Source organism: Uniformispora flossi (assembly GCF_049534875.1).
Lineage (GTDB): Bacteria > Actinomycetota > Actinomycetes > Streptomycetales > Streptomycetaceae > Yinghuangia > Yinghuangia aomiensis.
Map to the genome: position 1 here is coordinate 24,668 of NZ_JBMULZ010000014.1, position 56,660 is coordinate 81,327.

The window sequence follows — 56,660 nt, forward strand, 5'->3', positions numbered from 1 at the left end:
CGGCGCCGGGGGGGGGGTTTGTGGGGGCCCGGGGGCGCGTGGGGGGCGGGGCTGGGGTTTTAACCCCGCCCGCCCGGGGGGGGCGCGGTTTCCACCCCGCCCCCCCCGCCGATGTGCGGCTCGGTGGTGCCCGGCTCGATCGTGCCCGGTTTACTGGTGTGCTGCTCAGCGGGCGTTGAAGTACTTCGCCTCGGGGTGGTGGAGCACGATGGCGTCGGTGGACTGCTCGGGGTGGAGCTGGAATTCCTCGGACAGGTCGACGCCGATGCGGTGCGGCTGGAGGAGTTCGACGATCTTGGCGCGGTCTTCCAGGTCGGGGCAGGCCCCGTAGCCGAGGGAGAAGCGCGCGCCGCGGTATTCGAGCTTGAGCATGCCGTCGATGTCGGCCGGGTCCTCGCCGGCGAAGCCGAGTTCGGCGCGCACCCGGGCGTGCCAGTACTCGGCCAGCGCTTCGGCCAACTGCACGGACAGACCGTGGAGTTCGAGGTAGTCGCGGTAGGCGTTGTCGGCGAACAGCCTGCCGGTGGCGCCGGACAGCTTCGAGCCCATGGTGACGACCTGGAAGCCGACGACGTCGACCTCGCCGGAGTCCTCCGGGCGGAAGAAGTCCGCGAGGCACAGGTGCCGGTCGCGGCGCTGGCGCGGGAAGGTGAAGCGGAGGCGTTCGGAGCCGTCCTCGTGCAGGACGATCAGGTCGTCGCCCTTGGAGACGCACGGGAAGTAGCCGTAGACGACGGCTGCTTCGAGGAGGTTCTCGGTGACGAGGCGGTCGAGCCAGTAGCGCAGGCGCGGGCGGCCTTCGGTCTCGACGAGTTCCTCGTAGGAGGGCCCGTTGCCGCCGCGGGTGGGCTTGAGGCCCCACTGCCCCATGAAGGTGGCGCGTTCGTCGAGCCAGGACACGTAGTCGGCGAGCTGGATGCCCTTGACCACGCGGTCGCCCCAGAACGGCGGCTTCGGCACCGGGTTGGTGACGGACACGTCGGAGCGCGCGGGCATGTCTTCGGGCGCGGTCTCCACGAGCGTCGCGGCGGCGACCTTACGGCGCTTGAGCGGCGGGAGTTCGACACCGGGGACGCCGCGCTTGACGCCCATGAGGGCGTCCATGAGGCGCAGGCCTTCGAAGGCGTCGCGGGCGTAGCGGACTTCGCCGGCGTAGATGTCGTACAGGTCTTCCTCGACGTAGGCGCGGGTGAGCGCGGCGCCGCCGAGGATGACCGGGAAGCGGGTGGCGAGGCCGCGCTGGTTCAGCTCCTCCAGGTTCTCCTTCATGATCACGGTGGACTTGACCAGGAGGCCGGACATGCCGACGACGTCGGCCTTGTGCTCCTCGGCGGCGTCGAGGATCGCCGACACCGGCTGCTTGATGCCGATGTTGACGACGTTGTAGCCGTTGTTGCTGAGGATGATGTCGACGAGGTTCTTGCCGATGTCGTGGACGTCGCCCTTGACGGTGGCGAGCACGATCGTGCCCTTGCCGTCCGCGTCGCTCTTCTCCATGTGCGGTTCGAGGTGCGCCACCGCGGTCTTCATGACCTCGGCGGACTGCAGCACGAACGGCAGCTGCATCTGGCCGGAGCCGAACAGCTCGCCGACGACCTTCATGCCTTCGAGCAGCGTGTCGTTGATGATCTCCAGCGCGGGCCGGGTGGCGAGCGCCTCGTCCAGGTCGGCCTCGAGTCCCTGGCGTTCCCCGTCGACGATCCGGCGCTCGAGCCGCTCGCCGAGCGGCAGCGCGGCAAGTTCCTCGGCCCGCGAGGCCCGCACCGACTTGGCGTCGACGCCTTCGAACAGTTCCATGAAGCGGGCCAGCGGGTCGTAGCCCTCGCGGCGCCGGTCGTAGACCATGTCGAGCGCGACCTCGCGCTGCTCCTCGGGGATCCGGGCCATCGGCAGGATCTTCGAGGCGTGCACGATCGCCGAGTCGAGGCCGGCTTCGACGCACTCGTTGAGGAACACCGAGTTGAGGACCATGCGCGCGGCCGGGTTGAGGCCGAACGACACGTTCGACAGCCCGAGCGTGGTCTGCACCTGCGGGTACAGGCGCTTGATCTCCCGAATGGCGTCGATCGTCTCGAGCCCGTCGCGGCGGGTCTCCTCCTGACCGGTCCCGATCGGGAACGTCAGGCAGTCGACGATGATGTCCTCGACGGCGAAGCCCCAGTTGTCGCGCAGGTCGCGGATGATCCGGTCGGCGACGCGGACCTTCCACTCGGCGGTGCGCGCCTGGCCTTCCTCGTCGATCGTGAGCGCGACGAGCGCCGCGCCGTGTTCCTTCGCGAGCGCGGCGATCTTGGCGAAGCGCGACTCGGGCCCGTCGCCGTCCTCGTAGTTGACCGAGTTGACGACGGCACGGCCGCCGAGCGCTTCGAGACCGGCCTGGATGACCGCGGGCTCGGTGGAGTCCAGGACCAGCGGCAGCGTGGTCGCGGTGGCCAGGCGGGTGGCCAGCTCGCGCATGTCCTCGGCGCCGTCGCGGCCGACGTAGTCGATGTTGAGGTCGAGCATGTGCGCGCCGTCGCGGGACTGGTCGCGCGCGATCTCCAGGCACTTCTCCCAGTCCTGGACCAGCATCGCCTCGCGGAACGCCTTGGAGCCGTTGGCGTTGGTGCGCTCGCCGATCGCCAGGTACGAGGTGTCCTGCCGGAACGGGACCGACTGGTACAGCGACGCCGCGGACGGCTCGCGGCGGGCCCGGCGCTGCGTGATCTCGCGGCCGCGCACACGCTCGACGACCTGGCGCAGGTGCTCGGGCGTGGTGCCGCAGCAGCCGCCGACCAGGGACAGGCCGTACTCGCGCGTGAAGACGTCGTGCGCGTCGGCGAGTTCCTCGGGGCTGAGCGGGTAGTGCGCGCCGTCCGAGGTGAGCACCGGCAGACCGGCGTTCGGCATCGCGGACAGCCCGATCTGCGCGTGGCGTGCGAGGTGCCGCAGGTGCTCGCTCATTTCCGCGGGACCGGTGGCGCAGTTGAGGCCGATGAGGTCCACACCGAGCGGTTCGAGAGCGGTCAGCGCCGCGCCGATCTCCGAGCCCAGCAGCATCGTGCCGGTCGTCTCGACGGTGACCTGCACGAACACCGGCACGTTGGTACCCGCGGCCTGGTTGGCGCGCTGGGCGCCGATGACGGACGCCTTGGTCTGCAGCAGGTCCTGGCTGGTCTCGACGAGCAGCGCGTGCGCGCCGCCGGCGATCAGACCGGCGGCGTTGGCCTGGTAGGCGTCGCGGAGGACGTCGTAGGTGGTGTGGCCGAGGCTCGGGAGCTTGGTGCCGGGGCCGATCGAGCCGAGCACCCAGCGCGGGTGGTCCGCGGTGGAGAAGCCGTCGGCGACTTCGCGCGCGAGGCGGGCGCCGGCCTCGGACAGCTCGAAGATGCGGTCGGCGATGTCGTACTCGCCGAGGTTCGCGAAGTTCGCACCGAAGGTGTTGGTCTCGACGCAGTCGACGCCGACCGAGAAGTAGGCCTCGTGCACCGAACGGACGATGTCCGGGCGCGACACGTTGAGGATCTCGTTGCAGCCCTCGTGGCCCTGGAAATCGTCGAGAGTGGGGTCCTGCGCCTGCAACATGGTGCCCATGGCCCCGTCGGCGACGACCACGCGGGTGGCGAGTGCTTCCCGCAGCTGTTCGGGGGTTGCGGATGTTGCAGTCATCAGGATTCTCCCTGGGGTGCGACGGCTGTCGGCTTCTGGCCCCTGGCGGGCCCTCCGGTCCGCACGCGGGCCGGGCGAACAGCGTAACCGTGCGGCGCACGGAATCCGCGGGGCGTCCCACCTGATGGGAATGCCGTCGGCCTTCCCCTGGTTGCCGGTACGCATCCGCGGCGTGCGCTGGCGGATGCCCGTTCCGGGTAGGAGTCACACCGGCGGGTACGGCACGCGACCCGCGGGATCGGCCGTCCGGCCCCCCGCAGGGCCGAAGCCGTAGGCTGGACGCGGTACACAAGGAATGGCAAAGAACCCGTGACACGCACGGGAAAGCGGATCCGGCGCAGTGGCGCCGGCGAGGAGGCACCGGCTTGATCGAGCTGGACGACATCCCCGAACTGGTGGACCCCGTCATGGTGGCCGCATTCGAGGGGTGGAACGACGCGGGCGACGCCGCGTCCGCCGCCGTCGCACACCTCGACCAGGTCTGGGGCGGCGAAGTCTTCGCGGCATTGGACGCGGAGGACTACTACGACTTCCAGGTGAACCGGCCGACCGTGTGGATGGACGGCGACACCCGGCGCATCACGTGGCCGACCACGCGCCTGTCCGTGGTCCGGGTCCCGGAGCCGCGCCGCGACATCGTGCTCGTGCACGGCATCGAGCCCAACATGCGCTGGCGCTCCTTCTGCAACGAGCTGCTCGGCTTCGCCCACGAGCTCGGTGTGGAAACCGTCGTCACCCTCGGCGCGCTCCTCGGCGACACCCCGCACACCCGGCCGGTCCCGGTCAGCGGCACCACCTCCGACCCGGTGGTGGCCCGCAGCCTCGGCCTGGAGCAGACGAAGTACGAGGGCCCGACGGGCATCGTCGGCGTCCTCCAGGAAGCCTGCACGCATGCGGGCATGCCCGCGCTCACGTTCTGGGCCGCGGTGCCGCACTACGTGTCGCAGGCACCGTCCCCGAAGGCGACGCTGGCGCTGCTCCGCAAGCTTGAGGACTTCCTGGACCTGGCGATCCCGATGGGCGAGCTGACCGAGGACGCGCGGGCGTGGCAGCTGGGCGTGGACCAGCTCGCCGCCGAGGACGCGGAGGTCGCCGAGTACGTGCAGGCCTTGGAGGCGGCGCGCGACGCGGAGGACCTGCCGGAGGCCTCGGGCGAGGCCATTGCGCTGGAGTTCGAGCGGTATCTGCGGAGGAAGGGCGGCGAGGGGGGACCCGCGGCCGGGGGGTGACGGGTGCCCGGGGGGTAAATGAGGGGTGCCCGGGGATGACGGTTGTGCGGGGGGTCACGGGCGTGCGGGGGGTCACGGGCGTGCGAGCGGTGACGGTTGTGCGGGGGGCACGGGCGTGCGGGGGGTGACGGTCGTGCGGGGGGCGACGGTCGTGCGGGGGGAACCGCTTGCAGCCCCGAAGCGATGACCCCTAGGCACAGGCCTGTGGACAACCGCCGACACGCGCTGATTCGGGCGTGTTAGACCTTGGTGGTTGGGGGAGCCGTGGGCGGTATGACAATCCGATCAGCCGCGCGCACGTTCGCTCATGCCGCTGCACCGGTGCCGTTCCCCGCTCCCCTCGTGCCGCACCCTCACACCGCCACCATCGCCCGCCCCCGTCCCACCCGCGCCGCTTGCTCCGCCAGCGCGTCCAGGACGGCCGCCAAGTGCGGATCGCTCTCCGCCCCGTTGCGCACCATCGCGCCGATGTGCCGCTGCGGCTGATCGCCCGTCAGCTCGCGGATCACGATCCCCGCGGCGGAATGCGGCGCGGACGCCAGCCGCGACGTCACGAGCCGCGGCACCAGCGCCACCCCCAACCCCGCCGCGACCAGGCCGAAGATCGTCGTCCACTCGTCGGCCCGGTGCACCACGCGCGGCGTGAACCCGGCAGCCGCGCACGCCGTCGCCGTCAGCCGACTGCATGCGCCGACCGAACCCGACACCCACGGGTCGTCGCTCAGGTCCGCGATCGCCACCGCGCGTTCCCCGGCAAGCGGGTGATCCGCCCGCATCATCACATCGAGTGGATCGGCGAGCAGCGCAACGCGGGCGAACCGCGCGTCGTCCCCGACCGGCCCGTCCGGCGACGCGATCACGATCGCGAGGTCCGTTTCGCCGTGCACGAGTTCACCGTGCACGTCGGGCAGCTCCGACTCGCGCAGGATCAGCGACAGCCCGGGCCGCCGCTCGCGCAGGTCGCCGAGTGCGGGCAGGACGAGGCCGGTGATCGCCGACCCGAACGCGGTGACCCGCACCTCGCCGGCATCGCCGTCCCGGTACGCCGCCAAATCCGCGTTCACTCGTTCGAGCTGTGCAAACAGCTGATCGGCATGCCGCAGCAGGACCCGTGCGGCGCCGGTCAGCCGGACCCGGCGGCCGGCGGGTTCGAGGAGCTTGACGCCCGTCTCCCGGGCCAACGCCGTCAACTGTTGCGACACCGCCGACGGGGTCAGGTGCAGGGCTTCGGCGACGGCCGCGACCGTGCCGCGCTCGTCGAGTTCCCGCAGTACGCGCAGCTTGCGCAGGTCGAGGTCCGATGCGGAGGACATAGCGCAACTGTACGAGCCGCGCGGGCTGTTTCCGAACACTTGTCCAGTGCGTCCCCGATAGGGTGAAGATCCATGATCTTGGACCTCCCGAAGTCCCCGTTGCGGGTCGCGACCGTACAGACCTCCTCCGTCCGAGGCGACGTCCCGGCGAACGTCGCAACCGTCACCCGCCTGGTCCACGAAGCCGCCCGACAAGGCGCCCGCGTCACGCTGTTTCCCGAGAAGATCCTGACCGGGTACGAACCCGCATTGATCGCATCCGATCCGGCACGCTACGCCGTCACCGAGACCGACCCCCGCCTCTCGCCCATCGCCGACGCCTGTCGCGCGACCGGGACGGCGGCCGTCGTCGGCGCCGCGGTCGCGGACGACGCACAGCTCCTCATCTCGGCCCTCGTGTTCGGCCCCGACGGACATGTCCTCGGCCGCGCGGACAAGCAGCACCTGTTCGCGAGCGAAGTCTCCACCTATGTCGCCGGCGAATCCGCATGCACGTTCGAACTCGACGGCTGGCACCTCGGTTTGGGCATCTGCTACGACTCCGGCTTCCCCGAGCACGCCCGCGCCGCCGCGGTCGACGGCTGCCACGCGTACCTGGTGGGCGCCCTGTTCGGCCGTGGCGGCGGCGAACGGCAGTACCGGACCTGGTTCCCGGCACGCGCCATCGACAACACGATCTACAGCGTGCTGGCCAACCACGTCGGCCCGGCGGGGGAATGGGACGCCGCGGGCGGGAGCGGGGTGTGGGGACCGTACGGGGAGGTAGTCGCGCAGGCGCCGTCCGCTGGTGAGGCGGTGGTCTGCGCCGATCTGGATCCGGGCGAGATCGCCCGGGTGCGGGCTGAGTTGACGATGCTGCGGGACTTGGCTGCGGGACCGGGACCGGGGCCGGGGGTGGGGGTGGGGGCGCGGCGGCGGTTGAGGTGACGCAGTCGCGTTCCCCTGTCCGCCGGGAACCGCCGCGAAGCCGGACAAGCATCCACGAGCTGCCGTCCGGTCACGCACTCACACCGCAGCGAGTCCCGCGGCGGTTTCGATGTAGGCCCGGACGAGGGCGGTGTCCCCGTTTGTCAGCCAAACCAGCGCGTATTCGATCGGCGGGGCGTCCTCGAAGGGGACCCACACGGTGTCGGGCCTGCCGAAGTACCGCTCCGCGCTCCGCGAGCAGACCGTGACGCCCCTGCCGGCGCCGACCAAGGGCAGGATCGCGTGCCAGTCGGCCGATACGGGGCCGTGCCGGACGGCACGTCCCGCGGGGGTCCGGGACGGATAGTGGAAGTCGAGGAAATGCCGGGGCGCCGTGCCGCCGACCGCCAGAAGCGTGCAGTCCGCAAGATCCTCGACCGACACCGACGACCGGTCGGCGAGGCGGTGTGTGCGGGGGACGACAAGGACACGCTGTTCGCGTATCAGGACCGGACCGACGGTGAGGTCGGGCTCGTCGACCGGAAGTTCGGAAAGCTGCAGGCTCACCTCCCCGCGGCGGAGCAGGGCGAACGGCTCCGCGAGCGCGATCTCCCTGATCCTTGCCTCGTTTTCGGGATGACGGTCGGCGAACGCGGTGGCGGCTTTCAGGACCAGATCGGCGGCCATCGGGCTGGCATAGCCGATGCACAGCACGCCGGAAAGACCGCGTCCGACCGATTCGGCGCGGGCAATGGCGCGCTGCACCGACTGGTGGGCGGGCAGGAGTTCGTCGCGGAGCTGCACCCCCAGCGCGGTCAGTGCCACTCGCCTGCTGGTCCTTTCGAACAGCGGGGCTCCGAAGCGCCGTTCCAGCTTGGCGATGGTCTGGCTCACCCGGCCGCTGCTGAGATGCAGCAGCTCCGCGGTGCGCCGAAAGTGCAGTTCCCGGGCCAGGGTCAGGAACGTCTCGATCTCTTGCCGCTCCACCGGGCACCCCGCATTCGCCACCGTCCGATTGTTTAGCTCGGGTAAGCGACCGTAGCAAAAACGTGCGTTGTTCCCGTTCGGACGGTGGATCCATCGTGGACAGGCGAGGAGCGGAACGGCTGTGCCGTCCGCTCCTCGTCCCTGTCGAACGACGCGAAGGATCCCCCATGACGGATATTGCACCCCCGCGCGCCCGAGAAGTCCCCGCGGAAGCAGCCCCGGCGGCGCTGGGCACGCGCGGTTGGCTGACCCTGCTGACGTTGTGCGGCGCGACGTTCATGACCGGCCTCGACTACTCGATCATCATGGTGGCGCTGCCCGCGATCGGCCGGGACCTCGGTTTCGGCTCGGCCAGTTCACTGCAGTGGGTGGCCACCGCGTGCGTCCTCCCCACCGCCGCACTGCTGCCGCTGTGCGGTCGCCTGTCGGACCTGGTCGGACGCCGCCGCCTGTTCCTGAGCGGTGTCGGCGCGTTCACGGTGCTGTCCCTGCTGGCCGGCCTGGCCGGCTCACCCGGTTGGCTCATCGCCGCCCGAGCCGGGCAAGGCATCGCCGCGTCCGCGGTCGGCGCCACCGCGATCGCCTTGCTCACCACGTCCTTTCCCGAAGGCCCGCAACGCACCAAGGCCTTGGGCGTCAACGGGGCGCTGCTGTCCCTGGGATTCGTGATCGGCACCATCGGCGGCGGCATCATCGTGAACGGCCTGAACTGGCGCTGGACCATGCTGCTGCTCGTGGCCATGGGCGGGCTCGTCCTCACCGGGGGCCTCACCCTGCTGCCCCGCGACGGCGAACGCACCGCCTCCCGCCTGGACATCCCCGGGGCCTTGCTGGCCAGCGGCGGGCTGTTCGCCCTGGTCTATGCCGTGTCCACCGGCGCGGACACCGGATGGTCGGGAGCACCGACCCTCGGCGCGTTTGCCGCCGCGGCCGTCCTCCTCGCCGCGTTCCTCGCGGTCGAGGCCCGCCACGAGTCCCCGCTGGTCCCGCTCGCGCTCCTCGGTCGGCCCTCCGTCAAGTGGAGCAGCCTCGTGGGTCTGATCACGTTCGGCATGTGCGGCGGCACCACACTCCTGCTGAGCCTCTACATGCAGGACGTCCTGGGCTGGACTCCACTCCAGACCGGCCTCGGGTTCCTCGCCGAAGGGGCAGCCGCCGGAATCGCCGGTGCCCTGGCCACCCGCCTGATCGGTGCCCGCGGGACCGTCCCCGCCCTGGTGGCCGGCTTGACCGTCCAGGGGCTCGGGACGGGCGCGATGGTGTGGCTTCCCGCCGACGGGAACCTGCCGCTGCTTCTGATCACGTCCGGCGCCATGGGACTGGGACACGTGCTCACCGTCGTCGCGTTCATCACCACCCTGACCTCCGGGCTGCCCGACGAGGACCAGGGCGTGGCCGGAAGCCTCGCCCAGATGCCGCAGTTCGTCGGCGCCATCGGTGTCGCCGCCCTGTCCGCGATCGCCACCGCCGGCACGCGCAGCGGCAGCGACGGAACTGCCGAGCCGGGCGACATCCTCGACGGTCTGCATACCGCCATGCTCACCGCGGGCGCCGTCACCCTCGCTGGGCTCCTCCTCACCGCGCTGCTCAGGCCCCGCGACACCCGGACAGCCGCCCGATAACCGCCCTCGCTGCCTTCTGCCTGCCCCCCGGGACGGGGTGAACGGGGATCACCGGCTGTGTCGGCGATGACGTGGCGGCCGAATGGGCGGCGAGGGGGTTGCTGCTACGCGACCGCCATCGAGCGCTCGCGCAGACGACGCCGGTTGTGCCTGCGGTGTCTCAGGCGTCCAGGTGGTCTCCATGGCGGCATCGGGCGCGGCATCCGCCCGCCTGATGCCGGGCGGGCCGGGGCTCGGCGCGGTGACGCGGCGGTGGCTGCGGGCTGCGGTGCGCGTGTCGATGGATGGCGTGGGTTCACTCAGGCCGTCGCCGAAGTTGCCGCCCCGCCGCGGGTTCGGCGGCTTCGTGCCGCGACAGCGCCGCGAGACCGCCCGTGATCCGTCGTCGGACTCCGTTGCCCACGCGCCACCCCGACGGCGATCCCACCCCGCCCGCAGCCGCCCGAAACCGCGCACCGGCAACACGGAGTTCGAAGCCGCAGACCACCGCACCGTCACGGCTCGCCTCACGCCCCACAAAAAATCCCGAACTCCACGGAACGAATCCGTTCCCCGCCTCCTCTCTCAGGCATCAGCCCCACCACGACTCCTGAAAGAGGTCCCGCCATGGCCGCCTTCGCGCCCCTCGCGTCCGTGTTGAGTTTCGCGCCGCCGACCCCGGCCGCCCGGCGCCGCGCGGGCGCCGCCGTGGCTTCGCTGCTGGTCGGCGACGCGGTCCTGCACGCGGTGTGGGCGAGCGGCGTGACGTGGCCGGCCGACAGCACCGCCACGCTCTCCCAAGGTCTGCTCAACGCCGATGTGCCGTTCACTCCGCAGGTGCTGCTGCCCCTGGTGGTAGTCCTCACCACCGCCGCCACGTGCGTCTATGCGCACGCGCACGCCTGGGGTGGAGCCCGTATCCGCGCCCTCGTCCACCTGGTGACCGGTGCCGTCGCCGTCGGCCTGACGGTGCGGGCGATAGCGGGCGTGGTCTGGGCGTTCGGTATCGGCGCCGACTCGGGCAGCACCTTCTACCGGCTCAACCTGCTGGTGTACACGCCGGTGTGCATCGGTTTCGGGTACGCGGCGGCACGCCTCGCCCGGGGAGGGAGGTCCCGGACGGCCGGGATCCTGCGTCGCGCGCGGGTCGCGGGAGAATGACCGCCACCGTGACCAAGCAGGTGCCCCCGGAGGTAGACCGTCGAGCCAGAGGCGTTGCCCTGGCGCGATCGGCCCTGCGGGGAGACACCCTCGCGATGAACGATCTGCTCGACCATCTCATCCCGTACGTCACCTCGATCTGCGGCCCCATCGCACTGACCAGCCGTCCGGATGCCGTGCAGGAGACCCTCGTCGCGGTCTTCCGCGGGCTGCGGCGCCTGCAGGAGCCGGAGGCGCTGTACGGCTGGGTCCGCTCGGTGGCGGTCCGCGAAGCCATACGGGTCGCCAAGCAAGACGCGCGCAGCAACCCCGCCGAACTCACCGAAGTACCCGCCGTCGGCGACCCGCAACTCGCCGCGGACATCGGCGACGTACTGGCACGCCTGTCGCCCGAGCACCGCGCAGTCCTCGTGTTGCGCGACATCGAAGGCCTCGACGAAAAGGAGGCGGCCGCCATGCTCGGCGTCCCGGAAGGCACCGTCAAATCGCGGCTGTCCCGGGCCCGGGCCGGATTCCGAAGGATGTGGACGTCGTGACCGTGGGAGACCCGCACGAGTGGAACGGATCGGAGCATCCGGACGTGGATCTGCCGTCTTGGCACGGCTCGGTGTTCGACCCGGTAGCCGAACTCGATCCGATCGAACGCCTGCGCATCATTACCGGCGGCATCCCGGGCGCCCGCGTCGTCGAAGGTGTCGTGGACGTCCCGTTCGACGAGGCGTGGGCCGTGATGGGCGACCTGGAAGACGGCTTCGGCGTGTTCCAGCCGGACATGCGGCACGTCACCGTCGTCGACCGCGACGGCGAGCACGTCGTCGCGGACGCCCGGAGCCGGTACGGCATGCGCGCCCGGCTGCGCGGCGTGCTGCGGCCGGGCTGGTGCTGGCTGCAAAGCCGGTTCGTCATCATCGGCATGGCCGCGACACCGTCGCCCGACGGCGCAACCACCCGCGTGGCACTGACCGGTGGCGTACGGGTCCCGGGCCGCGCCGCCATAGTCCCGCTCGGCACCCGCCGGGCCCTGCAACGCTCGCTGACGAAGCTCGACCGCGTGCTGACCCGCGGCTGACGGGGCCACGGGCCGCCTCGGGAGGCGGGCGGCGGAAACGGGGCGGGGGCGGCTTGGGTTGGGTTGGGTTGGGTTGGGCGGAGGCTGGACGGGACGGGGCGGGGCTGGAAGGGGCTGCCCGACCCGCAGGAAGGGGCTGCCCGACCCGAGAGCGGACTCCCCGCTCCCCTTGATGACCGTGGTCCGCTTGCCAGGTTTCCGGGTAGCGGAGTCAGCCGTAGCCGGACCGGAACAGGACAGGCCCCCGTCCCGGATCGGGCCGGGCACCCCTGCGGCCTCACTGTCACCCACCCAGTCGCCGGGTGACGGGGTGGCCGGGCAGCCGGTGGCCGGGTGGCCGGTGGCCGGGTGGCCGGGTGGCCGGGCAGCATGGCGGCAGGGCAGCGGGAGCCGGGTAGCCAGGCACCATGGCGGCGGGGCAGCGAGGCGGCGGGGTAGCGAGGCATCCGGGGCCAGGTAGCCAGGCAGCAGGGCACCGGAAGCCGGGTAGCCAGGCAGCATGCCAACAAGGCAACCGGGCACCAGGAGCCGGGTGGCCAGGCAGCCGTCAGCTGGTCAACCAGGTAAGCGAAGGCCCGGCCTCCCCGGCTAGTGGCAGCGCACCCAAGTGCCCTCCACAGCCCACCTGATCAGCCGCGCGGCGACGGTCAGCCCACCACCGCTCGCGGTCTGGATCAGCCTGCCGAAGGCACTCGATGCGGTCCCTCATCGCCGCACTGATCACCAAGCAGACAGACACGCCCGATCAACCGACCAGCCCACGGACGAGACACGCTCCAGGGCTCCTCACTCAACGCCGGCCCCACCCCACAAGGTCGGCACCAACCGCCGGGCGCACCTACAAATCCAGCACCAGCCGCTCTCCCACACACCGCGACACGCAGATCATCATCGTGTCGCCGACCGCCCGCTCAGCGGGAGTCAGGACGGTATCGCGATGGTCCGGAACACCCTCTAGGACATCGGTCTCGCACGTACCGCACGTGCCTTCGGCGCACGAGTACAGCACTTCGACACCGGCCGAGCGGACCGTCTCCAGGATCGACGCGTCGGCAAGCACCGACAACGTACGACCGGATCGGGCCAGCACCAGCTCGAAGGCGCTGCGAGGCTCGGCCCCATCCACCCCGTCGCCGTCGGCGGCGACCGGCTGGAACCGCTCGGTCCGCAGCGTCTCGCGCGGCCACGCCGCCGCGGCCGCATCGAGAAGCGGTCCCGGACCGCAGCAGTACACCAACGTGTCCGACGGCACGTCGCCCAGGTGCGCGGTGAGGTCGAGCAGTCCGGTCTCGTCGTGCGGCGCGATGGTCACGCGGCTGCCATAGCGGGCCAGTTCGTCGACGAACGCCATCGATGTGCGGGTGCGCCCGCCGTACAGCAACGTCCAGTCGGCTCCGGCCGCCTCTGCCGCCGCGAGCATGGGAAGGATCGGCGTGATGCCGATCCCGCCCGCGACAAACCGATACCGCGGCGCCGGTTCCAGCGCGAAGTGGTTGCGCGGACCACGCACCCGCACCGGCGTGCCCGCGGTGAGGGTGTCATGGACGAACGCCGAGCCGCCGCGCCCGGCCGGCTCGCGCAGGACGGCGATCCGCCATGTCGCGGCCTCGGCCGGATTGCCGCACAGCGAGTACTGACGAGTCAGGCCATCCGCGAGCAGGAGATCAATGTGAGCACCAGGAGCCCAGACCGGCAGGTCCGCCCCCTCGGGGTGACGAAGCGTCAGAACAGCGACCCCGTCGGCCGGTTCGACCCGCTCCGCAACGGAGAGCTGCAGGGTCGAGTCCACGACCGCAACCGGCAACGTCGACACACTCATCCCGTCACCGAAGCCGATGCCGACGCGGATGCCGCGGACGAGGACGGGGGCGAGGACGGGGGCGAGGACGACGGCGAGGGCGACGCGGAAGCGGATGCCGAACCCGGTGCCGCGACCGCAGCACTCCCCGACGCCCCGTCCGCCGCAGCGGCAGTCATCGCCGCCAGTACCCGTCGCGCCGCCAGAGCGCCGGCATCGATGTTGATGCTCAGCTCCTGGTACCCGTCCGGTTCGCTGTCGAGCGTGCGCTGCAGCAGGTTGAGTGCGTCGACGTCCTGGATGACCACGTCCCGGTTGAAGTCGTGCAGGAACGTGTCGAGTTCGGCGTCGTCCGTGGCGAAGTCGCGGGAGACCGCCCAGAAGTCGTACACCTTGCCCGGGGCCGACGGCGTGATCGCGTAGGTGATCTCCGTGTGGTAGGCGCGCGTCGGGTCGCCGACCGGGGAGATGCGGCTGTGCAGGAGGTACAGGCAGGGGGCGAAGTACTCGATGTCCTGCCGGCGGCTGATGCGGCCGTCGATGCCGGTCGACCGGGCGTAGAACGGCGGGCATGCGGCATCGTCCATGCGTCGGCTGACCCGGACGACGTGGGCCTCGTCGTCGACGGACGTGGCGATCGGCGTCTCCGCGACCTCGGGCGTGCCGATGTAGCCGTTGTGCAGGTAGGTCTCGTGCGACAGATCGAGGAGGTTGTCGACCAGCAAGCCGTAGTCGGCGTCGATCGGTTCCATGCCGCGGACAGTCGACCAGCCGGGGCTGTCGAGGTGGCGGGCCCGCGGGATGGCCGTCGGGTCGGCGCGGTCCGGATCGCCGATCCACACCCAGACGAGGGAGTCCTGTTCCACGACGGGGTACGAACGCACGCGGGCGGTACGGGGAATGCGCGTCTGTCCGGGGACGCGCACGCACGTTCCGGTGGGGTCGTACGTGAAGCCGTGGTAGCCGCACACGACCGTGTCGTTCTCCAGGCTGCTCGCCGAGAGCGGGTAGCGGCGGTGCACGCACCGGTCGGCCAGCGCGACGACGGAGGCGCCGTCCTCGGTCCGGTAGAACACGATCGGCTCGCCCAGGATGGTGCGGGCGAGCAGGTCGCGGGCCACTTCGCCGGAGTATGCCGCCACATACCACTGGTCGCGCACGAATGCCGTCATGTCGCCTCCCGGAAAGCCGAGTTCGAGGGTGTGGCGGCCAGCGTCCCGGTCGGTCCCGGGCGGCGACAACGGCTCTTTCGCCCAGCGAAAGTGTGCGGTCGGTCCGGCTGCTCTGGGGCAGAGAGATGCCGCAGACCGCAAGCACGTGTCAGCGGGACGGTGACGTGCGGTCAGCACGGCGAGCGGCCGAGCCCACGGGAGGTCCCGCAGGCCGCGAGCAGTAGCACCGGAACGAGGGCCTGCGTCAGCACGGCGGACGGCTGCGTGCCCGGGAAATCCCACAAGCCGTGCCGCACCACCGGAACGAGGATCTGCGGTCAACACGGCGGGCGACCGAGCACCCGGGAGTCCCGAGGACAGCGCGCCGCACCACCGGAACGACGGTGAGCGATCAGCGCGGCGGACGACCAAGCGCGCGCGAGATCCCACGGGCCGCAAGCCGCACCACCGGAACAAGGGTGTGCGCCGGCGTCGTCTCCGCCGGCACCACGACCGACACGGCGGCAAGCACGTCGCCGTGCGGTCCGTACACCGGTGCCGCCACGGACACGGCGTCGTCCGTGATCTGCCGGTCGCTGACGGCGCAGCCCGTCGCGCGGACGTCGGCCAGCACGCGGCGCAGCAGCGTCGGGTCGGTGATGGTGTGGGGGGTGAAGGCGGTCAGCGGCCCGTCGCAGACGCGGTCGATGACGGCGGTGTCGGCGTGGGCGAGCAGCACGAGCCCGACGCCGGTGGCGTGGAGCGGCCAGCGTGCGCCGACGCGGGTGCGGACGCCGACCGCCGAGCGGCCGAAGATCCGTTCGATGTAGAGCACGTCGCAGCCGTCGCGGACGGCCAGCTGCACGTTCTCGTGGGTGGTTTCGTACAGGTCCTCGAGGAACGGCAGAGCGGCATGCCGCAGCCCGAGGCCACGCGGTGCGAGGGTCGCGACCTCCCACAATCGGAGTCCGATGTGGTACGTGCCGACTTCGTCGCGTTCGAGCGCACCCCAGGCGGTCAGCGCGGCGACGACCCGGTAGGCGGTCGGTAGGGCAAGGTCGGCGCGGCGGCTGATCTCGGTGAGGGTGAGCGCGGGGTGTTCGAGATCGAAGGCACCGATGACGGAAAGGAGGCGATCGGCAGCCGAACGAGGCGCGAGCAGCGCCCCGGACACATCACGCTTCGGGGAAGGCGGATCGGCCGGCCCGCCGCGCCGGTTCGCGGTCGTGTGCGCGGCCACCTCCGCAGCCACGACCGCGGCCGCCGCACGACGCAGTTCCAGCAGCTCCGCGACGTGCAGCCCAAGGGCCTCGGCGATCGCCGCCACGGTCTTGGCCGACGGCACCGCATCCGCCCGGAACGCGGCTTGCACGGTGGTGCGGCTCAGACGTGCCCGGGCGGCCAGTCCCGGCTTGGTCAGCCGCGCGCGGGTAAGCCCGTCGCCGAGCCGTCGGTGCAGCTCGTCCAGCGCCGCGCTGCGCTCGCCTTCCGGCTCGGTCACCGATCGGCCGCTCTCGGACCGGCACCGCTGCGCGGCTGAGCTACCGCCGCAACGGCCGTCTCCCCCACGACCACGGCCTCGTCCCCACCCCACCGAACCGACCCGGCATCCCCTACCGCCACGCCCTCGTCCCCGCTCGCGTCCGCGTCCGTGTCCGACCGGACGCGGCCGACGCCCCCCACGACCACGCCGTCGTCCCCGTCCAACGGAACCGAGCCGGCATCCCCCACCGCCGCGCGCTCGTCCCCGCCCTCGTCCCCGTCCGCGCCCTCGTCCCCGTCCGCGTCCGACCGGACCGAGCCGACGCCCCCCACGACCACGCCGTCGTCCCCGTGCAACCGAACCGAGTCGGCGTCCCCTACCGCCACGCCCTCATTCGCGTCCAACCGGACCGCGGCCAGGTAGGCGCGGATCGCCACCAGGTTCCGTGACATGCAGTCGATGCGTGCCTGGATGCGGTCGACTTCCTCGCGGAGCAGTGCCGAGGTCTCCTCCGTCAGGCACTGCGGGTGCGGGTGCAGCTGACCGGGGCGGTCGAGGAACGGCACGATCCGCCGGATGATCTCGGTGGTGAGTCCGCTGTCCAGCAGTCCGCGGATCTGGGTCACCCGCGCCACGGCGCTCTCGTCGTAGTCGCGGTACCCGTTGTTCGCGCGCTCCGGATGCAGGAGGTCCTGCTCTTCGTAGTAACGCAGCATCCGCGTCGGCACCCCCGTGCGCCGCGCCAGCTCGCCGATCCGCACGTGGCGCCTCCTCGTGTTCGGGGTCGTGCTCGGAGTCGTGGCCGTGGCCGTGGTAGTGGTCAAGGCCGGAGCAGTCCCCCAGTCTCACCACTCAGCCATCGGCCCCACCCGCCCGGCAAGCCGATCCGCACTTGCCTTCACACCGATGTCAACGTTTCAGCATGATCCCATGCCCTCGCCATCTGCAAGCTCCCCGGCGACTCGGACCGATCCGCATCCGGGCGATCCGCATCCGGCCGATCCCCGTCCGACCGAACACCCGCGGGCCACTCCCCCGCAAGCCGCTCCGACAGCAACCACCACCCCGGCACCCCCACGACTCCCGCTCCCCGCCCTCCTGGCCCTGTTCACCGCGGCCTTCGGCGCCGTGCTCACCGAGCTGCTCCCCGCCGGACTGCTGCCGCAGCTGAGCGCGGGCCTGAACGTCTCGGAAGCAAGCGCCGGGTTCCTGGTGACCGGCTACGCGGCCGCGTCCTGCCTCGCCGCGATCCCGTTGACGGCGGCGCTCCGCGGTGTGCGCCGACGGCGCGTCCTGATCACCGCGCTGCTCGGGTTCGCCTTGGCCAATGCGGTGACCGCCGGGTCCGGAGCGTATGCCGTGACGTTCGCGGCCAGGCTGCTCGCCGGGGCGATGGGCGGCGTCCTGTGGGCGATGCTGGCCGGCTACGCCGCCCGCATCGCCCCGCCGGAGCGCCGCGGCGCCGCCATTGCGCTGGTGCTCGCCGGCATCACCGTCGCGCTCGCGCTCGGCATCCCGGCCGGCACCACGGTGGCGGCGTACGTCGGCTGGCGCGGCACGTTCGCCCTGCTCGCCGTCCTCGGCGTCGCCGTCGCCGCCTGGGCGCGGTGGAAGGTGCCGGACTTCCCCGGCGAGGCTGCCGCGGACCGCACCCCGCTGCGCCGGATCGCAAAGCTGCCCGGCCTACGGCCGATCCTCGCGGTCACGCTGTTTCTGCTCCTCGGCCACCAGGCCGTGTACACGTACCTCGCACCGCTGTCGGAGCGCGCGGTCGGGGACCGAACGGGGGTGGTGCTCCTGGTGTTCGGCGGTGCGACCGTCGCCGGAATCTGGGCGGCCGGGCTCGTTGCCGACCGGCGTCCGCGTGCGGCGCTCGTCGCGGCGTTGGGGGGCGTCGCCGCCGCGTTGACGCTGCTCGGGGCGGCGGGCGGGCTGCCGGCGGTGTTGTTCGCGGCCGTCGCTTTGTGGGGTGCCGCGTTCGGCGCCGCGCCGACGCTCATCCAGACCGCGCTGGTGACCTTGGCCGGTCCGGACCGGGCCGACGCGGCGACATCGCTGCAGGCCACCGTCTACAACATCGGCATCGCCGTAGGCTCGCTCGCGGGCGGGGTGGTCCTCGGCTCCACCGGTTCGGGGATGCTCCCGTGGGTGGCGTTGCCGATGGTCCTGGCGGCGCTGGGAGCGGTAGCCGTGGGCAGGTTCAGAACAACGTAGGCTGCGGCGCTTCGGGCGCGCCTTCGATGGTCAGCATCCGCCACTTGGTGGCGACCCCGCCGTGTGCGGAGAAGCCGCCCGACGCCCCGCCCGCGGCGAGGACGCGATGGCAGGGCACGACGATCGCGCACGGGTTCTGGCCGAGGGCGTGGCCGACCGCACGTGCCGCGCCGGGCATGCCCATGCGCTGGGCGATCTGGCCGTAGGTGACGGTCTGTCCGGGCGGGATCGTCCGGGCGATGTCGTAGACGCGGCGCTGGAACGCCGGTACGCCGTCGAGGTCGAGGGTGATGTCGGCCAGGTCGACCGGTTCGCCGTCCAGCAGGGCGCGGATGGCGGTGATGGCGGCGGCGACGTCGGGCGGGGGCGCGGCGTCGGGGTAGCCGTCCGGGAGGCGCGACCGCAGGGTGGCGTCGTCGCGTTCGGGAAGGTGGACGGCGGTGACGCCACGCGGGCCCCACGCGATGCCGCACCGGCCTATCGCGGTGTCAAAGAGCGCGGATCCGCGTGGCGTCATGGTTCCAGTCTGCCGTTTCCTGCCGGGGATTTCCGCCGGAAAAGCGCCGCGCGTCAGGCGGCGCAGACGCAGAACTGGTTGCCGTCGGTGTCCTCGTAGACGATCCAGCCGCTGTCGCCCTCGCCGTGGTGGGCCACGCGGACGGCGCCGAGGGACTCGACGCGGGCGGCTTCGGCGTTGAGGTCTTCCGTGTACAGGTCCAGGTGGAGGCGGTTCTTGCCGACCCGGGGCTCGGGCACGACGTGGATGCCGAGGTCGGCGCCCGACTTGGCGGGATCGACGAGGGATGCGTAGGTGTCTCCTTGCGAGCCGACCTCGTATCCGGTGACCGCGCGCCAGAACGCGAGGGCGCCCGCGAGATCGTTGGTGTCGATGCCGATGCCGCCAATACGGAGGGCCATGGAGTACTCGTTTCCGTGACAAGGCGTCCCGTCCGGGGACGACCAGAACGACGTAACCTTCTATTCGTGAACACTAGTTATCGTAACCAGCTAGCGTCAATAGCTGGTTAGAACGGGATGGCATGTCCGAGCACGACCGCGCAACCGACACCGGCCCCGGGACCGAGACTCCCCCTGCGACTCCCCCTGAGGCTCCCGCAGCGACTCCCCCGGGGGCGGCCTCCGAGGACGCCGCCCCCGGCGCGCTCCGGCTCGTCGAGGACTTCGTCAACACCTTGAGCGTGGAGACGGGCACCGAGACACTGACCGACCCCGCCGCGCTCGCCGCGTGGCTGACCACGTACGGCCTGCTCCCGGACGGCGCCCCCGCCGAGCAGGCCGGACTCGACCGCGCCCGGATCGTCCGCGAAGGCCTGCGCGCCCTCCTCGCCGACCACAACGCCACCGGCCCCACCCCCGACGAGCCCGACGGCGACCCGTACGCCCAAGCCCTGGCCGCGCTCGACTCCGCCGCCCGCGAACTCCCGCTCGTCTTCGACCCGTATGCCGACCCGCCGCGCCTCGCCCCGGCGACGTCCGGCACCGTCGACGCCGCCCTCGCCCGGCTCCTCGGCCACGTCGCCGAAGCCGCCGCCGCGGGCACCTGGGTGCGCATGAAGGCCTGCCGCATGTGTGCATGGGCGTACTACGACCATTCCCGGAACCGGTCGCGCGCCTGGTGCTCGATGGCGCTCTGCGGCAATCGCGCCAAGGCGAAGGCCTTCCGCGACCGCACCCGCTGACCGACCGGCGCCGCCGCCGCAAAGCACGCCGCAAAGCACGCCGCAAGCCCGCCCCAAGCCGGCGACGAACCATGCGACGAGCCACCGCCACGTCCGAAATCCGCCAGTCACCTGTCCGTGCGACGACGCATGATGGACAGGTGCTCGACACTTTCACCGCTCGTTACCAGGCCATCAGCAGCCGCGACTCCCGGTTCGACGGCCGCTTCTACACCGCGGTCTCCAGCACGGGCATCTACTGCCGCCCGAGCTGCCCCGCCCGGACCCCGAAGCCCGAGAACGTCTCGTTCTACGGCACCGCGGCGGCCGCCCAGGCCGCCGGATTCCGCGCCTGCAAGCGGTGCCGCCCGGAAGCCAGCCCCGGCTCGCCCGACTGGGACATCCGCGCCGACCTGGTCGGCCGCGCCCTGCGGCTCATCGCGGACGGCGTCGTCGACGAAGGCGGCATCGGCGCGCTCGCCCGGCGGCTCGCCGTCTCGGAACGGCACCTGCACCGCCAGATGGTGGGCGAGGTCGGCACCGGCCCGCTCGCCCTCGCCCGGATGCGCCGCGCGCAGACCGCGCGCATGCTCCTCGAAGCCACCGACCTGCCGGTCACCCAGATCGCGTTCGCCGCGGGCTATTCGAGCGTGCGCCAGTTCAACGACAGCATGATGGAGGCGTTCGGCTGCGCCCCGCGTGAACTGCGCCGCCGCCACCGGCCGGCCGGGCCGGGTGCGGACGGCGAGGGCGACATCGTGCTGCGCCTCCAACACCGCCGCCCGTACGCCGACGGCCCGCTGGTCGCGTTCCTCGCCGCGCGCGCCATCGGCGGCGTCGAAGAAGTCACCACCGACGAGGACGGCCGCGTCGCCTACCGGCGCAGCCTGCGCCTGCCGCGCCGCACCGGTATCGCCACCATCACGCCGCACCCGGACTCCGGGTTCGCCACGCTGCGGCTGCGACTGGAGGACCTCCGCGACCTCACCGCGGCCGTGCAGCGCTGCCGCCGGCTGTTCGACCTGGACGCCGACCCACAGGGGGTCGACGATGCGCTCGGCGGCGATCCGCTGCTGGGCCCGCTCGTCGCGGCCCGGCCGGGGCTGCGGGTGCCGGGGCATGTCGACGGGTTCGAGTTGGCGGTGCGCGCGGTCCTCGGGCAGCAGGTCACCGTCAAGGGCGCGCGGACGCTCGCCGAGCGGCTCGTCCGCAAACTCGGCTGCCCCCTGGCCGCGCCGGACGGGACTCTGACGCACATGTTCCCCAGCGCCGAGCAGGTCGCCGCGGACGACCTCGACGGGATCGGCCTGACCACCGCCCGTGCGAAGGCGCTGCGCGGCATTTCGCAGGCCGTGGCGGACGGCGCGGTCGTCCTCGACCCGGGCGCCGACCGCGAGGAGACCGAGCGCGGGCTGCTGGCGCTTCCCGGTATCGGCCCGTGGACCGCGTCGTACATCGCTATGCGCGCACTCGGCGATCCGGATGCGATTCCCGTGTCGGACCTGGGAATTCGCCAGGCCGTGGCCTCACTCGGCGCGGACGGCGACGCCAAGGCCGTGGCGCGGCAGGCGGAGCAGTGGCGTCCGTGGCGCGCCTACGCCGCGATGCACCTGTGGACCCACCTGTCCGCGCCTGCCGCCGCCACGAAAGACACGAACCAAGACCAAAACCAAGACCAAAGCCAAGACCGGGACCAGGGCCGGGATCAGGACGCCGCGCGCCCGTTGGCGTCGTCGTAGGCGTCGCGCGCGGCCATCAGTTCGGGCAGGTGTGTCATCGCCCATTCGCGGCATGCCGCGATCGGCCCGAGCAGGGAACGGCCGAGGCCGGTCAGGGCGTACTCGACGCGCGGCGGCGTTTCCTCGTACGCGGTGCGGGTGATCATGCCGTCGCGTTCGAGTGCGCGCAGCGTGTCCGTCAGCACTTTCGGGGTCACGCCGCGCAGCGGCACCTTGAGTTCGGAGAAGCGGCGCGGCCCGTCGGCCAGGCACACGACGACCAGGCCCGCCCACTTCTCGCCGATGCGGATCGGCATGCCGCGCGCGGGACATCCCGGGGCGAACATGTCCGCGGTGAGCGGCGGCAGCGGGGCCGCGGCGTCGAACGGCGCGGCGTCGGGCGCGAATCCGCGGCCGTCCGCGGCGGGGGCGATGTCGAGCATGAACCGAAACTAGCCCACGGACCCGCGTCGCGGTGCCCGGATTTCCGGCCGGTTCCGGATCGGAATCGTGCAGGTCGGCGCCGGTATCGTTGCGGTAACCGGCACCTGCGCGCTTAGCGTGCGCGTCGTTCGGCCGACGAAAGGTCGGCGTAGAAGGACGGAGTGCAAACCATGGCAAAGATCGTGGTGTTCGGAGCGGGTGGACGTGCCGGGCGCAAGACCGTCGTGGAGGCGGCCGCGCGCGGGCATCAGGTGACGGCGGTGGTCCGCGATCCCGCCAAGTACGCGGACCTCGCCGCCGCGGCCGCGGGCGTGACGGTGGTCGCGGGCGACGTGACCGACGCGCTGTCGGTGGCGGAGTCGGCCGCCGGGCACGATGCGGCGATCAGCACCGCCGCGCGGATGGATGTGCCCGCCGACGAGTTCTTCACGGCGGCCGCCCGCGCGCTGGCGGACGGGCTGGCCGCCGCGGGCGTGACGCGGCTGGTGGTGGTGGGTATCGGCACGACGCTGGAGGTGACGCCCGGCGTGCCGATCTACGACACCCCGGAATTCCCGGCGGACTTCCGGCCGTTCTCGCTCGGCCACGCCGCGGAACTCGACGTGCTGCGGGCGACGGACGAGCGGCTGGACTGGCTGGTGCTGGCGCCGCCGCCGGTGGTCCTGGACGACGAGGGCCCGAAGACGGGGGCCTACCGGTTCGGCGACGAGCGGGTGCCGGAGAACGCCGGCGAGTCGTTCGCGTATGCCGACCTCGCGGCTGCCGTGGTCGACGAGGCGGAGAACCCGCGGCACCACCGCGCGTTGGTGGCCGTCGCGTCCTGACCAGAGCCTCGGCCGCGTGCGCCGGCGACCCCGCGGAATAGCCGCCTCCGGACCACCGTTATGTTGATTGTTCAACAAACTTGGAGGTGTCATGACCACCGCGAACACGACCGCACGCGGCATCGCGTCCGTCGCCGACCGGCGCATGCTCGGCCCGGACGCGCAGGTCGACGCCAAGGCGCTGGTCCTCGAACCGGGCAAGTGGGGGCGCCACGACCCGTTCCTGCTGCTCGCCGAGGACTGGTTCAGCACGGTCGGCTTCGACTGGCACCCGCACCGCGGGCAGGAAACCGTGAGCCTGGTCCTCGAAGGCGAGCTCGAGCACCGGGACAACCGCGGCGGCCACGGCGTCCTCGGCGAGGGCGACGTGCAGTGGATGACCGCGGGGAGCGGGCTGTTCCACGCCGAGAAGGCCCACGAAGGCAAGCCCGTCCACATGCTGCAGCTGTGGATCAACCTGCCCGCCGCCCACAAGATGGACGAACCGCGCTACCAGGATCTGCGCGGCACGGCCGTCCCGGTGCGCCGCGAGGAAGGCGTCGAGGCGCGCGTCTTCTCGGGCCGCTCCGGCGACGTGACGGGACCGGCGGTCAACGTCGTGCCGATCACCATGGTCGACGCGACGCTCTCCTCCGACGCCGCGTTCACCCAGGAAGTACCCGGTGACCAGAACGGGTTCGTGTACGTCCTGACCGGCTCGGGCCGGTTCGGCCCGGACGCGGTGCCCGCAACGGCCGGCCAGGTCGTCCACCTCGCTCCGTCCACCGGCACGGACACCGCGGACGAACTCCGGGTGGCCGCCGACGGCGAGGGCCTGCGCTTCGTCCTGTGGACCGGCCGGCCGGTCCGCGAACCGGTCCAGGCCTACGGCCCGTTCGTCATGAACACCCGCAGCGAAATCGCCCAGGCGGTCGAGGACGTGCAGTCCGGCCGTTTCGGTGCGATCCCCGAGGACTGACCCGGACGGTCCCGGCGACGGCTCGGCAGCTCCCACGGGAGTTGCCGAGCCGTCGTGCCTCGGCACCCGGCCACGCCCAGCGGCGGCCGGTCACACCGCGGCCAGGGCAGTCCTCTGCGACTCCACGTCGCCCAACGCCTCCACCGCCGCCGTCACCGCGCCCTCCCTCGCCGCCAGCAGCGGCAGGCGCACCGCGGCGCTCCGGATCTCGCCGCGCGCCCGCAGGACCCCCTTCACCACCGCGGGGTTCGGTTCGGCGAACAGCCGTGCCGACAGCCGCACGAGGCCGCTTCCCAGGGCACGCGCCCGCGGCACGTCGCCGCTCTGCCACGCGTCCACGACGTCCACGAAAGCCCGCGTGGCAACATGCGCGGACGCCAGAATCCCGCCCGCCGCGCCCAGCGCCAGCAGCGGCCCGAGGAGCACGTCGTCACCGGCGAGCACCGCGAAACCCTCCGGCGGATCGGACAGCAGGTCCATCGTGTCCCCGTCCAGCACGCCGACCGCGTGCTTGATCCCCGCCACCCCGGGCAGCGCGGCCAGGCGGCGCAGCGTGGCCGCGGACAGCGGACGGCTCGTCCGGTACGGCACGTGGTAGACGATCAGCGGCACCGGGCTCGCTGCGGCCAACGCGGCGAAATGCGCGACGACGCCGTCCTCCGACGGCCGCGTGAAGTACGGCACCGTCACCAGCGCCGCCTCCCTTGCCCCGCTTCCGACCTGTCCGAGCGCCGCAAGTTCCGCGGCCGCCTTGCGCGTGTCGTTGGTGCCGACGCCCACGGACAGCACCACACCGCGTTCGCGTGCGACGCGTCGGCAGGTGGTCACGATCGCCGCGCGCTCGCCGGCGTCCAGGCTTGCCGCTTCGGCGGTGGTGCCGAGGGCGACGAGCCCGGCGGCCCCGTTGTCGGCGACCCGGTGCGCCAAGCGCTCCAGGGCATCGAGATCGACGGTGGCGCCGTCGCCGGAAAACGGGGTGATCAGGGGAACGTGAATGCCACGCAGATCCAGGTCCATGCGTCGAGCCTGCGCGCTGCGGAACCAGTAGGTCCAGTTCGCAATTGTGTACGTGAGCGTAAGCTGAACTGATGCTTGATGTCCGTCGCCTGCGCCTGCTGCGAGAACTCGCCCATCGGGGCACGATCGCCGCGGTCGCCGACGCGCTGTCGTACACCCCTTCGGCGGTATCGCAGCAGCTGTCCGCGCTCGAACGCGAAGCCGGAGTGCCCCTTCTGGAGCGGACCGGGCGGCGCGTGGCGCTGACCCCCGCCGCGGCTGCCCTGGTCGCGCACACCGACGCGGTCCTGGACCGGCTGGAGCAGGCCGCCGCGGAACTCGACGCGGTACGCGGCGGCCCCGCGGGCCCCCTCCGCATCGGCGCGTTCCCGTCCGCGGTGCAGGCGCTGCTCCCCGGCGTGCTCGCCCGGCTCGCCGCGGAGCACCCGGCCTTGGAACCGCGCGTCGCCGAACTGGACCCGGCCGCGGCCACCGACCGGCTGCGTGCCGGAGAACTCGACGTCGCGTTGCTGCACCGCTACGACTTCGCCCCGGCCCCCGCGGCCTCCGGCGTGCAGACCGAGGCGGTGCTGACCGAGACCCTGTACGCGGCCGCGCCCGCCGACGCCCCCTTCCCGCCCGACCGCGGCGGGAACGCCGACGACCTGCGGCGATGGCGCGACGCCGGGTGGATTCTCGCCACGCCCGGCACGCTGTGCCACACCATGACCGTCCGCGCTTGCGAAGCCGCCGGATTCACGCCGAAGGCCCGGCATTCCGTCGACGATTTCGCGGCCGTGCTGCGGTTGGTCGCGGTCGGCCAGGGGGTGGCGCTCGTTCCGGAGCTGGCCGTCGCCGAAGGGACGTCCGCGAACGTCGCCCTCACCGCGCTGCCGCTGCGACGGCACACCGAGGTCGCGTACCGCCGCGGCGCCGGGGCCCACCCGGCCGTCCGGGCCTTCACCACCGCGCTGGCCGCGTCCGCCCCCGCCGCGCTGCGTCCGGCTGCCGCCGACGCCGGGCTGCCCGGCGAGGGCTGACCCCGACCCGCCGAGCACCACGCGGCGGTCAGCCGCGGACCAGATGCCTGCTGATCACCACGCGCTGGATCTGGTTGGTGCCTTCGACGATCTGCAGGACCTTCGCCTCGCGCATATAGCGTTCGACGGGGAAGTCGGTCGTATATCCGTAGCCGCCGAAGACCTGCACGGCATCGGTGGTGACCCGCATCGCGGCGTCCGTGCAGAACAGCTTGGCCATCGCGGCTTCCTTGCCGAACGGCCGTCCGCTGTCCCGCAGTCGCGCCGCGGACAGGTACAGCGCACGGCCGGCCTCGACCGCGGTCGCCATGTCGGCCAACAGGAATTGGATGCCCTGGAGATCCGCGATGGGGGCACCGAACTGGCGCCGCTCCCGGGCGTACTCCACCGCGGCGTCCAGCGCGGCCTGAGCCACCCCGACCGCGCACGCGGCAATACCGAGGCGCCCGGAGTCGAGCGCGGACAAGGCGATCCGGAAGCCGATGCCTTCCTCGCCGATCCGCGACACGGCAGGCACCCGCACACCGTCCAGATGCACCAGGGCGGTCGGGGACGACCGCATGCCCATCTTGCGCTCGGGCGCACCGAAGCTCAGGCCGTCCGCGTCGGCGCGGACCAGGAGCGTGCTGACGCCGCGCGCGCCCGAATCACCGGTGCGGACCATGACGGTGTAGAAGTCGGCGACGCCGCCGTGCGTCGTCCACGCCTTGGTGCCGTCGACCGTGTACGCCTCACCGTCCGGATCGGCCACCGCGCGCGTGCTCAGCGCAGCCGCATCCGAACCGGACTGCGGCTCCGACAGGCAGTAGGCGCCCAGCAGTTCACCCGACAGCATGGCCGGCAGCTGCTCGGCGCGCTGCTCCGCCGTGCCGTAGGAGGCCATCGGGTAGCAGGCAAGGGTATGCACGCTCACGCCCAAGCCGACGGCCAGCCAGCCGGCGGCGAGTTCCTCGAGCATCTGGAGGTACACCTCATAGGGCTGTCCCCCGCCGCCGTACTCCTCCGGGTACGGCAGGGACAGCAGCCCGGCCGCGCCCAGCGTGCGGAACACGTCGCGGGGGAACCGCCCCGCCTCCTCGTCGCCCGCCGCCCGCGGGGCGACCTGCCGGGCCACGAGGTCGCGCGTCAGATCGAGCAGCGCTTCGGCTTCGTCGGTGGGGAGGGTGCGCGCGACGGTCATCGGTGCGTCCTTCCGTGGTGCCCGGGTACGGGTCCTTCGGTGACTGGTGCGACGGGTGCGCCGGACGGGATTGCCGCCTGGTGGTGCGATCGTACGAGAGCCCTGCTCGCCAAGGCCCGAACCGCGCGCCCGGCCCTGCGCTTTCCGCTGCCGTTCCGCGCCCCGCGGACACGGACCGCGTCGCCTGCGCAGCCCAGGGCCCGCACACCACCGTGCGGACCCCGGACCCCGGACCCCGGACCCGGCCGGGCCGCGCGGCCGCGGCCCTGCCGGATCAGACGACGATCGGCTCGTGCGGCCGGTGGTTGACCGGCTCGCCCGCGGTCTCGCCGCACACCACGATGTCCTCGATCCGGGCACCGTGCTTGCCCGGCAGGTAGATGCCCGGCTCGATGGAGAACGCCATGCCCGGCTCCAGCACGAGCTGCGAACCGGAGACGATGTACGGCTCCTCGTGCGTCTCCAGGCCGATACCGTGGCCGGTCCGGTGCACGAAGTACTCGCCGTAGCCCGCGTCCGCGATGATGTCGCGGCCGACCGCGTCGAGGGCTTCGGCGGTGATGCCGGGCCGCACCGCTTCCCGCTGCGCCTGCTGGGCGCGCTGGAGGACGGCGTAGTACTTCAGGTACTCCTCGGGCGCTTCCCCGACGACGTAGTTGCGGGTCTCGTCGGAGCAGTAGCCGTCTTCGGTCGTGCCGCCGATGTCGACGACGACGGGGTCGCCCGCCTGGATGACCCGGTCGGACAGCTCGTGGTGGGGGCTGGCGCCGTTCGGTCCGGAGCCGACGATGACGAAGTCCACCCGGACGTGGCCTTCGGCGATGATCGCGTCGGCGATGTCCCGGCCGACCTCGCGTTCGGTCCGGCCGGCGCGCAGCCATTCGGGCACCCGCGCGTGCACGCGGTCGATCGCCGCACCGGCATCGCGCAGCGCCTGGATCTCCGCGGGGCTCTTGCGCATGCGCATCTCGCGGAGCACGTCGCCCGCGAGCGTCTGCTCGGTGCCGGGCATGGCGCGGCGGAAGTTCAGCAGCTTCTCGGCCCACATGTGGTTGTCGACGGCGACCTTCGCGACACCGTCGGGCAGGCGCCGGGCGATGAGTGCGTAGGGGTCGTCCGTTTCGGCCCACCCGGCGATGTCGATGCCGAGCCGCGCGGCCGGCGACGCTTCCGCGGCGGGCTTCTCCAAGCCCGGCACGACCAGGAAGGCGTCCCCGGCCGCGGGGACGACCAGGCAGGTGAGGCGTTCCAGGGGCAGGGCCTCGTAACCGGTCAGGTAACGAAGGTCCGCGCCCGGGCTGATGAGAAGGGCGTCGACGCCGGCCTCGGCGGCCGCTTTGGCGGCGGTGGCGAGGCGGTCGGTGGGATACAAGTCCGTGTTGTGGCTCACAGGCCCAAGTTATCCCCCGCCGTGCCGGAACGGCCTGCTCAGAGGGATACCGCACCCGGCCGCGTCGCCCCGCGCCGGCCTTCGGCTCACCCCGCGGCGGCCCCGGAACGGGCGGTCATCGCGGCGGCGACGGCGTCCCACAGCGTGCCGCGGGCGCGCAGCGCGACGGTGACGGTGCCCGCGCACTCCCGCCACCGGCGGGCGTCGGTGCCGCACAGGTCTTCGAGCAGGCGCAGCGCCATGGGGCCGTGTTCGTCGCCGTCCACCTCGATGTGCCGTTGGAGGTATTCGCGGAACAGCCCGAAATCGCCGTCGCCGGGCGCGGGTTCGGCACCCGGGTCGCCCTCGTCCAGGACGTGTTCGAACATGCGCGGCACGAGTTCTTCCCGGCCGAGCGCGAACGCCGCGGCCACGCAGTGCAGGGGGGCGTGCTCGACGATCCGCCAGGTATGCCGGACGAACGCGGCCGCCGCGGGCGGCGCGCCGCACAGCTCGACGGCGTCCGGGACCGCGATCCCGTCGGCCAGCAGGTCGAGGAAGCAGCGCACGGCGGTCGTGTCCGCTCCGGCGGCGGCCATGGCTTCCAGGTACAGCTCGAAGTGGCTGCGCGGCCCCTTGCTGGTCAGGTCGCTCTCTTCGGTGAGCACGATCTCGTTGACCAGGCGCCGCGCCTCGGGGTTGCCGCGCGGCGTCCACGGGATCTCGACACACGTCAGCTGCCGTTGCAGGACGGTGAGCAGCGACATGAAGTCCCACACCGCGAACACGTGGTGCTCCATGAACACGCGCACGTCGGCGGGCTCGGCGAGCTGCCGGTACATGGGGTGCCGCAGCACCCGCCGCCGCGCGGGCGACGTCTCGCCCAGCAGCCGGGTCACCCGGGGCGGCGCGGCGAACACCGCCGGTTCGGCGTCCACGACCGCGGCCACCGCAACCATCCCGGCCGGGGCGCCGGCCGGCACCAGCACCCCGCCGCTGCCGCGTTCCGGCAGCGGGTCGGGCCCGACCGCCGAGCCCCACCGGGTCCCCGACGAGAAGTCGGCCCCGGCCGCCCCGGGCAGCCCGGCCGTTGCCGCCGAGCCGGTCGCGGGCACAGCGCCCGCTTGGATGCCCGACTGGATATCGCCGTACGCGTCCACAGCTGCTCCCCACGCTTGTCGGTCCGGCCCCTCGGGACATCGGGGCCGAGCCGCGAGCCGGGACGGGAAGGCCCGACGACGCCCCGACTCGCGACGCCCCGAACGTAGGTGCGCCCGTGGGCGCCCCTGGCCGGAATCCCCGAAACCCCCCGATTCCACCCGTTCCTCTGCCACGATGCGGTCCATCTGTGCCCGGTGGCGGCGAGGTGCGCATTCGGGGTGTGCGGCTCGCCGGTCGCGCGTCGGCAGCTCCGAGCGGGTTTTACGGGGCCTCCCGCCTGGCGAGAAAAGCTCTCGCGGACTGTACCGTCCGGACGGTACAGTTCTCCGTATGAAGCGTGACCTCCTCCTCGACGCCGCCGAGCAGCTGCTCGCCGAGCGCGGCACCTCGGCCTTGACGCTGGCCGCCGTCGCCGCGCAAGCCGGGGTCAGCAAGGGAGGCCTGCTGTACCACTTCGGTACGAAGGACGCACTGGTCAAGGCCCTCGTGCAGCGGCTCATCGACGAGTTCGACGCCGCCGTCGAGGCCCGGCGCGGCGCGGCCCGCGGGGACTACACGCGGGCGTACATCGACGCGACGTTCGAGATCGTCACCGCCGACGCCCCCGCGCGCCCGCGCCGACGATGGGCGGTCGTCGCCGCCGCCGCGACGGACGCGCAGTTGAGCGACCCGCTGAGCGCCGCCACGCGCCGCTGGCACCGCCGCCCCGACCACGAGGAGCTGGACCCGGTCACCGACCGCGTGGTCCGCCTCGCCGTGGACGGGCTGTGGGAAGCCATGGAGTACGACCCCGAACTGTTCGACGCCGCCGAGTGCGAGGAACTCCGCATCCGGCTCCACGCACTGCTCGACGAGGCCGGAACCCGCATCGGCCGCACGCCCGCCGCCGCGGGCACGGCCGTCGGCCGCGGCACCGCGGACCGCGGGCAACGCCCCGGCCACCCGCGCTTCGGCGTCGACCCCGGCGGTTCCGCACCCACCAGCGGCTGACGCCCCAGCGACGCTTCGTCACCACACCGGCACGGCGCATCCGGGCCGCCGAACGGTCCCGCCGCACTACGGCGCCGTCCGCGACGTCGGCCCGCGCATTCCGACTTCCGCCCGGTTCCGGGGCAGCTCCGGCCCGCCCCGGCCTCTTTCGCCTCACCTGCGCTACGTCCCCCGGAAGGGGCACCCCCATGGCAGCCGACCAGGCTTCCTCCGCGATATCCGACGACCTTGTATCGACCGTCGCGCCCGCGACCGACGTTTCGATCGCCGAACACCCGGCACCCGTTGCCGCCCCCGCCGCGTCCGAGACCGACGACGTCTCCGCCGTGGACAGCGTGCTGCGCCGGGCGCGATTCGGCACCGCGGGAACGTTCGCCCTCGCGGGCGCCCTCTGCGCGGTGTGGACGGTCCGCGTCCCCGCGCTGAAGGACAAACTCGCCGTGTCCGACGGACAACTGGGCTTGATCGTCCTGGCGTTCGGCATCGGCGGCATCGCCACGATGTCGCTGATGGGCCGCCTCGTGGCCCGCTACGGAAGCCGCGCCCTGCTGCGCATCACCGTGACGCTGTCCACGATTGCCGTCGCCGCGATCGGCTTGTCGCCCAACCTCGGTACCGCGGTGGCGGCGGGCTTGGCCTTCGGCCTGGTGTTCGGCATCACCGACGTCGCGATGAACACGCAGGCGTCGATCCTCGAACAGCGCTACGGCCGCCCGCTGATGGCCGGCATGCACGCCGGCTGGAGCCTGGGCGCGGTCACCGGCGGTCTCCTCGGCGCGCTGGGCGCGCGGGCCGGGCTGGACTTCACGCAGTCGGTGGTCATCGCCTCGGCCGTGGGTCTGCCGGTGGCGTTCTGGCTGCGCGGCACGTACCTGCCGGACACGCCGGCCACGTCCCGCGTGGTCGGCCGCGGCGACGAGTCGCCCGCGACAGCCGGTCCTACGGAAGCCTCATCGGCGAAGGCGCGCATCCGGCTGCCCTTGGGCGTGTACGTCGCCGGAGCCATCGCCTTCTGCGCGTTCATGATCGAGGGCGCGGTCGCCGACTGGTCCGGCCTGTACCTGCGCGACACCCTCGGCTCGGCCGAGGCCATCGCCGCACTGGCCTACCCGCTCTACGAAGGCGCGATGGCGATCGGCCGCCTCACCGGCGACCGCGTCACCGACCGCTTCGGCGCACGAGCGGTCCTGACCGCGTCGGGCGTGGCCACCGCCGGCGGCATGGCCCTCGCCGTGGCCGCGAACGGCACGGTGGCAGGGTTGGTCGGCTTCTTCCTCGTCGGCGTCGGCGTGTGCCTCGTCGTCCCGGTCGCGTTCTCCGTCGGCGGCGCCCTCGGCGGCAGCGACACCACCCACGCGGGCGCAGCCATCGCCCGCATCGGCACGATGGCCTACACCGGCCTGCTCCTGGGCCCGGTCCTCATCGGCTTCCTCGCGGACGGGACGACTCTGCGCGTGGGGCTTGGGGTGACGGTGGCCCTGGCACTCGCCGTCGCGGCCGGCTCCCGGTTGCTGCCGCGGGGATGGCACTTGGCCGGGAACACCCAGAACCACTGATCCCCGGTTACCGGGCCCTCCCTCCTCCGCCACCAGTCAGGGCATCGGCGCCGCGTCGAAGAGCCCTCCCCCGCCTCCTCCGCCATCGGGCCACCACCCCGACGCCCCCAGTTTCCCCAACCCCGCCTCTACCCCGCCGATTTCACCCCGCAAGTCTGTGGACAACCCGGATCACCACCCTCCCGGGTGACTCACGCCCGGGTTGTCCACAGCCCCAATTCACCCCTCGCCAACCCCTCCCACAACCCCCTCCGCACGCAGCTTCGCCACCTCGGCTGTGTCCAGCCCCCACCCCTCCAACATCCCCACCGTCAACTCTCCCGGTGCTCCCCCCGCAACCGACGGCGTCCGCGAGAACCGGGGTGCGGCCTCCGGCTGGACCGTTCCATCCGGCGTGACGTAGGTCCCGCGGGCCACGTTGTGGGGGTGTCGCGCTGCCTCGTCCCACGTCAGGACCGGGGTCACGCACGCGTCGGTGTCTTCGAAGACCGCCGTCCACTCGTCCCGCGTCCGCGACTTCAGCACCTCGGCGAAGCGGGCCCGCAGGACCGGCCACCCGGCCCGGTCCATCTGCCCGGGCAGGTCTTCGCCGGACACCCCGAGACCTGTCAAGAACTGCGCATAGAACTGCGGTTCGATGCAGCCCACCGCGACGAACCCGCCGTCCGACGCCTCGTAGACGTCGTAGAACGGTGCTCCGGTGTCGAGCAGGTTGGTCCCGGGCTCGTCCGTCCATCCGCCCACGCCCCGCATGCCGTGGATGAAGGTCGACAGCGCCGCGGAGCCGTCCGTCATGGCGGCGTCGACGATCTGGCCGCGGCCCGAGCGCTGCGCTTCGACGAGCGCCGCGAGGATGCCGAAGGCGCAGAACATCGCGCCGCCGCCGTAGTCGCCCACCAGGTTCAGCGGCGGCACCGGGCGCTCACCCGCGCGGGCGAACGCGTGCAGGACGCCGGAGATCGCGATGTAGTTGATGTCGTGTCCGGCACGCGGCGCCAGCGGGCCGTCCTGACCCCAGCCCGTCATGCGCGCGTACACGAGGCGCGGGTTGCGGGCGAGGCAGACGTCCGGCCCGAGTCCGAGCCGTTCGGTCACGCCGGGCCGGAATCCCTCGACGACGACGTCCGCCGCCGCGATCAGCCGCAGCACGGTCTCGGTGCCCGCCGGGTTCTTCAGGTCGACTTCCAGCCCGCCGAGCCGGCCGCGGCCGACCGCGAGGTGCGGCATGCCCCCGCCGCCGAGCCGGTCGATGCGGATGATCTCGGCTCCCGCGTCGGCCAGCATCATGCCGACGAACGGACCGGGGCCGATTCCTGCGAGTTCGACGACCTTGATGCCCGACAGCGCGCCCATACCGTGGTGCCCCTTCCGACTGCGGCCACGTCCCTGGCCCCGACCTCGTTAGGTGACACAGTCAAGCACAAGCGGCGTCCGGCGCCCATGCCCCGCGCGAGGCAGCCCGCGCCCTCGCACGAAGCAGTCCGCGCCCCACCCCGGCCTCACTCCCCTGACGCCACCACGCCTTCCGCCAAATGCACGATCTCCAACGCGATCAGCAGATCCAGCCGCAGCCGGGAATCCTGTGTGAACGGCCCGACCAGCCGTTCCAGCTTGCCGATCCGGTACCGCAGCGTGTTGTAGTGCACGTACAACCGCCGCGACGTCTCCGCGACGTTCAGATTCGTCTCCAGCAGCACCTGCAACGTCCGGCGCAGATCGGCCGCTTCCGCATCGAGCGGACGCGCCAGCGGCCCCAGCACCTCGTCCGCGAAGCGCTCAAGCTCCCCGTCCGGCGGCAGCAGCGACAGCAGCCGGAACACGCCCAGCCGGTCGAAGTCCGTGACCGCCCCCGGCCCTTGCAGCCGGCGCCCGGCGGCAACCGCACGCCGCGCCTGGTCGTACGCCTCGGGCAGCCCGGCAAGCCCCCGCACCGGACGGCTGATCCCCGTCGAGAACGTCCGCGGAATCCGCGCGCACGCGGTACGCACCCGCCCCGCCGCATCCCGCGCCGTCCCCGACCCGCCCTGGCCTGGGACGGCGGTCAGCAGCGCCACGATCTCGCCCGCATACCCCGCCACCACCCCGTCCGGGTCGGCCTGCCGCACGGTCGCGGTCCACGCCGCGGTGAGCGCGTCCTGCTGACGGCGCAGCGCCGCCGCGTCGTCCCCCGCGGTGGGATCCGGTTCGGCGACCACCACGACGACGGTGCGCTGCAGCAGCGCGCCCAGCCCGGCCACCGGAATCCGTTCGGCGTCGGTGACCCGGCCGGTCAGCACGTCGCGCAGGATGTCGGCCTGGTACTTGAGGTCCCCCGCATCGGTGCTCGCCTCGCCGGCGGCCCGCGCCAACTGCTCGGCCAGACCGAGAGCCTGCGCGGCCGCCGGAAGCAGGATCTGCAGGAGGCCCAGCCCGTCCGCACCGGCCCGCGACACCCCGGTCCGCGACACCCCAGCCGACGCCGCAACGACCGCCGGTCCCGGCAGCGCACCGGCAATCCGCGCCGCCCGGTTGCCGTCGCCGCCGCCGGAGACCGAGTCCTCGTCCCCGGCCACCGACGGCACCGACGGCACCGAGGCCGACACGGCCGTCGCCGCCGATAACGCCGTCGGCTCCTCGCCGTTCCCACCGGCAAGGTCCGCCCCCGCAGCCCGCCTTCCCTCCGAACCCGTGTCCTGTCCCGTCGCCGACGACCCCGACGGACCCGGCGCAGCGCCCAACGCCCCCGCCGGAACGGTCACCGCGGGCTCCCCCCGCGGTTCCGTCGCCGCCAGCGTCCCCCCGCGCACCCGGCTCGGCACCGGCAGCGGACGTGCGGTCTCCCGCGTGCTCCCGGCGGCCAGACGTGCGGTCACCACACCGGAGGTCGCCCCCGCACCCCCCGAAGTCCCCGTCGCGGCGGCTTTCTTCCCGGCCCGGGTACTCGCGGGCGCGCCGAGGGTCCCGGTGGCGCCGGCCGCCCGCGCGGACCTCCCGGCGGTGCCCACCCGGCCCCCGCCGGCCGGCGGAGACGCCGGGGCCGACCCCGCCGCCGATTCCGCGCCGGAGGTGCCCGCGCCCGGGCCCGCACTCGACGTCGCGCTCGACTCCGTACCCAAGCCCGCACCCACGCCTCTGCCCGTGCCCATCCCCGTGCCGTCGCCGCGCCGTGCCGGGGAGGGTCCCCCGTGCGCCGGGATTCCCGAGTCGCCGCCGATGCCCATGTACCGACCGTATCGGCGCGAACACGCTCAGGACAGCTTTCCCGGGAGCGCGCAGGCAGCGCGCCACCGGAGTGCGCCCGGCGCACGCGCTCACCTGATCGCGGTCATCCGCCGTGTCCGCGGCCGGGGATCGCGGCAAGGGACCCGTTTTCTCCGCGTTGCGCGGGTACGATGCGGGTGCGCGTGCGTGGCGGACCGGGCACCACGGGTGACCGACGGTCCGCCGCGCTGTCGTGTCCGGCCCAGGTCGTGTCCGGAGCGGGCCCGTGTGTGTTGCCCGGGCCGCCCACGGGGCAATACCCGAACGGGACGGCCGCGCGGCCGGCGGCTGTGGGGGCCGCCCGCGGATGCCGGACCGGGCTGGTGAGCGTCGGGGGAGGGAGCCTGGATGGCGCACATCGAGCGTGGGGGGCGCGCCGCGAGCGCGGCCGAACGTGCGTGGCTGCGCGGCATGGACGCCTACGTGTGCGGCGAGTACGGCCACGCCGAACTCGAGTTCCGCAATGCCGTCGAACTCGACCCGGGCATGGCCGACGCCTGGCTGGGCCTGCACGCTTTGAAGGTCGACGTCGCGGGCGCGGTCGTCGCGATGCATGCGCACCGCGACCGGTTCGGCGAGCAGCGCACCAAGTACCGTCGTCCGCTCAACTCCTGGTATTGGCTGGGCTGGTGGGTGCAGCTCGTGCTGGAGACGCCGCGCGACCTGGCGCTCGCGCACGCCTCGCACTGGCTCGACGGACGCCACCTGCCGGAACTCGACACCGCGCTCGCGCACTGCCCGCCGCCGGACGGCGACGCGTCGACCCGGTTCCTCCTCGCCTGCCGCGCCTACCTCGGCAAGGACTGGCAGCAACTGCTGCGCCACACGGGCGGTTTGGAAGACGATCCCCTACTGGGCGTGGAGGCGGGCCTGTTCGCGGGCATGGCGCGGGTCCGGCTCGGGCTGTATGACAAGGCCGAGCACGTGCTGGCAACGGCGCTGGCACGCTGCCGGTCCGAGCATCCGCAGCGCAAGGAACTCCGGTACTGGCTGGCCCGCGCCTACGAGGAGACCGGCCGCGCCCCGGCCGCGCTCCCCCTGTACCGGGCCGTGCACCACGCCGATCCGGCGTTCATGGACACGGCCGTGCGTCTCGCCGCGCTCACCGCCGAACTCGCGGACGCCGCCGATCCGCTGGACACCCTCGACGCCGTGGACGCGCTGGACGTCGTCGGCGGCTCCCGCTCGGCCGACACCACCGCCATGCTGCACAACGCCCCGCCGTCCGGCACCTACGACGCCACCGCCCGCCTGGCCGGCCCCGTCCTGCCCACCGACACGGCGACCGGCCCGGCGGACCTGCCGCCCGGCCCCGACACCGGCGGCGCCGACGCCAACACCCCGAGCACGCCCACAACCCCGGGCAGCCCGGAATCCCCGGACACCGACGACCCCGACAGCACCCTGCCCCACGAAGACACCCGCGGCACCGCGCCCTCTGCCGCTGCCGCCCCGTCCCCCACCTCCCCCGGCAGCGTCCCCGCCGCTCCCGCGGCCGCGGCCGCCGAGGACCTCGCCGCCGCGCTGGACGAACTCGAACGCATGGTCGGCCTCGAACCGGTCAAGCGCCAAGTCCGCGCCCTGTCCGCGCAGATGCGCATGGGGCGGCTGCGGCAGGCCCGCGGGATGCCCGCGGGGGCGCCGAAGCGGCATTTCGTGTTCTCCGGACCGTCCGGCACCGGCAAAACGACCGTGGCCCGCCTGCTGGGCCGGGTGTTCCATGCGCTCGGACTGCTCGAATCGGACCGGCTCGTCGAGGCGCAGCGCGCCGATCTGGTCGGCGAGTTCCTGGGCCAGACCGCGGTGAAGACGAACGAGCTGATCGATTCGGCGCTCGGCGGCGTGCTGTTCGTCGACGAGGCGTACGCGCTCGCCGGATCGGGTTACGCGAAGGGCGACGCGTACGGCGACGAGGCCATCCAGGTGCTGCTCAAGCGCGCCGAGGACGACCGGGACCGCCTGGTGGTCATCCTGGCCGGGTATCCGGAGGGCATGGACCGGCTGCTGACCGTCAATCCCGGCCTGACCTCGCGCTTCACCTCGCGCGTGGACTTCCCCAGCTACGACGCCGACGACTTGGCGCGCATAGCCGAGCATCTCGCGGCGGTCGGCGGGGACGTCTGGGACGAGGACTGCGTCGCGGAGATGCGCAGCATCACCGGACATGTGTGCGAGCGGGAGTGGATAGACGAGTTGGGGAACGCCCGGTTCGTCCGCACGCTGTACGAGAAGTCGTGCGCCTACCGCGACCTGCGCCTGGTCGGCCTCCCCGGCGAGCCCGACCACGAGGAGCTGACCACACTCCGGCTGCCCGACCTGCTCCAGGCCTACGGCGAGACGGCCGGCGGCCGCACCTGACCGACAGGCACGTTCGGGACCCGTCGGCACCCGGTGGAAGACGCACCCGGCGCGCCGCACCCCACCGGCGTGTGTACGGGTCCCCGTGTCGGTGCGCCATGCGAAGCTACGCGCGGGCCGGGCCCCGCACCCCGGGCCGGCGTGCAGGCGCGGCGTAGGTCGGCGAGGGGATCAACGGGGATGGCGAAGAGCAGGCATATTGATGCCGCGGAACGGCGCGCTCGGCTGGTCCTGCGCCAGCTCCCGGAGCCGGCCGCGCAGTCGGCGGAGCAGGTGACGGAGTCTCTCGTCGCGTTGCATTCGACCGACCCGGCGAGCGTGTTCCTGTCCGTGGCGGCGCGCAGCCGGGTCGGGGCCGCGGACGTGGAGCGGGCGCTCTACGACGACCGGACGCTCGTCCGGATGGCCGGCATGCGCCGTACCGTCTTCGTCGTGACCGACCCGATGGCCGCGGTCGTCCACTCGTCCACCACGGCGCCGATGGCCGAGAAGGCGCTGCGGGACATGCTCAAGCTCGGCTTCCGCGGCGGCACCCTCGATGCGTCCTGGGTGGCGGAGGTCGAGGACTCCGTCGTCGCCCATCTGTCCGGCCTCCCGGAGGCCACCAGCACGGAACTGTCGGCGTTGGAACCCCGGTTGCGCGAACCGGTCGTCTACGCCCCGGGGACCAAGTGGGAGACCGAGCAGACCGCGGGCACGCGCATCATACGCAAGCTCGCGATGGACGGCCGGATCGTGCGGGGACGCCCGAAGGGCTCGTGGACGAGCAGCCAGTACCGCTGGCAGATCGCCCCGGAGCCGCTGCCCGATCTCCCGGCGACCGAGGCCCGCGCCGCGCTGGTACGCGCCTGGCTGGCGTCCTACGGCCCGGGCACCGAGGCGGATCTGAAGTGGTGGACGGGCTGGACGCTCACCCAGGTCCGCGCCGCGTTGAAGGCCGTCGCCGCGGTGCCGGTGACGCTGGACGAGGGCACGGGGTTCGTGCTGCCGGACGACGTGGACGCGCCCGGTGCGGCGCCGGACCGGGCCGCGCTGCTGCCTGCGTTGGACCCGACGCCGATGGGCTGGCAGGGCCGCGGCTGGTACTTCCCCGACGATGCGAAGGCCGCGCTGTTCGACCGGTCGGGCAATGTCGGACCGACGGTGTGGTGGCAGGGCCGGGTGGTCGGCGGCTGGGCGCAGCGTGCGGACGGCGAGGTGGTCTGGCGGTTGCTCGCCGACGTCGGCACCGACGCGGGGAAGGCCGTGGCCGTCGAAGCCGAGCGGCTCGCCGCATGGATAGGGGGCGTGCGGGTGACACCGCGTTTCCGGACCGCGCTGGAACGCGAGTTGGCCGGCTGAGGCTGACCGCCGGCGCGGCGCGCGTCCCCGCTCTCGTGCGCCCTCCGCGCGCCCCCGCGCCCGCCGCCGCCCCCCGATTTCGCCGGAACGAGTGACGCGGACCGCTTCGGATTTCCCTCGAACGTGGCGCTCCGCTTCACCGCGCGCCGGTCCTCGCCGCACCCGCGACGAGGCAGGGGGTCGTCCTTACCGGTCCGCCGGTTCGGTCCCGCCGAAGTGCTCCACGAGGTCCCGCAGTTCCCCGGCCGCCCGGATGGCGTCGGCGCGTCCGTTGGACACCTGGATGCCCATGACCGCGAGCGTCTCGCCGTCGGAGAGGTCGAGGAACACCCACGGGTCGCCTTGCCGGAGCTGGACGCGGATGATCTGCGCCCACTGGAGTTCGACGACGCGCAGCAGGTTGACCACGCGGACGCCGTGTTCGGTGGCGACGACCTTCGGGCGGCCGAGCATGAGCATGAAGCAGAGGCCGAAGACGCCGGTGGCGACGACGCCGAGCTTGGAGCCGATGTTCCAGCCGCCGTCTTCGGGCAGGGCCACGGCGAGGGCGACGAGGCCGCCGAGGATGACGAGTCCGACGATGCGGGTGACCAGGCGGCTGCGCTTCGGATACCAGGTGCGGGGCAGGTCGGCGCGCGTGTGCCGGTCCGGTTCGGTGCCGATGGTGTGCTCCGTCATGCGCGGTGTCCCGAGGGTGTTCGGTGGTGGAAAGTCGGTGGAAGAGCCGCCGGCGACGATGGCGGCCGAGGCAGCGGACGAGCCGATGCCGGAATCGCCGGCCGCCGGTGTCGGCGAAACGTATCGCCACAGTGTCCCGCACCGGCCGAACGCACCGTGCCCGGCCCGCGCAACACGCGGGCGACCGGGCACGGATGGGGCGTCAGATGCGGCAGGCGTGGATGCCGGTGACCAGGATGGCGCGGGCGCCGATGTCCCACAGGTCGTCCATGATCCGCTGGGCGTCGCGGCGCGGCACCATCGAACGGACGGCGACCCAGCCTTCGTTGTGCAGCGGCGACACCGTCGGCGACTCGAGCCCGGGGGTGAGCGCGACGGCTTCCTCGACGCGCTCCGCGCGGATGTCGTAGTCCATCATCACGTAGCGGCGGGCCACCAGGACGCCCTGGAGGCGGCGGACGAGCTGGTCGACCTCGCGGGACGGTTCGGCGCCGGTGCGGCGGATCAGCACCGCTTCGGAGTGCAGGATCGGCTCGCCGAAGATCTCCAGGCCGGCCTGGCGCAGCGTGGTGCCGGTTTCCACGACGTCGGCGATGACGTCGGCGACGCCGAGCTGGATGGCGGTTTCGACGGCTCCGTCGAGCTTGACGACGGCGGCGGCTTCGACGCCCTGGTCGGCGAGGTAGCGCTGCACGAGGCCGACGTAGGAGGACGCGATGCGGGCGCCGGCGAGTTCCTTGGCGGAGGTGTAGCCGCCGACGGGTGCGGCCCAGCGGAACGTGGCCGGGGCGAGGCCGAGTTGCAGGATCTCCTCGGCGTCGGCGCCGGAGTCGAGGAGGAGGTCGCGGCCGGTGATGCCGGCGTCGAGGCGGCCGGAGCCGACGTAAACGGCGATGTCGCGGGGGCGCAGGAAGAAGAACTCGACGCTGTTGTCGGGGTCGACGAGGACGAGTTCCTTGCTGTGGCTGCGCTGCCGGTAGCCGGCCTCATGGAGCATCGCCGACGCAGGCTCCGAGAGCGAACCCTTGTTCGGGACGGCGATGCGCAGCATTGGGGGGACCCTTCTCACGGGTGGGTCCCCGGCGGCCGCGTCCCCGTGCGGGCAGGCGCGGGGTGGGTGCGGGGCGCCGGGGACGCCGACGATGTCACAGGTGAGCGTATACGTCCTCGAGGGTGAGGCCGCGCGCGACCATCATCACCTGCAGGTGGTAGAGCAGCTGCGAGATTTCTTCGGCGCAGCGGTCGGCGCCTTCGTGTTCGGCGGCCATCCAGACTTCGGCGGCTTCTTCGACGACCTTCTTGCCGATGGCGTGCACGCCTTGCTGCACGAGTTCGGCGGTGCGGGAGCCGGTTTCGCCGGCGGCGGCCTTGGTCTGGAGCTCGGTGAAGAGCTGGTCAAACGTCTTCATCGCGGGGATCGACTTCTCACTTTCGGCGGTCGGATGCGCGGCGCGACCCGGGGTGTGTCCGGTGGTCAGCGCGTCGGCTCCGCCACTGTACGCAACGCGACGACGGTGGCGACGGCCGCGGTGGCGGCCTCGTGGCCCTTGTCTTCCTTGGACCCTTCGATGCCCGCGCGGTCGAGGGCCTGCTGTTCGTTGTCGCAGGTGAGGAGGCCGAAGCCGACGGGGACGCCGGTGTCGAGGGCGACGCGGGTGAGGCCGTCGGTGGCGGCGGCGCACACGTATTCGAAGTGGGGGGTGCCGCCGCGGATGACGACGCCGAGGGCGACGACGGCGTCGTAGCCGCGTTCGGCGAGGGCTTTGGCGGCGACGGGGAGTTCGAAGGCGCCGGGGACGCGGACCACGGTGGGGTCGGTGATGCCGAGGTCGGTGAGGGCGGTGCGGGCGCCGGCCAGGAGCCCGTCCATGACGGGGGCGTGCCATTGGGCGGCGATGATGCCGACGCGGAGGTCCTGGCAGCCTTCGACGGTGAGCTGGGGGGCTCCGTTACCGCTCATGTTCGCTGAGTGTCCCGTTCTTGGGGTGGGGATGAGGCTTGGGGTGGGGATGAGGGCGGGGATGTGGGTCTGGCGGGATCCGCTGCCCGGGCCGCCGGGCGGAGGCCGGCGACCGGGTCGGGCGGGGTGGTGCCGTGGTGTGGGCGGCGCGTCAGCTGACGGCATGCGGGGTGGCGTCGGCGGGCTCGAGGGGTTCGAGCCAGGGCAGGTCGTGGCCCATGCGGTCGCGCTTGGTCTGCAGGTAGCGCAGGTTGTCGGCGGTGGCGTGGACGGGCAGCGGGACGCGTTCGAGGATTTCCAGGCCGTAGCCTTCCAGGCCGGCGCGCTTGGCCGGGTTGTTGGTGAGCAGGCGCATGGAGCGGACGCCGAGGTCGGAGAGGATCTGGGCACCGGTGCCGTAGTCGCGGGCGTCGGCGGGCAGGCCGAGTTCGAGGTTGGCATCGACGGTGTCGTGGCCGTCGTCCTGGAGCTGGTAGGCCTGGAGCTTGTGGAGGAGGCCGATGCCGCGGCCTTCGTGTCCGCGCATGTAGAGGACGACGCCGCGGCCTTCGTCGGCGACGGTGCGCAGGGCGGCGGCGAGCTGGGGGCCGCAGTCGCAGCGCAGCGAGCCGAACACGTCGCCGGTGAGGCATTCGGAGTGGACGCGGACGAGGACGTCTTCGCCGGGGCCGATGTCGCCGGTGACGAGGGCGATGTGCTCGACGCCGTCGAGGGCGCTGCGGTAGCCGATGGCGCGGAAGTCGCCGTAGGCGGTGGGCAGGCGGGTTTCGGCGGCGCGTTCGACGGTCTGTTCGGTGCGGCGGCGGTAGGCGATGAGGTCGGCGATGGAGACGATCTTGAGGCCGTGCTGCCGGGCGAAGGGGACGAGGTCGGGCAGCCGCATCATCGAGCCGTCGTCGTGGACGACCTCGCAGATGACGCCGGCGGGCGGGAGTCCGGCGAGGCGGGCGAGGTCGACGGCGGCTTCGGTGTGGCCGGGGCGGACGAGGACGCCGCCTTCGACGGCGCGCAGCGGGAAGATGTGCCCGGGGCGGCTGAGGTCGTCGGCGGTGGTGTCGGCGGCGGACAGCAGCTGCACGGTGCGGGTGCGGTCGGCAGCCGAGATGCCTGTGTGTATGCCGTCCTTGGCGTCCACGGAGACGCTGTAGGCGGTGCCCTTCTTGTCCTCGTTGACCTGGGTCATCGGGGGGAGCTTGAGGCGGTCGAGGTCGGCGCCGGTCATGGGGACGCAGACGACGCCGGAGCTGTAGCGGATCATGAAGCCCATCAGCTCGGGGGTCGCGAGCGATGCGGCGAAGATGAGGTCGCCTTCGTTCTCCCGGTCTTCGTCGTCGACGACGACGATGGCCTGGCCGTCCGCCATGGCCTTGATGGCGTCCTCGATGGTGTCGAGGGCGAGGTCGGGGGCGGCGTCGGCGGGGCTGCCGGGTGCGGGGAATGCGAGCACGGTGGTGTCCTCGGTGCTGGGGTTTCTGTCGGTCACGCCCGTGCTCCTTCCAAGTGCCGCGCGGCGGCGGTTGATTCGTGCTCCTGGCGGGTGGCGGCGGGGCGGGCGGCGGTGGAGCGGCGCCACCAGTCGCGCAGCCCGGCCAGCACCATGGCCAGGAAGATCCCGTACACGAGCCCGGAGAAGACCAGGCCGTTGTAGAAGGTCAGCGGGACGCCGACGAGGTCGACGGCGATCCACACCGCCCAGAATTCGACGAGGCCGCGCGCCTGGGCGACGGTGGCGACGGCGGTGCCGACGAAGATGTAGGCGTCGGCGGCGATCATCCACCAGCGGTGGTCCCAGACGACGCCCCATTCGGCGAGCATCGCGGCGAAGGCGGCGGTGCCGAGGACGATGGCGGCGGCGAGGGCGGCGCGTTCGCGGCCGGTGGCGAAGCGGACTTCGATGTCGCCGGTGGCGCGCTTGCCGCGGGCCCAGCGGGTCCAGCCGTAGGACGCCATGGCGATGATGAGGATCTGCCGGGAGAAGCTGCCGCCGAGCTGGTAGGACCAGTAGACGCCCATGAGCAGCAGGGAGCCGGCGATCTGCACGGGCCACGCCCAGATGGTGCGGCGCATGGCGAGGGCGACGGTGGCGAGGGCGAAGATGTTGCCGAGGAAGTCGCCGCGGACCACGTTCTGCCCGAAGACGGTGAAGGCGGGTTCGCGGAGCCAGTCCATCACCGCGTGGTAGGCGTTCATGCCCGGTCCCCGGCGGGCTCGGCCCCGGCGGCCGGGGCGGTGCGGTCGCCGTAGGCGTGGAGGCGTTCGACGTACTTGGCGATGACGTCGACCTCGAGGTTGACCGGGTCGCCGGCCTTCTTCACGCCGAGGGTGGTGAGGTCGAGGGTGGTGGGGATGAGGCTGACGGTGAACCGGTCGGGGCCGGCTTCGACGACCGTGAGGCTGATGCCGTCGACGGTGATGGAGCCCTTGTCGACGACGTAGCGGGCGAGTTCGGCGGGCAGGGAGATCTCCACGATTTCCCAGTGCTCGCCGGGGGTGCGGGAGAGGACGGTGCCCATGCCGTCGACGTGGCCCTGGACGAGGTGGCCGCCGAGGCGTCCGCCGAGTTCCATGGGGCGTTCGAGGTTGACGCGCGAGCCGGGTTCGAGGGCGCCGAGGCTGGAGCGCTTGAGCGTTTCGGCCATGACGTCGGCGGTGAAGGTGGCGTCGGCGGGGTCGATCTTCTCGTCGACGACGGTCAGGCAGACGCCGTTGACCGCGATGGAGTCGCCGTGCCGCGCGCCGGCGGTGACGACGGGGCCGTGCACGGTCAGGCGTGCGGAGTCTCCGAGCTGCTCGACGGAGACGATCTCGCCGAGTTCCTCCACGATTCCGGTGAACACGCTAGGACTCCTTCACGGGCTGGGCTGCGGGCTGGTTCGCGACGGGCTCGTCGGACGGGGGCGGTGCGGGGCGGGCTGGGCGTGCGGTGATGCGGATGTCGCCGCCGAAGCCGTCGGTTTCCGTGTCGTCGACGGTGAGGCGCAACGCGTCGGCGATGGTGGAGATTCCGGCGGGGCCGAGGGCGGTGGGGCCGGCGCCGAGGAGGACGGGGGCGAGGTAGGCGACGACCTTGTCGACGAGCCCGGCCGCGGCGTAGGCGCCGGCGAGGGTGGGGCCGCCTTCGAGGAGGACGGAGCGGACGCCTCGGGCGTAGAGCGCTTTGTTGAGGGCGTCGAGGTCGAGTCCGCCCGCGGCGGCGCGCGGCAGCGGCAGGATCTCGGCGCGGCCGGCGAGGCGGTCGGCGAGGGCGCGGGCGGTGGCGGCGGGCAGGTCGTCGGCGACCGCGACGAGGGTCGGGGCGGCGTCGTCGAGGACGCGGGCGCCGGCCGGGATGCGGGCGTGGGTGTCGACGACGACGCGCAGCGGCTGGCGGACGGGACCGTCGGTGCCGTCGGTGCCGCGGACGGCGAGGTGGGGGTCGTCGGCGAGGAGGGTGCCGGATCCGGCGACGACCGCGTCGACCCGGGCACGGAGCCGGTGGACGTCGGCGCGGGACGCGGCGGAGCTGATCCAGCGGCTGGTGCCGTCGGCGGCGGCGATGCGGCCGTCGAGAGTGGCGGCGTACTTCCAGGTGGTGAAGGGGCGGCCGAGGCGGGCGGCGGTCAGCCAGGCTTCGTTGCCGCGCGCGGCTTCGGCGGCGAGGACGCCGCTGTGCACCTCGACCCCGGCCGCGCGCAGCATGGCAGCGCCGCCGGAGGCGTTGGGGGTGGGGTCGGAGACGGCGTAGCAGACGCGCGCGATTCCGGCGTCGATGAGCGCTTGGGCGCAGGGCCCGGTGCGGCCGGTGTGGGCGCACGGTTCGAGGGTGACGATCGCGGTGCCGCCCCGGGCCCGGTCGCCCGCGGCGCGGAGCGCGGCGACTTCGGCGTGCGGACCGCCGGCGACTTCGTGGAAGCCCTCGCCGACGACGTCGCCGTGCGCGTCGAGGACGACGCTGCCCACGACGGGGTTGGGGCTGGTGGTGCCGAGGCCGCGTGCGGCCAGGTCGATCGCGCGGCGCATGTGCGCCGCGACGTCGACCGCCGCGTCGACCCCTTCGGGGGTGGGACCCGCCTCGCCGGACACCCGGACTCCTCCGCATCTCGCGACGCGTGGACCGGGGCGGGGTTTGCGGGCATGCCGCAGGAAGGCAGGACGACGCAAACCTCGGCATGCGGCAGGGTAGCCCGCATGGCGAAGTCGGCCGCCGCGCGCTGCCTCCCATCCGGACTTTCACCGTCGGTACCGGAATTCCACCGGTTCAGCCGATCGGCGCCTCCGGGATGGAGGCCGCTGACCGGGTCGCGGACTTTTACCGCCGGTTCGGATTTTCACCGACCCCGGAGCGCGCGTACGTGACATTCGTACACCTCGAAGTGTGCCACGCCTGCCTGCGGACTTGACCTTGCCGCTTCTGTGTGTTCCATCACGCACACTCAGTGCAGCGGGCCGAACACCTGACGCACCGTCAGGACCCGGGGTGTCCGGCGGAATGTCCGGCAGTCGGAATGTCGGCCCATCCGATTCCAGCCATCGGGCGCGGGGATGGCACCCTGTCCCCATGGCCCCCGTTCAGATCTCGCCCAGCATCTTGTCCGCGGACTTCGCGCGTCTCGCCGACGAGACCGCCAAGGTCGCCAACGCCGACTGGCTCCACGTCGACGTGATGGACAACCACTTCGTCCCCAACCTCACGCTGGGCCTGCCCGTCGTGGAATCCATCCTCAAGGCCGCGGACACTCCCGTCGACGCGCACCTGATGATCGCGGACCCGGACCGCTGGGCGCCCGCCTACGCCGAGGCCGGCGCGGGCAGTGTCACCTTTCACGTCGAGGCCGCCGCCGCGCCGGTCCGCCTCGCCCGCTCGATCCGCGCGGCCGGCGCCCGCGCGTCGATGGCACTCAAGCCGGCCACCCCGATCGAGCCGTTCGAGGACCTGCTGCCGGAACTCGACATGATCCTCGTGATGACCGTCGAACCGGGCTTCGGCGGCCAGAAGTTCCTCGACATCATGCTCCCGAAGATCCGCCGCACCCGGGAACTCATCGGCAAGCACGGCCTGGACATGTGGCTCCAGGTCGACGGCGGGGTGTCCGCGGAGACGATCGAGCGCTGCGCGGAAGCCGGCGCCGACGTGTTCGTCGCGGGGTCCGCGGTGTACGACGGCCGCGACCCGGGCGCCGCGGTCGACAAGCTCCGCGCGCTCGCGAACGACGCCACCACGAAGGCTGCCTGGGCCTGCGCCCACTGACCCGAAACACCGCGAAGCGGGTGCCACCGGAGACTCCGGCGGCACCCGCTTCCGGCTATCGGGCGGCCTTCACCTCGACGCCCCGCCGGTCGGTCCACTCGACGATCGCGCGTACTTCGCGCCCGCGCCGCCACGCCTCGGACGCCACCGCGTAGCCCAGCACGACGGCCATCCCGATCAGGTGCTCCCGCCCGGCGAGGTTCGGCTTCCACGCCACCTCGGCGATCATCAGCCCCCACACCACGGCCATGAGCGTCCACGCCCGGTCGGCCCAGGCGATCGCCACGACCAGGCCGACGACCGCCGCAGACGGCCCGGTGTCGAACACGTGCGCCAGCCGCGGTTCGATGCCGAGGATCCGGTCCGGCCCGAGCGCGACCATCCCGCGCGCCGCGAGCGTCCCGGCGAGCGTCGCCAAGTAGGCCACGAACAAGGTCCGCCGGATCCCGAACGTCAGTTCGCCGAGCCCGAACACGATCAGCACCTGCGCCAACGCGCCCCACACCGGCAGATCCGGCGCGGGCACGAACAGCGATACGGGGGTCCGAAGCAGCGCCAGCCACAGCGGCTGGTCGGCCCGCACCCCGCCCAGGTCGTGGGTCACCTCGGCACCCCACGGAACGTGCTGCACCAGGTGGAAGAACGCCACCAGCAGCGTCGCCCCCACCGCCAGCGGAACCGCCCGCAGGCCCCTGCGCCGCAGCTGGGCGAGCGGCGAAGCCGTCAGCCGCAGCCACTCGTCGCGAAGCTCCCCGCCCAGGCGTGCCGCGGACCCGCGCACCGGTCCGCGGTGGAACGGGGGGCTGCGGCGGTCGAGTGCGGGGGCTGGCGCAACGGGCATCGAGTCGTGCTCCTGGGTCGTGCGTCACCTTGTGGCGATCAAGGCGACTAACGACCTATGCCCTCTTTCCGGTAACTATCCCGTCAAGGGCGGATTTCCCGACCCGCGCAGCCCAGGATCATCACAACGAGCGACCGAGGCGGGGTGTGTTCCCCCTGAAGGCGTACGACTCGGGCCGCACGGACGACCCGCGGGCCGCCGCACGACCACCCGTCCGAGGGGCATCTTCCACTCGGACGGCCCACCCCGCCGGGCTCAGCCTTCGCTGCGCCGCAGCAGCGCCGTGTACATCGCGTCCGTGCCGTGCAGGTGCGGCCACAGCTGCACGTCCGGCCCGTCGCCCAGGTCGGTCACGCCGGGGAAGTACGGCCGCGCGTCCTCCAGGACGAAGCCCTTCCCCGCCGCCGACCCGAGCACGTCGTCGACGACCGCGCGCGTCTCGGCCCGGTGCGGGGAGCAGGTCACGTAGGCGACGACGCCGCCCGGGCGTACCGCGGCGAGGGCCGATGCCAGCAGTTCGCGCTGCAGCGGGCCCAGCTCGGCGATGTCCTCGGGGCGGCGGCGCCACCGGGACTCGGGGCGGCGGCGCAGCGCGCCGAGGCCGCTGCACGGCACGTCGGCGATGACCCGGTCGAACGACCCGGGTGCCCACGCGGGGCGGGTGCCGTCCGCGGTGACGACCTGGTGGCGGGTGTTCCAGCCGATGGCGTTGCGGACCAGGCGGGCGCGGTGGTGGCGGCGCTCGACGGCGAGCAGGGCCACGTCGCGCCGGGTGGCGATGGCGGCGAGGAGCCCGGCCTTGCCGCCGGGGCCCGCGCACAGGTCGAGCCACCGGCTCTCCGTCCCGGCGACGTCGGCGTTGGCGAGGGCCTGGGCGACGAGCTGGCTGCCTTCGTCCTGGACGCCCGCGCGGCCGTCGCGGACGGCGGCCAGCGCGCCCGGGTCGCCTTCGGGCAGGACCGCGGCGAGCGGGGACCAGCGGCCGGGCGCCGCACCTGCTTCGAACAGTTCCTCGAGGGTGGCGCGGCCCGGCCGGGCCACGAGGGTGACCGCGGGCGGGGCGTTGTCCGCGGCGAGGAGCGCTTCGATGCCCTCGCGGCCGCCGCCGAGGGCGTCCCACAGGGCGCCGACGACCCACCGGGGGTGGGAGTGGACGACGGACAGGAACCCTTCGGGGTCCTCGTCGTAGGGGGGCGCGACCTCGTCGAACCACGCGTCGAGGTCCTTCGCGGCGACCTTGCGGAGCACCGCGTTGACGAACTTGGCGCGGCCGTCGCCGAGGACGCCGCGGGCGAGTTCGACGGTGGCGGAGACCGCGGCGTGCGTGGGGATGCGGGTGGACAGCAGCTGGTGCGCGCCCAGGCACAGCACGTCGAGGACCGGCGGGTCGACCTCGTTGATGGGCCGGTCGACGCACCGGTCGAGGATCGCGTCGTAGGTGCCCTGGCGGCGCAGCGTGCCGTGCACGAGTTCGGTGGCGAGGGCGGCGTCGCGGCCGGTCATGCGCCGGTCGCGCAGGAGGCCGGGCAGGACGAGGTTGGCGTAGGCGTCGCGCTCGTCGACCTGCCGCAGGACGTCGAACGCGGCCCGCCGCGCGGCGTCCGGCTTGGGGCGCCGGTAGGTGCGGGCGGCTTTGCCGCGTGCCCCGGTGTCCGGTGACCCGGGTGTGCGGCCGGGGGTGACGGGACGGGTCACGAGGACTCCTCGGTATCCGCGGCGGCGTCGAACGTTTCGCCGTCCTCGGGCCGCACGCCGCGCGCCCAGTCGACGGCGGCCATCATGCGCTTGCCCTGCGGCTGGACGTCGGTGAGTTCGACGGCGTGGCTGCCGGTGCCGACCCGGACGACCTTGCGTTCGACGGCGATCTGCCCGGGCGCCAGCGCGGTGTCGCCGGCGCGCAGCCGGACCGGGGCGAGCTTGACGCGTTCGCCGCGGAACGTGGTCCAGGCGCCGGGCGCGGGGGTGCAGCCGCGGGCGACGCGGTCCACGCGCATGGCGGGCGTGGACCAGTCGACGCGGGCGTCGGTCACGGTGATCTTCGGGGCGAGCGAGATGCCGTCGGGCGGCTGGGGCACCGCGACGAGGGAGCCGTCCTCGATGCCGTCCATCGTCGCGGCGAGGAGCCGCGCGCCGGACCGGGACAGCCGCTCCAGCAGGTCGCCGCTGGTGTCGCCGGGCCGGACCTCGTCGGTCACGCAGCCGAACACCGGCCCGGAGTCGAGGCCTTCCTCGATGAGGAAGGTGCAGGCGCCGGTCACGTCGTCCCCCGCGAGGACGGCGTGCTGGACGGGCGCAGCGCCGCGCCATGCGGGCAGCAGCGAGAAGTGCAGGTTCACCCAGCCGCGTGCCGGAATGTCGAGGGCGGCCTTCGGCAGCAGCGCGCCGTAGGCGACGACGGGGCAGCAGTCGGGCGCGATCTCGGTCAGCCGGGCCAGGAATTCCGGCTCGCGCGGCTTCCCGGGGCGCAGCACCTCGATGCCGTGGTCGAAGGCGCATTCGGCGACCGGCGACGGGCGGAGTTTGCGGCCGCGGCCGGCGGGCGCGTCGGGGCGGGTGACGACCGCGACGACGTCGTGCCGCGACGCGATGAGTGCTTCGAGGGAGGGGACCGCCACCTCGGGGGTCCCGGCGAACACCAGACGCATGGGGATCAGAGCGCCTTTCCGAACGTCCCGTGCGGCGACACCTTCACGGTCGGCGGGGCCTGGCCGGACCACTCGGCGTCGCGGATCGCCTTGAGCGCCAGCTTCCGCTGCTCGCGGTCGAGCCGGTCGATGAACAGGATGCCGTCGAGGTGGTCGGTCTCGTGCTGGATGCAGCGGGACAGCAGCTGGGTGCCTTCGATGGTCACCGGGTCGCCGAACATGTTGAAGCCCTTGGCGACGACGCCAAACGCGCGCTTGGTGTCGTAGGCGAGGCCGGGCAGCGACAGGCAGCCCTCCGGGCCTTCCTGCTCGTCGTCCGACAGATCGAGGTCGGGATTGATCAAGTGCCCTATCTCGCCGTCGACGTTGTAGGTGAACACCCGCAGCGAGACACCGATCTGCGGCGCCGCCAGACCGGCACCGGGCGCATCCGTCATCGTGTCGGTCAGGTCCTTCACCAGGACCCGCAGCTCTTTGTCGAAGACGGTCACCGGATCCGCCGCGGTACGCAACACCGGATCACCGAAGAGGCGGATCGGCTGAACTGCCACAGAAGAACTCCCGTTCGACCGGAAAAAGAGACCGGGGCCGGCGAGCCGCCGCCACCCCCCGCAATCCGCCCAGTCTACCGACGGCGCGCCCGCCGATCCGGCCGGTGATCTTCACTTGGGCGCGCTGCCGGGAGACCATGGGAAAGGAGGCGAAAGCACCATGCTCGAAGTACGCTCCCCCGACAAAGCCGACGAGACGCGCGATTTCCCGAAGGGCCGCCTCGACGTCCTCGAACTGCCCGGCCTGACCTTCGGCCGCGCCCGCTTCGAACCGGGCTGGAAGTGGTCGGAATCCGTCGCACCGATCGCCGGCACGGCGAGCTGCCAGTTCCACCACTACGGCTACGTCGTCCAAGGCAGGCTCCACATCCGCATGGACGACGGCACCGAAGCGGAAGCCGGGCCCGGCGACGCGTTCGTCTGCGACCCGGGACACGACGCCTGGGTCGTCGGCAGCGAAGCCGCGGTCGTCCTGGACTTCGCCGGCAAGATCGGCGACTACGCCAAGCAGGCCTGACCGGCAAGACCGACCCCAGGCCGGCCGCCCACCCGCGGCGGCGGGCTCAGCCGATGTCCAGCGGATCCATCCGCACCCACACCGGCTCCCCCGGTCCGCGCGCCATCCGCTGCGCCTGCGCGGCCTTGAGCGCTGCCGCCAACTCCGCACCGCGGCCCGGCGAGACCCGCAGCAGCACCCGCTCGCGCCGGTCCTCGGGCGGTGCGGCACGGCCGTCCGCGGGCGGACGCTCGTTCCACAACGCGAGATCCGCCGCGGTCGGCGCCGCGGAACGGTCTATCGCGGCCCGCGCCGCCGCCGACTTCCCCGGCCGCCGCGGCTCGGCCTGCGGCGTCGGGCGCACCGGCAGCGGCGGCGCCGTAACCGGGCCCAGCACATCCGTCCCGTCCGGCAGCCGCACCATCGCCAGCAAGTCCGCGACCGCGGCCGGCGACCCCGTCACCGACGCCATCCGCGACACCGGCGGGAACCCCAACTCCGCGCGTTCCTCCAACTCGGTCCGTGCGAACCCCTGCGGATCCCACCGCACCAACGCCTGCACCGGCCGCAGCGTCGGCTCCCCCACCATCACCACCGTGCCGCCCGACGACGCCGGCCGGACCAACGACGCCGCGGCCAGCCACCGCCGCAACGCCTCCTCGCCCGCCCGCAGATCCGGACGGCTCAGCAACAGCCAGCCGTCCAGCAGCAACGCCGCCGCATACCCCTCCGCGGCAACCGGCTCCGCACCCGGCGTCGCCACCACCAGCGCCGGAACATCCGGCACCGACGCCAGCACCGCGTCCCGCCCCGACGTCCGCACCGGGACCCGCGGAAACGCCCGCCCCAACTCCTCCGCAGTACGCCGCGCCCCCACCACACTCGCCCGCAGCCGACCCCCGCCGCACAGCGGACACCGCCACCCGACCTCGTGCCGCCCGCACCACGCGCACAGCAGCGCCCCCTCGGACCCCGTCAGTCCGAGCGGACCCGCACACGACTCGCACCGCGCCGCCGTCCGGCACCGCTGGCACGCCGCATGCGGCACATAGCCCCGCCGCGGCACCTGCACCAGCACCGGACCCGACTCCAGCCCCCGCCGCGCCGCATCCCACGCCATCGACGGCAGCCGCGCCGTCCGCGCCGCCTCGTCCCGCGCCAGATCGAAATCGCCCACCGTACGGATCAGCGGCGCCGCCGCCCGCACCTCCGCCCGCGGCGCATCCACCGGCTGCGCCCAGCCGGAACGCACCAACTGCGCCGCATCGACGGACGCCGTGTGCCCGCCGACCAGGAACGCCGCCTGCTCGCGCAGCGCCCGCATCACCAGGACTTCCCGCACGTGCGGCTGCGGGGCACGCGGCTCGGAATGCGCGGAGTCACCGTCGTCCCACAACGCCACCAGCCCCAGGTCGGCGACCGGCGCGAACATCGCCGCGCGCGTCCCCACGACCGCTTTGACGGTGCCGCGGCTCACCGCGAGCCAGCGCCGGTAGCGCTCCTCCGGACCCGCGTCGGCGGTCAGCGCGATGTGCCGGCCGCGGCCGAGGAGCCGTTCGAGGGCCTCGTCGACGCGCGCGACGAGCTTGCCGTCCGGCAGCACGACGAGCGCACCGCGGCCGCCGGACAGCGTCGCGGCCATCGCCCGGGCGACCTCGTCGGGCCAGTCGGGGCCGGGCAGCGCCGTCCACACCGTGCGCGGCACGCCGCCGTCGGCCAGCGCGGCCAGCAGCGCCTCGCCGCCGGTGTAGCGGACCCAGGTCGCGGGGGCCGGCACGGGCGGGTCGGGCAGCGGATCCGCGGCGGGCTCGGCTTCGGCGCGGGTGTGCCGGGGCGGAAGCGCGAGGGACAGGACGTCCGCGAGGGTGCCCGCGTACCGGTCGGCAACCGCGCGGGCGAGATCGAGCATGCGGGCGGGCAGCACGGGCTCGGGCGACAGGACCCGCTCGATCCGCGCCAGCGGACCGCTGTAGTCCGACGCGGCCAACCGGTCGACGACGATCCCGTCGACCAGCCCGCCACCGCGCCGCCGGTCGCCGGACGCGTGCCCGCCGAACCGGACCCGCACCCGCACGCCGGGCTTGGCGGTGTCCGCCATCGTCTCCGGCACCGCATAGTCGTAGAACTGGTCGAGGTGCGAAAGCCCCTTGTCCACGGCCACCCGTGCCACCGGCAACTCGGCGGCGAGCACCGGCGCCTTCTTCGGCTTGGCCTTCTTCGCGGCCTTCCGCGCAGCGGCAACCGCGATCTCCATCTGCTCCCCCGGAGCCGGAGACCGCCCGCCGTCCTCCCCCGCCGTGTGCTCACCCACACCCGCATTTTCCCAGACCAGGGGGACAGTCGACGGCGGGGCACGCAGGGGTGGGGGCGGGGGCGGAGGGGCCGACCGGGAGCCGGGGCGGCGGGCCACCGGGGTGAGGCCGGGTGGCGGAAGTCGACGGCCGGGCACGCAGGAGGGGGGACGGGGGGCTCGACCGCGAGCCAAGGAAGCGCGGGCCTGCCAGGGGTGTCGCCGGGCGCGGCAACGGGTGGGCTCGGCCGGGCGCGCGTGCCGTCCGCCGCTCGCACGCGGGGGGGCGGGGACGGACGGCGGTCCCGGTTGGCTCCGGTGCGCCGGCCGAACCGGATTCCGAGCCGGTGCGACGCTGCGGCACCGTGCGATCGGCAGACGTACGACGGCGCAAAGCCTCGGCCGGGGCCGGGGCGCGACTGCTGGAGGGCAACGGTGAGCTCGGGCAAGAGCGCACGGGCTCACGCGGCAGGGGCAAAGGAGCGGGAGTCGGCGCGGCTGCGGTCGGCTGCGGTCGGCGGCGCGGCCAGTTGGCCCGAGCGCACGGCGACGCGGCCGTGCCGACTCTCCTCTGGCTGCGTGCGGACAGTTGCTCGGGACCGAAGACCCGGATCCGCCGGGGCCACCCAAGCCGCCGGGCGCCCACTCGGGGGGCGTGGTGGGCGTGTGAGGGCGGATCGGTCGGAGGCGGTCTCGGCGTGGGCCCGGTACGGACGCCGACGGGCCCGGCTGCTCAGGCGCGCGCCGGGTCGGTCGGCCCGCACCTCAGCCCCCGCCCTCAGCCCCCGCCCTCAGCCCCCGCCCTCAGCGCTCGCTCTCCCCGTGCCGGCGCACGCACAGCTCGGCCGCACCCAGGACCGCGCCCGCCGGGCCGAAGACCCAGATCGGCCAGAAGTAGACCGGGCCGTGGGTGATCAGGACCAGGAACCAGATTGCGGTGTTGACGCCGGTGACCGCGAACAGTGCGGTCCACAGGCCGTGCAGGATGGCGCGGCCGTTCACCGGCTCGCGATGCGGCGGTCGGCCGCGGGCCGGGGGCCGGAAGGCGTCGGCCGGCCACGGTGCCGGGTCGGCGGGGCGCGGCGGGGACGGCGCGGGCGGCGGTGTGGCGGGGACCGGCTGGCCGCGCAGCAGGGCGACGTCGTATTCGAGGCGTACCGGCGGCGGCAAGTCGCTGATCAGGCGGGCGAGTTCGCCGAGCGTGACGGCGGCGTAGGCGGCCCCGATGCGCTCGTCGAACTCGTCGAGGGTCAGGCGCCCCTCGGCGTGGTGGTCCTTCAGCAGCGCGACCGCGGCTTCCCTGTCGACGTCGGACGCGCGCATTCCGGGTCGGGTCAGCATGTCATCGACGGTAAAGATTCCGCGGCCCCGTGGGGATGGGGCTAGCCCCACTCTTCACCGCCCGCCCGGGCGGGCGGTGTCGCGCAACCGGGTTGCCGCGGAACGCGGTTGAGCGCCGCGTCTCCGGCGAGGAGGTCCCGGGGTGGGACGCAGGCGCGGCGCTCAGGCCCGTTATTTGTACGACAATATGACCGGCAAGGCCACCTATTTCACGTGCTTGACCATGACCACCGCGAGCGCCCCGACGATCCCGATCGCCCCGGAGACCGGGAAGATCGCCCCGTACCCGCCCGCGTCGACGATCCACGACGCCACGAACGGCGCGGCCACCTGCGGAGCCGCGTTGGCGATGTTGATGATGCCCATGTCCTTGCCCGCGTCGTTCCCGGCCGGCAGCACCTGGGTGATCAGCGCCATGTCGACGGCCATGTACATGCCGAACGCGAAACCGTTCACGATGTTGAACGCCGCGAGCCCGCCGACGGTCGGCCACCACAGCGGGATCATCAGCGAGATCCCGGACGCCACGCCGGACGCCAGCACGAACGGCTTGACCGCGCGCACCCGGTCGGCGATCTTCCCGACGATCACGGACGCCACGATCGTGGCGATCGCACTCACGACCATCAGGTAACCCGTTACCGGGTCGACGTCCTCCGCCGGCACCTTGATGTACTCGATGGTGATGTAGTAGCTGTACGTCAGCGAGATGAAGTAGCCCGCCATGACGCCGAAGCGGGACACGAACGCCCAGGCGAAGTCCGGGTACTTGCGGGGGCTCACCCAGAAGTCCGCCAGGAACTTCTTGAGGTCGAACTTCTCGACGGCCATGTCCTTGCTGGACTCGTCCGGCGTCGCGACCACGAAGAGGACCGCCGCGACGACCACGCAGACGGCCAGGAAGTAGTAGCCGTCGGCGCCGCCGAACTTGCCGTCGAAGCCGCCGATCACGCCGTCGAAGCCGAACCGCGACATGTCGACGCCGCCGATGACGTACGCGCTGATGAGGATCGCCAGCGGGGTGCCCAGGCCGACGAGCCCGGACACGACGCCGTACTTGGCGGGCGGCACCCGGTCCGGCATGACCGCGGTGACCGCCGCCTGGTAGCCGTTGAGGATGAACTGGACGGCGCCCCACGTCAGGGCGAGGACGAAGACGGAGTCGGCCTGGGCCTGCCCGCACAGCGCGAGCGCGCCGAGGCCGCCGCACAGCAGGA

48 protein-coding genes, 1 pseudogene and 1 riboswitch (1 of these 50 cut by a window edge) are annotated in these 56,660 nt (G+C 72.9%); of the genes and pseudogenes, 18 read left to right on the forward strand and 31 right to left on the reverse strand.

The genetic code is table 11. From position 1 onward, the window contains the following. Positions 1-165: 165 nt before the first annotated feature. Positions 166-3,648 carry a methionine synthase gene (gene metH, locus ACPA54_RS26680; RefSeq protein ID WP_423533900.1) on the reverse strand — a complete coding sequence of 1,161 codons (3,483 nt, stop codon included), beginning with the start codon at positions 3,646-3,648 and terminating at the stop codon, positions 166-168. Between the two features lie 365 nt (positions 3,649-4,013). On the opposite strand from metH, the pseudogene ACPA54_RS26685 reads away from it, so the two are divergent. Further along, positions 4,014-4,874 (forward strand): annotated as a pseudogene (locus ACPA54_RS26685) (PAC2 family protein); the annotation flags it as partial. Between the two features lie 356 nt (positions 4,875-5,230). Here the strand turns inward: ACPA54_RS26685 and ACPA54_RS26690 are convergent. Then, on the reverse strand, positions 5,231-6,190 hold the full coding sequence (locus ACPA54_RS26690) for a LysR family transcriptional regulator (RefSeq protein WP_423533902.1): 960 nt from the start codon (positions 6,188-6,190) through the stop codon (positions 5,231-5,233). Positions 6,191-6,262: 72 nt separating this feature from the next. On the opposite strand from ACPA54_RS26690, the gene ACPA54_RS26695 reads away from it, so the two are divergent. After that, positions 6,263-7,117 (forward strand): carbon-nitrogen hydrolase family protein, encoded by an 855-nt coding sequence (locus ACPA54_RS26695; protein WP_423533904.1) that lies wholly within the window; start codon positions 6,263-6,265, stop codon positions 7,115-7,117. A 78-nt stretch (positions 7,118-7,195) separates the two neighbouring features. Here the strand turns inward: ACPA54_RS26695 and ACPA54_RS26700 are convergent, their stop codons facing one another. Further along, positions 7,196-8,104 (reverse strand): LysR family transcriptional regulator, encoded by a 909-nt coding sequence (locus tag ACPA54_RS26700; RefSeq protein WP_423533906.1) that lies wholly within the window; start codon positions 8,102-8,104, stop codon positions 7,196-7,198. 146 nt (positions 8,105-8,250) lie between these two features. On the opposite strand from ACPA54_RS26700, the gene ACPA54_RS26705 reads away from it, so the two are divergent. From ACPA54_RS26705 to ACPA54_RS26720, 4 genes are all read left to right on the forward strand, one after another. Further along, positions 8,251-9,705, forward strand: a complete 1,455-nt coding sequence (locus ACPA54_RS26705) for an MFS transporter (protein ID WP_423533908.1) — start codon at positions 8,251-8,253, stop codon at positions 9,703-9,705. A 606-nt stretch (positions 9,706-10,311) separates the two neighbouring features. After that, positions 10,312-10,845, forward strand: coding sequence for a DUF3995 domain-containing protein (locus tag ACPA54_RS26710; protein ID WP_423533910.1), 534 nt, complete (start codon positions 10,312-10,314; stop codon positions 10,843-10,845). A gap of 95 nt (positions 10,846-10,940) precedes the next feature. Further along, positions 10,941-11,381 carry an RNA polymerase sigma factor gene (locus ACPA54_RS26715; RefSeq protein ID WP_423533912.1) on the forward strand — a complete coding sequence of 147 codons (441 nt, stop codon included), beginning with the start codon at positions 10,941-10,943 and terminating at the stop codon, positions 11,379-11,381. Continuing rightward, positions 11,378-11,914 carry a hypothetical protein gene (locus ACPA54_RS26720; RefSeq protein ID WP_423533914.1) on the forward strand — a complete coding sequence of 179 codons (537 nt, stop codon included), beginning with the start codon at positions 11,378-11,380 and terminating at the stop codon, positions 11,912-11,914. Before ACPA54_RS26715 ends, ACPA54_RS26720 begins: the two co-directional genes overlap by 4 nt. Before the next feature lie 838 nt (positions 11,915-12,752). Here the strand turns inward: ACPA54_RS26720 and ACPA54_RS26725 are convergent. From ACPA54_RS26725 to ACPA54_RS26740, 4 genes are all read right to left on the reverse strand, one after another. Continuing rightward, complete coding sequence (locus ACPA54_RS26725) at positions 12,753-13,733, reverse strand: PDR/VanB family oxidoreductase (protein WP_423533916.1); 981 nt, start codon at positions 13,731-13,733, stop codon at positions 12,753-12,755. Beyond that, positions 13,730-14,884 carry a Rieske 2Fe-2S domain-containing protein gene (locus ACPA54_RS26730; RefSeq protein ID WP_423533918.1) on the reverse strand — a complete coding sequence of 385 codons (1,155 nt, stop codon included), beginning with the start codon at positions 14,882-14,884 and terminating at the stop codon, positions 13,730-13,732. Before ACPA54_RS26730 ends, ACPA54_RS26725 begins: the two co-directional genes overlap by 4 nt. Positions 14,885-15,275: 391 nt before the next feature. Continuing rightward, entirely contained in the window at positions 15,276-16,025 is a 750-nt protein-coding gene (locus ACPA54_RS26735; protein WP_423534100.1) for an IclR family transcriptional regulator, read from the reverse strand. A 335-nt stretch (positions 16,026-16,360) separates the two neighbouring features. Next, complete coding sequence (locus tag ACPA54_RS26740; protein WP_423533920.1) at positions 16,361-17,107, reverse strand: MerR family transcriptional regulator; 747 nt, start codon at positions 17,105-17,107, stop codon at positions 16,361-16,363. A gap of 169 nt (positions 17,108-17,276) precedes the next feature. Here ACPA54_RS26740 and ACPA54_RS26745 point away from each other — a divergent pair, with 169 nt between their 5' ends. Beyond that, a complete protein-coding gene (locus ACPA54_RS26745; RefSeq protein ID WP_423533922.1) occupies positions 17,277-18,560 on the forward strand; it encodes an MFS transporter in 1,284 nt (427 codons plus the stop codon). Here the strand turns inward: ACPA54_RS26745 and ACPA54_RS26750 are convergent. Beyond that, positions 18,547-19,077: a methylated-DNA--[protein]-cysteine S-methyltransferase gene (locus tag ACPA54_RS26750; protein ID WP_423533924.1), complete on the reverse strand. Its 531-nt coding sequence runs from the start codon at positions 19,075-19,077 to the stop codon at positions 18,547-18,549. The genes ACPA54_RS26745 and ACPA54_RS26750 overlap by 14 nt on opposite strands. A gap of 53 nt (positions 19,078-19,130) precedes the next feature. After that, positions 19,131-19,478, reverse strand: coding sequence for a VOC family protein (locus ACPA54_RS26755; RefSeq protein WP_423533926.1), 348 nt, complete (start codon positions 19,476-19,478; stop codon positions 19,131-19,133). 122 nt (positions 19,479-19,600) lie between these two features. Here ACPA54_RS26755 and ACPA54_RS26760 point away from each other — a divergent pair, with 122 nt between their 5' ends. Both ACPA54_RS26760 and ACPA54_RS26765 read left to right on the forward strand, forming a co-directional pair. After that, a complete protein-coding gene (locus ACPA54_RS26760; protein ID WP_423533928.1) occupies positions 19,601-20,260 on the forward strand; it encodes a CGNR zinc finger domain-containing protein in 660 nt (219 codons plus the stop codon). 140 nt (positions 20,261-20,400) lie between these two features. After that, complete coding sequence (locus tag ACPA54_RS26765) at positions 20,401-21,978, forward strand: AlkA N-terminal domain-containing protein (protein WP_423533930.1); 1,578 nt, start codon at positions 20,401-20,403, stop codon at positions 21,976-21,978. Here ACPA54_RS26765 and ACPA54_RS26770 read toward each other — a convergent pair. Beyond that, positions 21,945-22,400 carry a winged helix-turn-helix transcriptional regulator gene (locus ACPA54_RS26770; RefSeq protein ID WP_423533932.1) on the reverse strand — a complete coding sequence of 152 codons (456 nt, stop codon included), beginning with the start codon at positions 22,398-22,400 and terminating at the stop codon, positions 21,945-21,947. The two genes, ACPA54_RS26765 and ACPA54_RS26770, sit on opposite strands and share 34 nt — an antisense overlap. Before the next feature lie 171 nt (positions 22,401-22,571). Here ACPA54_RS26770 and ACPA54_RS26775 point away from each other — a divergent pair, with 171 nt between their 5' ends. Together ACPA54_RS26775 and ACPA54_RS26780 are read left to right on the forward strand one after the other, a co-directional pair. Beyond that, positions 22,572-23,225: an NAD(P)-dependent oxidoreductase gene (locus tag ACPA54_RS26775; protein ID WP_423533934.1), complete on the forward strand. Its 654-nt coding sequence runs from the start codon at positions 22,572-22,574 to the stop codon at positions 23,223-23,225. A 91-nt stretch (positions 23,226-23,316) separates the two neighbouring features. Beyond that, the gene (locus tag ACPA54_RS26780) at positions 23,317-24,183 is read left to right on the forward strand and encodes a pirin family protein (RefSeq protein ID WP_423533936.1); all 867 of its coding nucleotides are present in this window, start codon (positions 23,317-23,319) and stop codon (positions 24,181-24,183) included. Positions 24,184-24,273: 90 nt separating this feature from the next. Here the strand turns inward: ACPA54_RS26780 and ACPA54_RS26785 are convergent, their stop codons facing one another. After that, entirely contained in the window at positions 24,274-25,200 is a 927-nt protein-coding gene (locus ACPA54_RS26785; RefSeq protein WP_423533938.1) for a dihydrodipicolinate synthase family protein, read from the reverse strand. A 71-nt stretch (positions 25,201-25,271) separates the two neighbouring features. On the opposite strand from ACPA54_RS26785, the gene ACPA54_RS26790 reads away from it, so the two are divergent. Next, positions 25,272-26,219, forward strand: a complete 948-nt coding sequence (locus ACPA54_RS26790; protein ID WP_423533940.1) for a LysR substrate-binding domain-containing protein — start codon at positions 25,272-25,274, stop codon at positions 26,217-26,219. A gap of 28 nt (positions 26,220-26,247) precedes the next feature. On the opposite strand, the gene ACPA54_RS26795 is transcribed toward ACPA54_RS26790, so the two are convergent. The 3 genes from ACPA54_RS26795 to ACPA54_RS26805 all read right to left on the reverse strand — a co-directional run bounded on the left by ACPA54_RS26795 (position 26,248) and on the right by ACPA54_RS26805 (position 29,928). Next, the gene (locus ACPA54_RS26795; RefSeq protein WP_423533942.1) at positions 26,248-27,399 is read right to left on the reverse strand and encodes an acyl-CoA dehydrogenase family protein; all 1,152 of its coding nucleotides are present in this window, start codon (positions 27,397-27,399) and stop codon (positions 26,248-26,250) included. A 274-nt stretch (positions 27,400-27,673) separates the two neighbouring features. Then, positions 27,674-28,789: a M24 family metallopeptidase gene (locus ACPA54_RS26800; protein WP_423533944.1), complete on the reverse strand. Its 1,116-nt coding sequence runs from the start codon at positions 28,787-28,789 to the stop codon at positions 27,674-27,676. An 86-nt stretch (positions 28,790-28,875) separates the two neighbouring features. After that, positions 28,876-29,928, reverse strand: coding sequence for a DUF3050 domain-containing protein (locus ACPA54_RS26805; protein WP_423533946.1), 1,053 nt, complete (start codon positions 29,926-29,928; stop codon positions 28,876-28,878). 331 nt (positions 29,929-30,259) lie between these two features. Here ACPA54_RS26805 and ACPA54_RS26810 point away from each other — a divergent pair, with 331 nt between their 5' ends. Both ACPA54_RS26810 and ACPA54_RS26815 read left to right on the forward strand, forming a co-directional pair. Further along, complete coding sequence (locus ACPA54_RS26810; RefSeq protein ID WP_423533948.1) at positions 30,260-30,919, forward strand: TetR/AcrR family transcriptional regulator; 660 nt, start codon at positions 30,260-30,262, stop codon at positions 30,917-30,919. A 188-nt stretch (positions 30,920-31,107) separates the two neighbouring features. Further along, the gene (locus ACPA54_RS26815; RefSeq protein ID WP_423533950.1) at positions 31,108-32,475 is read left to right on the forward strand and encodes an MFS transporter; all 1,368 of its coding nucleotides are present in this window, start codon (positions 31,108-31,110) and stop codon (positions 32,473-32,475) included. Between the two features lie 219 nt (positions 32,476-32,694). On the opposite strand, the gene ACPA54_RS26820 is transcribed toward ACPA54_RS26815, so the two are convergent. Both ACPA54_RS26820 and ACPA54_RS26825 read right to left on the reverse strand, forming a co-directional pair. Then, a complete protein-coding gene (locus ACPA54_RS26820; protein ID WP_423533952.1) occupies positions 32,695-33,828 on the reverse strand; it encodes a CaiB/BaiF CoA transferase family protein in 1,134 nt (377 codons plus the stop codon). Positions 33,829-33,974: 146 nt separating this feature from the next. Beyond that, the gene (locus tag ACPA54_RS26825; RefSeq protein ID WP_423533954.1) at positions 33,975-35,057 is read right to left on the reverse strand and encodes a PucR family transcriptional regulator; all 1,083 of its coding nucleotides are present in this window, start codon (positions 35,055-35,057) and stop codon (positions 33,975-33,977) included. 1,006 nt (positions 35,058-36,063) lie between these two features. Here ACPA54_RS26825 and ACPA54_RS26830 point away from each other — a divergent pair. Then, positions 36,064-38,073, forward strand: a complete 2,010-nt coding sequence (locus tag ACPA54_RS26830) for an AAA family ATPase (protein WP_423533956.1) — start codon at positions 36,064-36,066, stop codon at positions 38,071-38,073. A 180-nt stretch (positions 38,074-38,253) separates the two neighbouring features. Then, complete coding sequence (locus tag ACPA54_RS26835) at positions 38,254-39,414, forward strand: winged helix DNA-binding domain-containing protein (protein WP_423533958.1); 1,161 nt, start codon at positions 38,254-38,256, stop codon at positions 39,412-39,414. 186 nt (positions 39,415-39,600) lie between these two features. Here ACPA54_RS26835 and ACPA54_RS26840 read toward each other — a convergent pair whose 3' ends face one another. The 8 genes from ACPA54_RS26840 to ribD all read right to left on the reverse strand — a co-directional run bounded on the left by ACPA54_RS26840 (position 39,601) and on the right by ribD (position 46,051). Continuing rightward, complete coding sequence (locus ACPA54_RS26840) at positions 39,601-40,092, reverse strand: PH domain-containing protein (RefSeq protein ID WP_345677943.1); 492 nt, start codon at positions 40,090-40,092, stop codon at positions 39,601-39,603. Between the two features lie 202 nt (positions 40,093-40,294). Further along, the gene (hisG, locus tag ACPA54_RS26845; protein WP_423533960.1) at positions 40,295-41,143 is read right to left on the reverse strand and encodes an ATP phosphoribosyltransferase; all 849 of its coding nucleotides are present in this window, start codon (positions 41,141-41,143) and stop codon (positions 40,295-40,297) included. A gap of 94 nt (positions 41,144-41,237) precedes the next feature. Beyond that, a complete protein-coding gene (locus ACPA54_RS26850; protein ID WP_345677940.1) occupies positions 41,238-41,501 on the reverse strand; it encodes a phosphoribosyl-ATP diphosphatase in 264 nt (87 codons plus the stop codon). Positions 41,502-41,566: 65 nt separating this feature from the next. Continuing rightward, complete coding sequence (ribH, locus tag ACPA54_RS26855; RefSeq protein ID WP_423533962.1) at positions 41,567-42,052, reverse strand: 6,7-dimethyl-8-ribityllumazine synthase; 486 nt, start codon at positions 42,050-42,052, stop codon at positions 41,567-41,569. A 151-nt stretch (positions 42,053-42,203) separates the two neighbouring features. Then, entirely contained in the window at positions 42,204-43,499 is a 1,296-nt protein-coding gene (locus ACPA54_RS26860; protein ID WP_423534101.1) for a bifunctional 3,4-dihydroxy-2-butanone-4-phosphate synthase/GTP cyclohydrolase II, read from the reverse strand. 32 nt (positions 43,500-43,531) lie between these two features. Further along, positions 43,532-44,242: a nicotinamide mononucleotide transporter family protein gene (locus ACPA54_RS26865; RefSeq protein WP_345677938.1), complete on the reverse strand. Its 711-nt coding sequence runs from the start codon at positions 44,240-44,242 to the stop codon at positions 43,532-43,534. Further along, complete coding sequence (locus ACPA54_RS26870) at positions 44,239-44,889, reverse strand: riboflavin synthase (protein ID WP_345677936.1); 651 nt, start codon at positions 44,887-44,889, stop codon at positions 44,239-44,241. The genes ACPA54_RS26865 and ACPA54_RS26870 overlap by 4 nt, the downstream gene beginning before the upstream one ends. Position 44,890: 1 nt before the next feature. After that, positions 44,891-46,051, reverse strand: a complete 1,161-nt coding sequence (gene ribD, locus ACPA54_RS26875) for a bifunctional diaminohydroxyphosphoribosylaminopyrimidine deaminase/5-amino-6-(5-phosphoribosylamino)uracil reductase RibD (protein WP_423534102.1) — start codon at positions 46,049-46,051, stop codon at positions 44,891-44,893. Positions 46,052-46,235: 184 nt separating this feature from the next. Then, positions 46,236-46,381: riboswitch (FMN riboswitch) on the reverse strand. Between the two features lie 208 nt (positions 46,382-46,589). Here ribD and rpe point away from each other — a divergent pair. Then, positions 46,590-47,279 (forward strand): ribulose-phosphate 3-epimerase, encoded by a 690-nt coding sequence (rpe, locus tag ACPA54_RS26880; RefSeq protein WP_345677935.1) that lies wholly within the window; start codon positions 46,590-46,592, stop codon positions 47,277-47,279. A 55-nt stretch (positions 47,280-47,334) separates the two neighbouring features. On the opposite strand, the gene ACPA54_RS26885 is transcribed toward rpe, so the two are convergent. From ACPA54_RS26885 to def, 4 genes are all read right to left on the reverse strand, one after another. After that, positions 47,335-48,120, reverse strand: a complete 786-nt coding sequence (locus ACPA54_RS26885) for a hypothetical protein (RefSeq protein WP_423533965.1) — start codon at positions 48,118-48,120, stop codon at positions 47,335-47,337. A gap of 255 nt (positions 48,121-48,375) precedes the next feature. After that, positions 48,376-49,815 carry an RsmB/NOP family class I SAM-dependent RNA methyltransferase gene (locus tag ACPA54_RS26890; protein ID WP_423533967.1) on the reverse strand — a complete coding sequence of 480 codons (1,440 nt, stop codon included), beginning with the start codon at positions 49,813-49,815 and terminating at the stop codon, positions 48,376-48,378. Beyond that, positions 49,812-50,765: a methionyl-tRNA formyltransferase gene (gene fmt, locus ACPA54_RS26895; RefSeq protein ID WP_423533969.1), complete on the reverse strand. Its 954-nt coding sequence runs from the start codon at positions 50,763-50,765 to the stop codon at positions 49,812-49,814. The genes ACPA54_RS26890 and fmt overlap by 4 nt, the downstream gene beginning before the upstream one ends. A gap of 5 nt (positions 50,766-50,770) precedes the next feature. Beyond that, a complete protein-coding gene (gene def / locus ACPA54_RS26900; RefSeq protein WP_345677929.1) occupies positions 50,771-51,316 on the reverse strand; it encodes a peptide deformylase in 546 nt (181 codons plus the stop codon). A gap of 160 nt (positions 51,317-51,476) precedes the next feature. Between def and ACPA54_RS26905 the strand changes: the two genes are divergently transcribed. Further along, a complete protein-coding gene (locus tag ACPA54_RS26905; RefSeq protein WP_423533971.1) occupies positions 51,477-51,833 on the forward strand; it encodes a cupin domain-containing protein in 357 nt (118 codons plus the stop codon). Positions 51,834-51,879: 46 nt separating this feature from the next. Here ACPA54_RS26905 and ACPA54_RS26910 read toward each other — a convergent pair whose 3' ends face one another. The 3 genes from ACPA54_RS26910 to ACPA54_RS26920 form a co-directional block, all read right to left on the reverse strand. Then, on the reverse strand, positions 51,880-54,066 hold the full coding sequence (locus ACPA54_RS26910) for a primosomal protein N' (protein ID WP_423534103.1): 2,187 nt from the start codon (positions 54,064-54,066) through the stop codon (positions 51,880-51,882). A gap of 840 nt (positions 54,067-54,906) precedes the next feature. Then, positions 54,907-55,443 carry a DUF1707 SHOCT-like domain-containing protein gene (locus ACPA54_RS26915; protein WP_423533973.1) on the reverse strand — a complete coding sequence of 179 codons (537 nt, stop codon included), beginning with the start codon at positions 55,441-55,443 and terminating at the stop codon, positions 54,907-54,909. Positions 55,444-55,647: 204 nt separating this feature from the next. Then, on the reverse strand, positions 55,648-56,660 hold the 3' portion of the coding sequence (locus tag ACPA54_RS26920; protein ID WP_423533975.1) for an MFS transporter. The gene runs 325 nt beyond the window's last position; the window shows 1,013 of its 1,338 coding nt (coding positions 326-1,338); its start codon lies off the right edge, out of view; its stop codon occupies positions 55,648-55,650.

What these genes read in the sequence shown, in the direction of transcription:
- metH (WP_423533900.1), bottom strand. Translation starts at nt 3,648, where the DNA reads ATGACTGCAACATCCGCAACCCCCGAACAGCTGCGGGAAGCACTCGCC.
- ACPA54_RS26690 (WP_423533902.1), bottom strand. Translation starts at nt 6,190, where the DNA reads ATGTCCTCCGCATCGGACCTCGACCTGCGCAAGCTGCGCGTACTGCGG.
- ACPA54_RS26695 (WP_423533904.1), top strand. Translation starts at nt 6,263, where the DNA reads ATGATCTTGGACCTCCCGAAGTCCCCGTTGCGGGTCGCGACCGTACAG.
- ACPA54_RS26705 (WP_423533908.1), top strand. Translation starts at nt 8,251, where the DNA reads ATGACGGATATTGCACCCCCGCGCGCCCGAGAAGTCCCCGCGGAAGCA.
- ACPA54_RS26710 (WP_423533910.1), top strand. Translation starts at nt 10,312, where the DNA reads ATGGCCGCCTTCGCGCCCCTCGCGTCCGTGTTGAGTTTCGCGCCGCCG.
- ACPA54_RS26715 (WP_423533912.1), top strand. Translation starts at nt 10,941, where the DNA reads ATGAACGATCTGCTCGACCATCTCATCCCGTACGTCACCTCGATCTGC.
- ACPA54_RS26725 (WP_423533916.1), bottom strand. Translation starts at nt 13,733, where the DNA reads ATGAGTGTGTCGACGTTGCCGGTTGCGGTCGTGGACTCGACCCTGCAG.
- ACPA54_RS26730 (WP_423533918.1), bottom strand. Translation starts at nt 14,884, where the DNA reads ATGACGGCATTCGTGCGCGACCAGTGGTATGTGGCGGCATACTCCGGC.
- ACPA54_RS26745 (WP_423533922.1), top strand. Translation starts at nt 17,277, where the DNA reads ATGCCCTCGCCATCTGCAAGCTCCCCGGCGACTCGGACCGATCCGCAT.
- ACPA54_RS26750 (WP_423533924.1), bottom strand. Translation starts at nt 19,077, where the DNA reads ATGACGCCACGCGGATCCGCGCTCTTTGACACCGCGATAGGCCGGTGC.
- ACPA54_RS26755 (WP_423533926.1), bottom strand. Translation starts at nt 19,478, where the DNA reads ATGGCCCTCCGTATTGGCGGCATCGGCATCGACACCAACGATCTCGCG.
- ACPA54_RS26760 (WP_423533928.1), top strand. Translation starts at nt 19,601, where the DNA reads ATGTCCGAGCACGACCGCGCAACCGACACCGGCCCCGGGACCGAGACT.
- ACPA54_RS26770 (WP_423533932.1), bottom strand. Translation starts at nt 22,400, where the DNA reads ATGCTCGACATCGCCCCCGCCGCGGACGGCCGCGGATTCGCGCCCGAC.
- ACPA54_RS26775 (WP_423533934.1), top strand. Translation starts at nt 22,572, where the DNA reads ATGGCAAAGATCGTGGTGTTCGGAGCGGGTGGACGTGCCGGGCGCAAG.
- ACPA54_RS26780 (WP_423533936.1), top strand. Translation starts at nt 23,317, where the DNA reads ATGACCACCGCGAACACGACCGCACGCGGCATCGCGTCCGTCGCCGAC.
- ACPA54_RS26785 (WP_423533938.1), bottom strand. Translation starts at nt 25,200, where the DNA reads ATGGACCTGGATCTGCGTGGCATTCACGTTCCCCTGATCACCCCGTTT.
- ACPA54_RS26790 (WP_423533940.1), top strand. Translation starts at nt 25,272, where the DNA reads ATGCTTGATGTCCGTCGCCTGCGCCTGCTGCGAGAACTCGCCCATCGG.
- ACPA54_RS26795 (WP_423533942.1), bottom strand. Translation starts at nt 27,399, where the DNA reads ATGACCGTCGCGCGCACCCTCCCCACCGACGAAGCCGAAGCGCTGCTC.
- ACPA54_RS26810 (WP_423533948.1), top strand. Translation starts at nt 30,260, where the DNA reads ATGAAGCGTGACCTCCTCCTCGACGCCGCCGAGCAGCTGCTCGCCGAG.
- ACPA54_RS26815 (WP_423533950.1), top strand. Translation starts at nt 31,108, where the DNA reads ATGGCAGCCGACCAGGCTTCCTCCGCGATATCCGACGACCTTGTATCG.
- ACPA54_RS26820 (WP_423533952.1), bottom strand. Translation starts at nt 33,828, where the DNA reads ATGGGCGCGCTGTCGGGCATCAAGGTCGTCGAACTCGCAGGAATCGGC.
- ACPA54_RS26830 (WP_423533956.1), top strand. Translation starts at nt 36,064, where the DNA reads ATGGCGCACATCGAGCGTGGGGGGCGCGCCGCGAGCGCGGCCGAACGT.
- ACPA54_RS26835 (WP_423533958.1), top strand. Translation starts at nt 38,254, where the DNA reads ATGGCGAAGAGCAGGCATATTGATGCCGCGGAACGGCGCGCTCGGCTG.
- ACPA54_RS26840 (WP_345677943.1), bottom strand. Translation starts at nt 40,092, where the DNA reads ATGACGGAGCACACCATCGGCACCGAACCGGACCGGCACACGCGCGCC.
- hisG (WP_423533960.1), bottom strand. Translation starts at nt 41,143, where the DNA reads ATGCTGCGCATCGCCGTCCCGAACAAGGGTTCGCTCTCGGAGCCTGCG.
- ACPA54_RS26850 (WP_345677940.1), bottom strand. Translation starts at nt 41,501, where the DNA reads ATGAAGACGTTTGACCAGCTCTTCACCGAGCTCCAGACCAAGGCCGCC.
- ribH (WP_423533962.1), bottom strand. Translation starts at nt 42,052, where the DNA reads ATGAGCGGTAACGGAGCCCCCCAGCTCACCGTCGAAGGCTGCCAGGAC.
- ACPA54_RS26865 (WP_345677938.1), bottom strand. Translation starts at nt 44,242, where the DNA reads ATGAACGCCTACCACGCGGTGATGGACTGGCTCCGCGAACCCGCCTTC.
- ribD (WP_423534102.1), bottom strand. Translation starts at nt 46,051, where the DNA reads ATGCGCCGCGCGATCGACCTGGCCGCACGCGGCCTCGGCACCACCAGC.
- rpe (WP_345677935.1), top strand. Translation starts at nt 46,590, where the DNA reads ATGGCCCCCGTTCAGATCTCGCCCAGCATCTTGTCCGCGGACTTCGCG.
- ACPA54_RS26885 (WP_423533965.1), bottom strand. Translation starts at nt 48,120, where the DNA reads ATGCCCGTTGCGCCAGCCCCCGCACTCGACCGCCGCAGCCCCCCGTTC.
- fmt (WP_423533969.1), bottom strand. Translation starts at nt 50,765, where the DNA reads ATGCGTCTGGTGTTCGCCGGGACCCCCGAGGTGGCGGTCCCCTCCCTC.
- ACPA54_RS26905 (WP_423533971.1), top strand. Translation starts at nt 51,477, where the DNA reads ATGCTCGAAGTACGCTCCCCCGACAAAGCCGACGAGACGCGCGATTTC.
- ACPA54_RS26910 (WP_423534103.1), bottom strand. Translation starts at nt 54,066, where the DNA reads ATGGAGATCGCGGTTGCCGCTGCGCGGAAGGCCGCGAAGAAGGCCAAG.
- ACPA54_RS26915 (WP_423533973.1), bottom strand. Translation starts at nt 55,443, where the DNA reads ATGCTGACCCGACCCGGAATGCGCGCGTCCGACGTCGACAGGGAAGCC.